Below are 56434 nucleotides of genomic sequence, written 5' to 3'. Positions count from 1 at the left end.
ACTCCGCGACGTTCAGCGCGAGGCTGACGCCGATCTTGCGGGCGAGGTCGAGGCGCTCCTCGCTGACGTCGGTGACGACGACGTTGCGGGCGCCCGCGTGGCGGGCCACGGCCGCGGCCATCAGACCGATCGGGCCCGCGCCGGTGATGAGGACGTCCTCGCCGACCAGCGGGAAGGACAGCGCCGTGTGCACGGCGTTGCCGAACGGGTCGAAGATCGCGGCGACATCGAGGTCGACAGGGACGCGGTGCACCCACACATTGGCGGCGGGCAGGGCCACGTACTCGGCGAACGCGCCGTCGCGGCCGACCCCCAGGCCCACCGTGGCGCGGCACAGGTGGCGGCGCCCGGCGAGGCAGTTGCGGCATTTGCCGCACACCAGGTGGCCCTCGCCGCTGACCCGGTCGCCGGCCTTGATGTCGCTGACGTCGCGGCCTGTCTCGACGACCTCGCCGACGAACTCGTGCCCGAGGACGAGCGGTGTGCTGATGGCCTGCTGCGCCCAGCCGTCCCAGTTGCGGATGTGCAGGTCGGTGCCGCAGATCCCGGTCCTGAGGACCTTGATCAGTACGTCGCCGGGGCCGATCCCCGGTTCCGGGACGTCCGTGAGCCAGAGCCCGGGCTCCGCCTTCTCCTTGACCAGCGCCTTCAAGCTGTGGCTCCCGTGGGTGAGGTCCCGGAGCGGGGCACGCAGAAGGAGCCCGTACCGGGGAGAGAGGTGATTTCCCGGAGAAATCTGCCGCACGGCGACGCCGTTGGTCCATCGAGGATTTCTTAAGCGCGGCCGCAGCTTTCCTTCACGCCCCGGGGTGGATCTGCCTCCCCTCCCTCAGAACCCCGTGCCTCCCTCCCGTTGTCCGATCTGCTCGACCAGTTCCGCCGCCAGCGACTTGATGGTCTCCAGGCCCGCTTTCCCCCACCGGCGCGGCTCCAGGTCGACGACGCAGACCGTGCCGAGGGCGATGCCCGTGTGGTCGATGAGCGGTGCGCCGAGGTAGGAGCGGACGCCGATCTCGTCGACGACCGGGTTGCCGGCGAAGCGCGGGTAGTCGCACACGTCCTCCAGGACCAGCGCCCTGCGGCGGACCACCACATGGGGGCAGAACCCGTAGTCGCGGGTCATGTAGCGGCCGACGCCCTGCAAGGTGCCGTCCGGGGCGGCCGGGACCGGCCGGGTGACCGAGACGTTTCCGTCCGGGGTGTGCAGGCCCGCGAAGAACTGGCGGTTCTCGTCGATGAAGTTGACCATCGAGTACGGCACCGCGGCGACCTCGGCGAGCCGGTCCGCGAAGGCGTCGAAGGCGGGTTCCGTACGCTCCCCCAGGCCCAGTCGGCGCAGCCGCCGGACCCGGGCGGGGGCGTCCTTGTCCTCCGGGGTCAGCAGCAGACGACCGGCCGGGCGCGGCGGGTCGTAACTCATGTATGCGCTCCGTGTTGGGGGGCGTGCGCCGGTGCGTGCGCGAGGAGGTGGCGGACCAGGGTGAGCAGGGTCTGCACGCCCGAACTGGAGATCCGGGCGTCGCAGCGCACGATGGGGATCTCGGGGTCGAGGCCGATGGCCGCGCGCACCTCCTCGGGGTCGTAGCGGTAGGCACCGTCGAACTCGTTGACGGCGACGATGAAGCCGAGACCGCGCTGCTCGAAGAAGTCGACGGCCGCGAAGCAGTCCTCCAGACGGCGGGTGTCGGCGAGGATCACCGCCCCGAGTGCGCCCTCGGACAACTCGTCCCACATGAACCAGAACCGCTCCTGACCGGGTGTGCCGAAGAGGTACAGCACATGCTCCGGATCGAGGGTGATGCGGCCGAAGTCCATCGCCACGGTGGTCTCGACCTTGTTCTCGATGCCGTCGAGATGGTCGGTCGCGGCGCTGACCGTGGTGAGCAGCTCCTCCGTGCTGAGCGGCGCGATCTCGCTCACCGCGCCCACGAAGGTCGTCTTGCCGACCCCGAACCCTCCCGCCACCAGGATCTTCAGCGCGGTGGGGAAGGGATCAGAGCTGTCGTCGTAGTCCATCGAGCACTGCCTCCAGAAGAGACCGGTCAGTGGGGTTGTGGTGGAACTCGGGGGGTTTGGTGGTCAGTGCTCCGCAGTCGACGAGGTCGGACAGCAGCACCTTGGTGACCGCCGCCGGCAGCTTCAGGTGTGCGGCGATCTCCGCGACCGAGACGGGCGCCCGGCACAGGTCGAGCGCCTGGGTGTGCTCGGGACCGAGATAGCCGAGGGGCGTGGCCCCGGTGGCCATCACCTGCGACAGCAGGTCCAGGGCGGTGGTCGGCCGGGTCCGGCCGTTGCTGACCGTGTAGGGGCGCACCAGCCGTCCGGCCGCGTCGTCGAGCCAGGGCCCGTCGCCGGCCGCGGCCACGCTCAAGGCCTCATCGCCGGCGGTTCGACGACGGACTGCCGGGGCGCGGTCATCAGATACGGGCGGACGCTCTTGACCAGCATCGCCATCTCGTATCCGAGCACTGCCGCGTCGGCCTCGCGTCCGGCGAGCACGGCCAGACACGTGCCGGAGCCCGCGGTGGAGACGAACAGCAGGGTCGAGTCGAGTTCGACGACGACCTGGCGTACGTCACCGCCGTCCCCGAAGCGCACGCCCGCGCTGCGGCCGAGCGAGTAGAGGCCGGAGGCCAGGGCCGCCATGTGGTCGGCGCTGTCCGGGTCGAGGCCGTGGACCGACTTCACGAGTCCGTCGCAGGAGAGGAGTACCGCGCTGGTGGTGTGCGGTACGCGCTGTACGAGGCCGCTCATCAGCCAGTCGAGATCGGATACATGGGCGGTGCGCGCGTCGCTCGCCATGGTGGATCGACTCCTTGAGGTACGAAGGTCTGCGGGAGCGGAGGGGGTGGCGGTGGGGGTGGGAGTGGTCAGGCAGGTGGTCATCCGGCCGGTGCGCTCCCGTCGTGCCGGGAGTCGAGGTCGTGTCCGGGCGCGGGTGCGCTGTCGCGCGTCCCCTGCGCCTCGTGCGGGGCGGGCGCGTGCGCCGGGTGCGGGTCGGCTATGTGGGGCGCGCCCATGGTCGGCAGGTCGACGCGGATCACTTCCAGCGGCGGCAACCGATCGAGGTGCCCCGGAGCGAGATGCCCCGGATCGAGGTGGGACCGGTCGGTGTGGGCCCGGTCCAGGTGCGGTGCCTCCGTGGACGCGGCCTCCAGGTGGGCCGTCTCTCCGCGCGGCTCCTCCGCGTGCCGGGCTTCGGCGAGCCCGATGCCCCGCTGGAACGCCGCCATCAGGCCCGGGTCGTGGCCGATGTGGTACTCCGGGTCCTGGCGGGGCGCGGGCCCGTCGCGCAGTTGGGGTGCGATGTGTTCCTGGGCGCGTCGGCGGGGCAGGTGGGGCTTGCCCATGGTGCCGCGGACCGCGCCGTTGCGGGGGGTGGGCGGCATGGCCACGTTCTCCGCCACGATGGGCCGGTCGTCGGGGCGGATGCCGGGCAGGGCCTCCGCCGGGTTGGGCCGGTCCCCGCGGGCACCGCGTACCGGGAGCCGCGCCGGTCCGCTGCCGCCGGCGACCGGCGCGGCGGGCGACAACTGATCCCGCTGCGCCGGCTGATCCCGCTGCGACTGCCGCGGCACGGAGGACTCGCCCGTGCCTGCGGACGGCGCGGGCGCGGTCGGCACGGCGTGCGGTCGCGCGGGCGGACGCGGGCCGCCCGCCGTCGTCTCCTGGGGCTGCGCCTGCGATACGTCGCCGGGTGCGCCCGGCGACGCGCCCAACAGAGCCTGCGGTACGACGAGTACGGCCTGGACGCCGCCGTAGATGTTGGTCTGGAGCCGGACATGGATGCCGTGCCGCCGAGCGAGCTGCGATACCACGAACAGGCCGATCCGGCCGTCCTGCAGAAGGCTGGCGACATTCACCTGATCGGGGTCGGTCAGCAGCGTGTTCATCTTGTTCTGCTCGCCCAGGGGCATGCCCAGGCCCCGGTCCTCGACCTCGACGGCGAGCCCCGAGGTGACGAGGCTCGCGCGCAGCAGCACTTGGGTGTGCGGGGCCGAGAACACCGTGGCGTTCTCGACGAGTTCGGCCAGCAGGTGGACGACGTCGGCGACGGCGTGGCCGCGCAAAGTGCCGTCGATCGGGGGCACCAGCTTGACCCGCGAGTACTGCTCGACCTCGGCGGTCGCGGACCGCAGCACCTCGGTCATGGAAACGGGGTTGCTCCACTGGCGGCGCGAGACGGCGCCGCCGAGGACGGCGAGGTTCTCGGCGTGCCGCCGGATACGGGTGGCGAGGTGGTCGACGTGGAAGAGGCCCTTGAGCAGATCGGGGTCCTCGATCTCGTTCTCCAGCTCGTCGAGGATCGAGATCTCGCGCTGCACGAGGGACTGAAGCCGCCGCGCGAGGTTGACGAAGACCTCGACCTTCTGCTCACTGCCCGCCTGGCTGGAGAGCTGGGCGGCCTGCACGACAGCGGTGACGGCGCCGTCGTGCGCGCGGGAGAGGTCGGCGGCGAGCAGCTCGAACTCGTCGGCGTCCGGCCTGGGTGGGCGGCGCGGCCCCCGCGCGGGCGGGCTCTCGCCGCGGCGCAGGCCCTCGACGACGGCGCTCAGATCGGCCTCGGTGCGGGCGCTGGCGCGGCGCAGGGCACCGACGCGTTCCCGTACGGACCTGGCGGCGCGGCCGGCGGCCACGGCGGCGATCAGGATGCCGGCCAGGGCCACACTCGCGGCGCCGGCGAGCACCGCCCACAGGGTCACACCGGGGCGTGCGCCGGTGGAGCGGACGGTGAACAGCACGGCGGCACACGCGCTGAGGGCCACCGCGGTCGGCGGCAGGACCGCCAGCCGCAGCAGCTGGGGCCGCAGGTGGGTCTCGGGCGGCGGGGGGACAGTGCGGGCGACCGGTCGCCCGTGCCGCCCGCCCTCACGGCGGTCTGCGCGTGCGGCCGGTGCGCGGAGGTGAGACATCGGCGTCCTCGTACTGGTGCGTCGGGGGCCACGGGGGCTCCCGCGGGTCTGCGCGACTCGGGCGTGCGGCATCGCGGCGCCGGTCGAGAGAACCGAAGAATTCGGCCCTGCGTCGCCCGACGGCAACTGACAGTAGTCGCCAACCCATCATGTGCGGTGGGCAGTTGACAAACTCCCGCGGACAGCGTCCCGCTCTGGTATGAGGCCTCGCACGACAGACCGATAACCCCCCTCGAGCGCGCGTTCCTTTATGGCACCTGTCCGATCAACGCTGGTCAGAAGCGGTCACGAACAGACGGCGAGGGCCGGTGAGCGCATCGCTCCCCGGCCCTCGCCGTCGATCGGACATTCAGGAAATTCAGCTCGCGGGCACCGTCTCCGGCTCCCCGGTGTCCTCCGTGGCCTCCCCCAGAACGTCACCCGGCGTGTCGGCGCCGGCCTTCTCGACGGCGGGCCAGCCACCCTTCGGCGGTACCGCGACACCCCGCCACCAGGGCTCCGACGGGACGGTCCCGGTGGTGGGCTCGAAGGGCTCACCGGGGCGGGGCAGCGCGACGCGCGCGCCCACCGCGTGTGCGGCGGCCATGGTGCCCTCGCCGGGCTCCACCCACGGGTGGGTCGCCAGATTGAACGTGGCCCAGTGGATCGGCAGCATCACACCGCTCGGCTGCCCGCCCTGGAGGTCCAGGTGGGTGCGCATGCCCTCCTCGGGCGTCATGTGGATATCGGGCCAGAACTCGCTGTAGGCGCCGATCTGGATCATCGTCATGTCGAACGGGCCGTGCTCGGCGCCGATGTCCTTGAAGCCCTCGAAATAGCCGGTGTCCCCGCTGTGGTAGATCCGGTGCTCGTCGCCCGCCACCACCCAGGAGGCCCACAGCGTGTGCTGGGTGTTGCGCAGCCCCCGGCCACAGAAGTGCCGGGCGGGTGTCGCGGTCAGGGAGATGCCGCCGACCTTGGTGCTCTCGTTCCAGTCCAGCTCGCGCAGCCGGTCCGGTGAGACGCCCCAGTGCTCCAGGTGGGCACCGACGCCCAGCGGCACCGCGAAGACCGTGTCCGTGTCGGCGAGCGCCTTGATGGTGGGCAGGTCGAGGTGGTCGTAGTGGTCGTGCGAGATGACGACGACGTCGACCGGGCCGAGCGCGGCCAGCGGCAGCGGCACCGGATGCAGCCGCTTGGGTCCGACGAAGTTGAAGGGGGAACAGCGCTCGCCCCAGACGGGGTCGAACAGCACACGGTGCCCGTCTATCTCGGCGAGCACACTGGAGTGTCCCATCCAGGTGATCCGCAGCCCGCTCGCCGCGGGCTTGGCAAGGTCGGCGAGCGTCGTGGCATGCACCGGCACCGTGCCCGCCGGGGCGCGGTGGACGCGCTCCTCCTTACGGAAGAAGACCTTCGCGAACTCGAGCATGGAGCCGTCGGGGCGGGTCCGGGCACTCACCGGATTCTGGAAGACACCGTCCGCGAAATTCGGCGATCTGCGGATACGCTCCATGCGCTCACCGCCGGGGTCCGCGCCGAAGGCGGCGGGCTGCAACGCGCGGAGCCCGGAGCTCAACGTACGGAATCCGGTCACGGTACCTCCAAGTGGAGTCGGTCAGGCTTTCCATTATGGTCGGCCCCTCTGACGGCGCCGGGTCGACGGTGTCACAACGCGATGTCCCCGGTACACACCGCGAGGTCCGGGCCCCGATGTCACGCCCGCCTCGGGTCCCGATGTCACCATCCCGGGTCCCGGTCCGTCGTATCGGTGAGGCCCGCACGGGCGCCCGAGCCCGGCACGTCCGGCGCCCAGGCCCAGACGTACCGGAGGCGACCCCACGGCCCGTATCCCCCTAACCCCGCGGCGCGCGGTCTTCTTCCGCGGCGTGGAGTGGCATTCGAAGCGCTACTGATGATCCGTTCAGTAAATTGACAGAGCCCGGGATCAGTTCCGATACTGACTCGCGATTCAGTAAAAGTTCGGGTGGAGGCGCCATGGAGACCGGCTCGCTCACCGGCGGCGAGGCGCTCGTCCGGGCACTCGCCGCGCATGACGTGACGCAGGCGTTCGGCATCCCCGGGACGCACAATCTGGAGATCTACCGGCACTTGGCCGCGTACGGCGTCCGGCACACGACGCCGCGCCACGAACAGGGCGCCGGATACGCCGCCGACGGGTACGCGCGCGTGACGGGCCGCCCGGGTGTCGTGATCACCAGGCCCGCGCCGCGCTCCTCAACGTCGCGTGACGACCGCCAACGGCAAGGGGATCGTTCCCGAGCGGCATCCCCTCTCGCTCGGCGTCTCGCTGCACACTGAGTCGGTGCAGAAGTGGCTGGCGGGTCGCGATGTCGTCCTCGCCGTGGGCACGGAGCTGGCCGAGTCCGATTTCTGGACGCGGCCTCCCGCCCTCGGGGGCACGCTCGTGCGGGTCGATCTCGACCCGGACCAGATGCACTCCGGTCTGCCCATGGACATCGCCCTCGTCGGCGACGCGCGGGCGTCCCTGGAGGAACTGATGTCAAAAATGGGCCTCCACGCGTGCGGGACGGGGCGGGTGACCTGCGGGACGAGGCGTGGCCTGTCCGGGGCGACGCCCGGCAGGAGCTGGGCGACAGCCGACTCGTGCCGCAGGCGGATGCCCCGCACGCGCAGGGTGACAGCCAGCCCGTACAGGGCGGCGGTCGGCCCCTGCCGGGTGGTGGCCATGAGGTCGCCGGGGTGCGGGCCGCGCGGGATGCCGAGAGTGCTCGACGGGACGCTTTCTCCACCCGACGGGCTTCGGCACGCTCGGCTACGCGCTGCCCGCGGCGGTCGGTGCCAAGATGGCGTACCCGGAGCGCCAGGTGGTGGCGTTGAGCGGGGACGGCGGCCTCCAGTTCACGGTTCAGGAGCTGGCGACCGCCGCGCAGCTCGGACTCCCGCTGCCCGTCGTGGTGTTCGACAACGGTGGCTACGGAGAGATCCGCGACGAGATGGCCGCCCGCGGCGACCGCCCCACCGAGGTGGACCTCGCCCCGGTCGACCTGCCCACCCTGGCCCGCGCCTACGGAGGGCAGGGCACGCGCGCGCGGCGCCCCGACGAGCTGGCCCACGCCCTCACCGAGGCGCTCCGCACGCCCGGCCCCACCCTGATCGTCGTCCCTGAGGAGACCCCATGACCACGCCCGTCACCGCACCGCCGACCGCACCACCGACCACACCCCTGATCACGCTCACCTGGACCGACCACGTCACCGGCAGACCGGGCTATCTCGTGGTCGACCGGCTCGTCCGGGGCGTCTCCAGCGGCGGGCTGCGGATGCGGGGCGGCTGCACCCTGGACGAGGTCGCCGGGCTCGCCCGCGGCATGACCATGAAGGAGGCCCTGCACTACAACCCCGAGGGCCGCTACATCCCGCTGGGCGGCGCCAAGGGCGGCATCGACTGCGATCCCCAGGACCCGGCGGCGTACGGCCTTCTGGTGCGCTATCTGCGCGCCATGCGCCCGTACATCGAGAGCTTCTGGACCACCGGAGAGGATCTCGGGCTCACTCAGGACCTGGTCGACCGCGCCGCCGAGGAGGCGGGGCTCGTCTCTTCCATCCAGGCCGTGTACCCGCTGCTCGACGACGAGGCGAGTGCCCGTCGCCGGCTCGCGGACGCCTTCGCGGTCGAGGTGGACGGGATCGGGCTGGACGAACTGGTCGGCGGCTGCGGAGTCGCCGAGTCGGTGCTCGCGGCCCTGGACCGCGCCGGGGCGGCGTACACGGGGACGCGCGTGGCCGTGCAGGGCCTGGGCACCATGGGCGGGGCCACGGCGCGCTTCCTCACACGCGCGGGCCTCACGGTTGTCGCCGTCGCGGACATCAAGGGCACGATCGCGAACCCGGCCGGGCTCGACGTCGAGGCGCTGCTCGCGGCGCGAGACGCCTACGGGACGGTCGACCGCGCGGCGCTGCGCCCGGCCGACCAGGAACTCCCGGGCGACGCCTGGATGTCTGCGGACGCGGAGGTACTGGTGCCCGCGGCGGTGTCGTACGCGATCGACACCACGAACCAGCAGTCGATCACCGCCCGCTGGATCGTCGAGGCCGCCAACATGCCCGTACTGCCGCAGGCGGAGGAGCTGCTCGCCGCGCGCGGGGTCGTCGTGTTGCCGGACGTCGTCGTCAACTCCGGGACGAACGCCTGGTGGTGGTGGACGCTCTTCGGCGACATCGACGCGGACGCGGACGAGGCGTTCGCGTACACCCGGCGCTCCATGCGCGATCTGATCGACCGGATGCTGGCCCGCGCGGAGGCCGACGGGACGACACCGCGGGCGGCCGCGCACGCCATCGTCGCCGACCGGCTGCCGGTGATCGCGGAGCGGTTCGGGTGGTACCGCTGACAGTGGTCGGTGTCAGGGTCCGCCCGTCATTCCCCGTGGGGAATTGAGGCACGGGCGCGGTGGCAGCAGAGTCGGTGGAGCGAAGGCACGGGCGCGTGCACCGCGAGAGGGCACGCCCGTCGACATGAGACATCCGACCCGCACCACCAGGGACACGAGGGAGCCCCCATGCCCACCATCGACCCACAGGACCTCATCGAGCGCTACATCGGCGTCTGGAACGAGCCCGATCCCGAAATCCGCCGCAAGACCGTGCACGAACTGTGGGCGGAGGACGGCCTGCATCTCCTGCGCCCGCCCCAGGAGATGCACGAGCGGGCGGTGGGCCTCGGCTTCACCACCGCCGCCCTGGAGGCCCGGGGCCACGACGAGCTGCACGCGCGCGTGACGCGCGCCTACGACGAGTTCGTCGCCCTGGGGACGTACGTCTTCCGGGTCCAGGAGCCCGCCCAGCGGCTGCGGGACGTGATCACGTTCCGGTGGGAGTCCTTCCACACCGGGGAGGGACAAGCCACGGGCGGCGGCCGGGAGTTCCTGGTCCTCGACGAGGACGGCCGCATCCGGATTGACTACCAGTTCGTCGACTGACCCCGGCGAGCATTAGGGTTACCGCGTGGCGAGGGTGCGGTTGAGCGTGGCGCAGCGGCGCGAGGAGTTGCTGCGCGCCGCCATCGAGCAGATCGAGGCGCGGGGCGTGGCGGCGGTGCGGATCGCCGACGTGGCCTCGGCTCTCGGGGTGAGCAACGCGTTGGTGCTGTATCACTTCTCCACCAAGGAGAAGCTGGTCGCCGCCGCGTTCACCTATGCGGCCGAGGACGACCTCGCCCATCTGCGCAAGCTGCTCGGCCGTCGTACGTCGGCGCTGCGACGGTTGCGGGCCGCCGTGCGCTGGTACGCGCCGACCGGCCAGGCGAAGGGCTGGCGGCTGTGGATCGAGGGCTGGGCGGCGGCGCTGCGCGAGCCCGCGCTGCGGGAGGTCACGCGTGATCTCGACCGGCAGTGGAAGGCCGCGCTCATCGAGGTGATCGCGGAGGGTGTGGCCGGCGGCGAGTTCGAGTGCCCGGATCCCACCGGGGCCGCCCTGCGGTTGACCGCGCTGCTGGACGGGCTGGCCGTGCAGATGACCGCCTACACGGGCGCGGTGTCGCGGGCACGGGCGCAGGACTGGGTGGACGAGGCGCTCGCGCGGGAACTGGGTCTGGAGCGCGAGGCATTGGCGGCGGCGGTGCGCTGAGGCACACACCTCGGCACACCGCCGGCCCGGTCGGCTCGGGCTGTTGCGGCCGCGGCGCCGGGTCGGCCCGGCGCCGCGGCCGCACGCACCCGCCCGGGCCGCCGTCTCCCGCGCATCCGTCGTTCAGGACACCTGGACCACGTACGCTCGCCGCCGCCCGGACCACCGGGACCTCGTACGTACCCCGTTCTTCAGGCCACCGACTCGATCCGCATCTTGATGTCGTCCGGCGACAGGCTGCCCTTGGCTGCCACATGGTCGCCGGAGGACTCCCCGCGCAGGCGGCGCCCGATCCACGGGACGAGATACTCGCGTGCCCAGTGGATGTCGTCGCGGCGGACCTCGAGCGTGCCGCGGGGCGGCAGCGGGGGCCAGGGCTGGTCCGGATCGGCGGGGACTTCGAGGCCGAGGACCTGGCCGGCGCGCAGGGCGACCCGGGTGTGGCCCTCGGGCGAGAGGTGCAGGCGATCGCCGTCCCAGGCGCGGCGGTCCTGGATCGTCTTCAGGGACCACAGATCGAGGACGGGACAGCCGTACCGGTCCGCAACGGCCCGTACGTGCCCGTTGTACGTGGCGATCTTGCCGCGCAGATGCTTCAGCACGGGAACGCCACGGGTGTCGAAGCCGGTCGTCACGATGACTGTGCCGACGGCCGAGGTGAGGTCGGCTATCGCGCGCTCGAAGCGCTCCGCGACCTCGTCGGGGTCGGTACCGGGCCGGATGATGTCGTTGCCGCCCGCGCTGAAGGAGACCAGGTCCGGGGCGAGCTCCTTGGCGCGCCGGAGCTGATCCTCGACGATCTGGTCGAGCAGTCTCCCGCGTACCGCGAGGTTGGTGTAGGTGAAGTCGCCCTCGGGCCGCCGGTCCGCGAGGAGTACCGCGAACCGGTCGGCCCACCCGACGAAGGCCCCGTCGGGGCCCGGGTCGCCGACGCCTTCGGTGAAGCTGTCCCCCACCGCCACGTACGACCCGATCACTGATCTGTTGTCACTCTTCGAATCGTCTGCCACATCGGCCCATGATTCACCTTCCGATGTGAGCTACGCGACCGTAGGAAAGGGTTGACGGGTGGTGAGATAAGCCACTCGTAAAGTGTCGGTTAATCCGGAATAAGGCCCTCTCGGGAGTGGTTGAACAGCCGCCACATATGAAAGTCCGTGATCCGGAAGTGACTCCGGGCGGTCCGGAACGCGAAGTGCCCGCTCGTGTACGGCTCCGGGTCGGTGTAGTCGAAGACGAGCCGCCCGTTGTTCCACCACCGGACCGTGGAGCCGTCCGAGACGATGCGGACGCGGCCCGGCTCGTCGGAGGTCGTCCGGGGAGCGGACGTCGACGGCGTTCCAGAAGCCCGCGATTGCGGGGCTCCGGCCCACGGAAGACGTGAGAAGCGCGGCGGGTGTCAGCCGACGGCGACACCGTGCGAGCGCAGGTACGCGACCGGGTCCACGTCGGAGCCGTAGTTGGGCGTGGTGCGGATCTCGAAGTGCAGGTGGGGGCCGGTGACATTGCCGGTCGCGCCGGAGAGGCCGATCTGCTGGCCCTCGGTCACGGTCTGCCCCGCCGAGACGGAGAGGGAGGACATGTGGGCGTACTGCGAGTACTGGCCGTCGGCGTGCTGGATGACGACCTGGTTCCCGTACGCGCCGCCCCAGCCGGCCGACACGACCGTGCCCGCGGCGATGGCCTTGACGGTGGTACCGGTGGGGACCACGAAGTCCACGCCGGTGTGGTAGCCGCTGGACCACATGCTGCCGGCCACCTTGTAGCCGGTGCCGATGGTGGCGCCCTCGACCGGCAGGGTGTAGCCGGAGTTACGGGTGCTGTCGGCGGCCTGGGGGACCGCGGCCTGGGCCTTGGGCGCGTTCGCCGCGGTGGACGACTCGGTGGTCGGCTTCGCCGACGACCGGGTGGACGACTGCGTGGACGACTTGGTCGACGGCGCGATGTCGCCGGTCGACGCGGCCTTCTTGCCGATCGTCAGCTTCAGGCCCGGGTGGATCAGTGAGGGGTCGCTGCCGATGGCCTGGCGATTGTCGGAGTAGAGCTTCTTCCAGCCACCGCTGACGTTCTGCTGGTCGGCGATCTTCGCGAGCCAGTCGCCGGCCTTCACCGCATAGGTCTTCGTCGCACTCTTTTCCGATTTCCCCGAAGTCGTCGCGGTCTTCTCGGAAACCGTCGCGGTCTTTCCCGGAGTCGAGGAAACGGCGGCCGTCGGGGTCGCGGCATGGGCGCCGGCGGCTCCCATCAGCGGCAGCGCGAGCGCGGCGCCACCCGTTCCGGCCACGGCGATCGAGCGGGTGAAACGCTGGGACTTGGGACGGCGGTGCTTACCCTTCGCGGGCATGACGAATTCCTCTCCGGTGCCTGCGAGGTGAGCTGTCGGGTGCGGGCTGGAGATGCCCGGCCGCGCGGCAGCGCGGCTATACCCCTAGCCGTTCCGGAGACCGGAACAGGCGTGGTACCTGTGGGTCCCCCGCTCCTGCCGTGTACGGGTGGGTGTGCGGAGACCGGGCGGCGGCAGGATTGGGCGTCCGTCCGGATTGAGGGCGAACGTAGGCGAGATGAGAGCGCATCGCCAACCATGTGGCTTTTCTGTGCGCATGCCTTTCTTGATCCATGCCGGAATTCCCGTCACCCTCCGTGGATGGGCGATCTTCCCGGACCCTCGATCCGCCCGGAAATCCGGGCGGATCGAGAAAAGGAGCCGCAACGCATCGTCACGAATATGACGCTGCTCACGCACGTCACCCCAGGGCGCTTTATTCCAGGGCCAGTTGGAATGAAGGCCCCAATACGGACAAAGCACTCACATGCGACGCAGCCGGATGGCTGCCGCATCAAAGTCTCCACTCAGCCCGGTCCGCAGCCCGTGGTGCAGCAGCACCGCACCCCGGTGCACTTCACCCGTTTCACGGCATTCGTACGCGGCGCTCGGGTCGAGCCCACACAGCCGGAGCGGGGCGACCGGCTCGCCGTGGTGCTGGGCCTGGAGCAGGGCGAGTACGACGGACTCGTCGCCGTGGACGTACTGCACCGCGCTCAGCCCACCCTCCGGGGGCCGCAACCGGTAAAGGTCGCCGCGCTGGACGACCGGCCGGATGTCCTTGTAGAGGTCCACCCAGTCCCGGGCCTCGACGAGCTCCTGTTCACTCCACTCGGTCAGGTGGCCGCCGACCCCGAGCACCCCGGCCATGGCGCTCACGAACCGGAAGCGCAGCGAGCTGATCCGTCCGTTGAGCTGTGCGTTCGGGCTGTCCGTGACCCAGGCGGCCATGATCCGGGCCGGGTGGATCTGGCTGAAGCCGTGCTGGATGGCGAGCCGATCGAGCGGGTCGGTGTTGTCAGAGGTCCACACCTGGTCCGTACGGGCCATGATGCCGAGGTCGATCCGGCCGCCACCGCCGGAGCAGGACTCGAAGGCGACCTCGGGGTGCGCGGCCCGCAGTCGGTCCAGCAGGGCGTACAGGGCCTCCACGTGCTCGACCCAGAGCTTCTGCGGATACGGCTCACCGGGCCAACCGGCGTCCGTGAAGCAGCGGTTGAAGTCCCACTTCACATAGTCGATCGGGGCGCTGGAGAGCAGGCTGTCGAGCTGATCCCAGAGATACTCCTGGACGTCCTCGCGCGCGAGGTTCAGTACGAGCTGATTGCGGAACTCCGTCCTGGTTCGACCTGGCTGGAACTGCACCCAGTCGGGGTGCGCGCGGTAGAGCTCGCTGTCCGGATTGACCATTTCCGGCTCGACCCAGATCCCGAACTGCATCCCAAGGGCATGCACATAGTCACCGAGCGGCTTGAGCCCGGTCGGGAAGCGGTCCGGGTTGGGGGTCCAGTCTCCGAGCCCGGCCCGGTCGCTGGTCCGCGCCCCGAACCAGCCGTCGTCGACCACGAACAGTTCGACCCCCATGGCCGCGGCCCGCCGCGCCAGTGCCCCCTGCTGTTCCTCGGAGATGTCGAAGTGGGTGGCCTCCCAGGAGTTGAACAGCACCGGCCGGTCCTGGTCCGCGTCCGGGATGACGTACGCGCGCTGGTAGGCGTGCCAGGCCCGGCTCGCCCCGCCGAAGCCGCCGTCGCTCCACAGCCCCGCGAAGACGGGGGTGGTGAACGACTCCCCCGGCTCCAGCCGCAGCAGCCCGGAGTCGTCGTACCCCGCGCCGCCGGAGATCTGCACGCGCGCGTCGGGGAGCTGGGCCACACAGATCCGCCACGAGCCCGACCACCCGAGCGCGCAGCCGTACACCTCCCCGCTCTCCTCACTCGCCCCGCTGTCGAGCGCGACCCACGGCAGATGCTGGTGCCCGGTGTGCCCGCGGCGGCTGCCGATGACCTTCTCACCGTAGGTGAGGGGGGAGCGTACGAGCCGGGACTCGGCCGCCCACCGCCCGTGCAGTTGGGACAGCCGCCAGCCGTCACGCTCGGGCAGCGTCCAGGTCGCGGAGTCGGCGCGCAGCAGCTCCAGGGAGGGGCCTTCGTTGGCGAGGGTCACCCAGCGCTCGACGACGTCCTGGCGCATCCGGTAGTGCAGCGTGATGCCGAGCCCGTCGTCCACGAAACGCAGCCGCAGTTCGTCGCCGTCGGCCTCGTACTCCTCGAAGCGCCACTCGGTGCCGCGCCGCTCGTCCGTCCGGACGGACAGCGCCGGGCGTACGAAGCGCGGGCCGCCCTCGACGGGATACTCCTCGCGCCCGTCCAGCCCGGACTCGAAGGGCCGGTACGGCGGTCCGGGCAGGGCGGCCAGCGACCCGGCGTCGGCGAGAGTGATCCGTGGGCCCCAGTACAGATGGAGCAGCTCGTCGAGGTCGGTCAGCCGCAGTGCGTAGCTGCTCGTGGGCCCCGAGAGAAGCCACGTACGACCATCTCCGCCAATTTCGATCATCAAACCCTCACAAATTCGAACAGCCGCACTCAATCACCAACATCATCAACGGCGTCTCAGCCGGGAGGCAACGGCTGTGGACAACTTCCTTGCCTGAGGAACCCATGTCGTATCGTCGAGAGCGCGATTCCCGTCGGCGAGCGTCGCCGAGCAGCGCCGGCGGCCCAATGGGAGGAGCCCCCGTGACGCAGCAGGTCCCGTCGACCGAGCCTGAGCTGGCCGGAGTGCGCAACTTCCGGGACGTGGGCGGCCTGCCCACCGCGGACGGCCGCCGGGTGCGGTACGGCCGGCTGTTCCGCAGCGGCCATCTCGCGCACGCCACGGAGGGGGACGCCGCGTTCCTCGCCTCCCTGGGGCTGCACACGATCTTCGACTTCCGCAATGCCGCGGATCAGAAGCTGGAGGGGCCGGACGTCGAACTGCCGGGTGTACGGAACGTGAACCTTCCGCTGACCGACCCGGCCGACGGCAGCGAGTTCTGGAAGATGGTCCGCGACGGCCACGTCGACCAGCTGCGCGCCCATCTCGGTGACGGCGGGGCGGCGAACCGGATGATCAATTCCTACCGCGAGATCATCAAGGACCGCACGGCCGAGCACTCCCAGGTGCTGCACGCCCTGGCGGAGGACAGTGTGCCCGCGCTGATGCACTGCGCGGCGGGCAAGGACCGCGCGGGCCTGTCCATAGCCGTGACGCTGCTCGCCCTCGACGTCGAGCGCGACGCCATCGTGGCCGACTATCTGGAGTCGAACGCGACGCACCGTCGTTACAAGGTGCGGCGCAACGGCTCGGAGTCGGCCCGCTCCCCCGAGGTCATGGAACTGCTCAGCCCGCTGTTCGACGCGCGCGCCGAATATCTGAGCGCGGCCTTCGAGACGATCGAGGAGACCTGGGGCGGCGTCGACACCTACCTGGAGCAGGGACTGGGCGTCACTCCGGAGCACCGGGAGCGGCTGCGCGAGCGCCTGCTCGACTGAGCCGCGCCGAAGGGGGCTTACTGGTGCTGCGCCCCCAGCGAGAACAGCAGGAAGATGAAGGCCGCGAAGATGTGGCCGACGGCGATGTAGATGATCAGCCGCACCCACAGGGCACGGGGGAACTTCTCCACCATGGAGCGCCGCGGGGTGGCGGGTGTCGTGGGTTGTGTGGGTTCCGTCATGACATCTCTCCCATGGTCGGGTGTCCTGCCACCGGGCCGAGGCACAGCGCGGCGGTGGGGCTCTGCAGCAGGGTGTGTACGAAGAGGAGTTCGGCCCCCGAGTGGTCGGCGGCCGCGATGCGGTGCGGGGTCAGCGAGTCGAAGTGCGCGCTGTCCCCGGGCGCCAGTACCTGCGCGGTGTCCCCGAGGCGCAGTCTCAGCCGTCCCTGGAGGACGTAGAGCCACTCCTCGCCGGGGTGGACGCGCACGATGTCGCCCTGCGAGCCGTACGGGACCCGCACCCGCAGGGCCTGCATCCCGCGGCCCGAGGCACCGGCCTGCCAGTACGTCCAGCCGCCCGCCTGGGTCGGCTCCATGTCGGCGGCGCGTACGATCGCGTCCCGTTCGGCAACCGTCTCGCCGAGCAGCTCCGAGACCGTCGTACCGTAGATACGAGCGAGTGCGAGCAGCATCGGCAGCGAGGGCTGGCGCTGCCCCGTCTCCAGGCGGGAGAGGTGGGCGGCCGAGAGCCCGGCGGCGCGGGCCGCGGCCTCCAGCGTCAGCGAGGCACGGCGCCGCAGCTCACGCAGCTGCGGTGCGACGACGGGCGGCACCTCGGCTGTCCCGGACTCGGGCGGCACACCGGCCGCCCCCGACTCGACAGGGCTCATGCACTCCATTGAGCCGCAGCATTGCCTCACAGGCAAATTTCTTGCCATAGAGGCAAAATTCGCGCTCCGGTCGGTGCCGAAGGCGGGCCCGCGCCGCGAGCCCGCCCCGAGTGTGCACCCTTTACCGGTTGGCCATCGCCTGCTTGACCAGTGTCTTTCCGAAGTCCCACATGAGCCCGCCGCCGTTGTGCGCGTCGTCCATCACGGCGGTGAAGGCCTCCACGAACCGGTCCACGTCCCGCTCGCCGATGATCAGCGGCGGGATCAGCTTGATCACCTCCAGGTGGTCGCCGGAGACCTGGGTGAGGATGCGGTGCCGCTGGAGCAGCGGGACGACGACCATCTGCGCGAACAGGCCCTTGCGCGCGGCCTGCAGCATGGTCCAGCGGCTGCGCAGCTTCAGCGACTTGGGCCGCCCGAACTCGATGCCGATCATCAGACCCCGGCCACGTACGTCGCTCAGCAGCTCGTACGTGTCGACGAGCGCCGTGAGCCGGGACTTCAGTCGTTCTCCCGTGGCCCGGGCGTTCGCCACGGTCTGTTCGTTCTCCATCACGGAGAGCACGGCGAGACCCGCCACCATGGCCTGCGCGTTCGAGCCGAAGCTCGCCGAGTGGACGAGGACCCGGTCCATGGACGAGTAGACCTTCTTGAAGATCCAGTCCTTGCCGAGGGTCGCGCCGACCGGCACATAGCCGCCGGAGAGCGCCTTGGCCACGCACACCAGGTCCGGTTCGACGCCCTCCTCGTGCTGGTAGGCGTAGAAGTCCCCGGTGCGCCCCAGGCCCGTCTGCACCTCGTCCGCGATGAGCAGCGCCTTGTGCTGGTGCAGCAGCTCCTGGGCGGCGCGCAGATATCCGGGCGGGGCCTCGTGCACGCCCTTGCCCTGGACGGGCTCGACGATCAGCCCGGCGACGTCGCCCTTCTTCAGCTCCCGGGTCAGGACGTCGAGGTCGCCGAGCGGGACGGCCGTGTCGGGCAGCAGCGGGGCGAAGCCGTCGCGGAAGCCGTCCTCGCCGTTCACGGAGAGCGAGCCGGTGGTCAGTCCGTGGAAGGCGTGGGAGCAGTAGAGGATCCTCGGCTTCCCGGTGGCGTACCGGGCGAATTTCAGCGCGGTCTCCACGGCCTCCGTACCGCTGTTGCCGAAGAACACCCGGTCCAGGTGCGGGCTGTGGGTGAGCAGCTTCTCCGCCAGCAGCCCGGGCAGCGGCTGGCAGTCGAAGCGGGTGAGGTCGGCGAGCGAGGCGTCCAGGACGTCGTGCAGCGCCTGGCGGACCACCGGGTGGTGGCGGCCCAGGCCCATCACCCCGAACCCGGCGAGCATGTCCAGGTAGTCGTTGCCGTCCGCGTCCCAGAAGTGCGCGCCCTCGGCCCGCTCGTACACCTTGTCGAAGCCGATGGTGTGCAGCATGCGCGGGAGCTGGTGGTTCAGGTACTTGGTGTGCAGCTCGTAGCGCTCGGCTCCGCGCTCGGCCAGCAGCGCGCCGAGGTCGAACTCCCGCTTCTGAGCAGAGTCGCTCATTCCTGTTTCTCCTTGGACAACTCATCCTCGGACAGCACGTCCTTCGACAGCGCGTCCTTGACGGCCAGGCCGGCGCTGATCCGCCCGGCGATCTCGACGGGCGTGAGACCTATGTCGGCCAGCACCTCCCCGCGCTTGGCGTGCGCGAGGAACTGCTCCGGAATGCCGAACCGCCGTACGGGCACATCGACCTCGGCGTCCCCGAGCGCCAGCGCGACCGCCGCGCCGACGCCTGCCGCCCGGCTGTTGTCCTCGACGACCGCGACGAGCCGGTGCTCGGCGGCGAGGCCGGGCAGCGCCGGGTCGACGGGTTTGACCCAGCGCGGGTCGACGACGGTGCAGCCGATACCGCGGGCCTCGAGGAGCTCGGCCGCCTGGAGGCAGACCGGCGCCATGACGCCGACGGCGACCAGGAGCACGTGCGGACTCTCCACGGAACGGTGCAGGACGTCCAGCCCGCCCAGGTGGTCGACCGCCGGGATCGCGGGGCCGACGGACTCCTTGGGGAAGCGGATCAGCGTCGGCGCGTCGTCGACGGCGACCGCCTCCCGCAGCTGGGCCCGCAGTTGGTCGGCGTCGCGCGGCGCCGCGATCCTGAGGCCCGGCACGACCTGGAGGATCGACATGTCCCACATGCCGTTGTGGGAGGCGCCGTCGACACCTGTGACGCCCGCCCTGTCCAGTACGAATGTGACACCACACCGGTGGAGTGACACATCCATCAGGAGCTGGTCGAAGGCCCGGTTGAGGAAGGTGGCGTAGACGGCGACGACGGGGTGCAGGCCGCCCGTGGCGAGTCCGGCCGCGGACACCGTGGCGTGCTGCTCGGCGATCCCGACGTCCCACACCCGGTCGGGGAAGCGTTCGGCGAACTTCCCGAGTCCCACCGGATGCAGCATGGCCGCCGTGATCGCCACGACGTCGTCCCGCTCCTCACCGATCCGGACGATCTCGTCCCCGAACACCGAGGTCCAGGACGGCCCGCCCGAGGGAGCGAGCGGCTCGCACGTCAGGGGGTCCATCACGCCCACCGTGTGGAAGTGGTCCTCCTCGTGTGCGAGGGCCGGCTCGTAACCGCGCCCCTTCTCGGTCAGGCAGTGCACGAGCACCGGCCCGTGGAAGCGTTTCGCGCGCCGCAACGCGGACTCCACGGCCCCGACATCGTGCCCGTCGATCGGCCCGACGTACTTGAGCCCGAGGTCCTCGAACATGCCCTGCGGCGCGAAGGCGTCCTTGAAGCCCTTCTTCGCGCCGTGCAGCGACTCGTAGATCGTGTGTCCGACGACGGGGGTGCGCAGCAGTACGTCCTTGCCCCAGGCGAGGACCTTCTCGTAACTGTCGGTCGTACGCAGGGTCGCCAGGTGGTTGGCGAGGCCGCCGATGGTCGGCGCGTACGAGCGTTCGTTGTCGTTGACGACGATGATCAGCGGGCGGTCCTTGGCGGCGGCGATGTTGTTCAGCGCCTCCCACGCCATGCCGCCGGTCAGCGCGCCGTCGCCGATGACCGCGACGACATGGCCCTTCTCGCCCTGCACCTGACGGGCCTTGGCGAGCCCGTCGGCCCAGCCGAGCGCCGTGGAGGCGTGGCTGTTCTCGATGATGTCGTGCTCGGACTCCTCGCGCGAGGGATAGCCGGACAGGCCGCCCTTTCCGCGCAGCTTGGAGAAGTCCTGGCGTCCCGTCAGCAGCTTGTGTACGTAGCTCTGGTGGCCGGTGTCCCACAGGATGCGGTCGACGGGTGACTCGAAGACCCGGTGGAGCGCGATGGAGAGTTCCACCACCCCCAGATTGGGCCCGAGGTGACCGCCGGTCCTGGCGACCGCGTGCACCAGGAAGTCCCTGATCTCTTCCGCCAGTTCACCGACGTCCGCCTCGGACAGCGCCTTCAGGTCGCGTGGTCCCCGGATGCTCTCCAGAATCGTCACGCTCGGGCCCCCTCTCGGTCCGTGCTGATCAACTCACGGTGACGGCCGGTTCGCCGGAGGCGACGCCGTCGTTCTCCATCTGCTCGGCGAGCTTCATCGCTTCCTCGATGAGGGTCTCGACGATCTTCGACTCGGGTACGGTCTTGATGACCTCGCCCTTGACGAAGATCTGCCCCTTGCCGTTGCCGGAGGCGACCCCCAGGTCCGCCTCCCGTGCCTCTCCGGGGCCGTTGACGACGCAGCCCATGACCGCGACGCGCAACGGGACCTCCATCCCCTCCAGACCGGCCGTGACCTCGTCGGCCAGCTTGTAGACATCGACCTGGGCGCGCCCGCAGGACGGACACGAGACGATCTCCAGGCGCCGCTGCTTCAGGTTCAGCGACTCCAGGATCTGGAGGCCGACCTTGACCTCCTCGGCGGGCGGCGCGCTGAGGGAGACCCGGATGGTGTCCCCGATGCCCTCGCTGAGCAGCGCCCCGAAGGCGACGGCCGACTTGATGGTCCCCTGGAACGCCGGACCGGCTTCCGTCACGCCGAGGTGCAGCGGATAGTCGCACTGGGCGGCGAGCTGCCGGTAGGCGTTGACCATCACCACGGGGTCGTTGTGCTTCACGGAGATCTTGATGTCCCGGAATCCGTGCTCCTCGAAGAGGGAGGCCTCCCACAGCGCCGACTCGACGAGCGCCTCGGGCGTCGCCTTGCCGTACTTCTGCAGCAGCCGCCGGTCGAGCGACCCGGCGTTGACCCCGATCCGGATCGGGGTGCCCGCGTCCGCGGCGGCCCGGGCGATCTCGCGCACCTTGTCGTCGAACTGCTTGATGTTGCCCGGGTTCACCCGCACCGCCGCGCAGCCCGCGTCGATGGCCGCGAACACGTACTTGGGCTGGAAGTGGATGTCCGCGATCACCGGGATCTGCGACTTGCGGGCGATGGTCGCGAGGGCGTCCGCGTCATCCTGCGTGGGACAGGCGACGCGGACGATCTGGCAGCCGGACGCGGTGAGTTCCGCGATCTGCTGCAGGGTGGCGCCGATGTCCGACGTACGCGTCGTCGTCATCGACTGCACCGACACGGGTGCTCCGCCCCCGACCGCCACCGGTCCGACCTGGATCTGCCGCGACGCACGACGCTCGGCGATCGGTCGGACCGGCACCTCGGGGAGGCCCAAGGAAACGGCGGTCATGTCGTCACCCGCGGCTTTCCATGAAGGTCTCGCGGGCGGCGCGCAGCGACTCCTTGAGGGAGCCCATGGTGGCGAGGACGGCGGTCGGCTCATAGCCGCAGTGCGCCATGCAGTTCGCGCAGCGCTCGTCCTTGCCGCGGCCGTAGGAGTCCCAGTCGGTCTCCTCCAGAAGTTGCCTGTACGTCTGCACGTACCCGTCGCTCATCAGGTAGCAGGGCCGCTGCCAGCCGAAGAGCGAGTAGCTGGGGATCGCCCACGCGGTGCACGGGAAGTCGACCTTGCCCTCCAGGAAGTCCAGGAAGAGCGGGCTCTGGTTGAGCCGCCAGCGGCGCCGGTTGCCGCCCGCGAAGGCCTTCTTGAACAGCTCCCGGGTCTGCTGGACGCCGAGGAAGTGCTCCTGGTCGGGCGCCTTCTCGTAGGCGTAGGCGGGCGAGAGCATCATCTCGTCCACCTTCAGGTCGTCATTGAGGAAGTTCAGGACCTCGATGACGGTCTGCGGGGTGTCGGTGTTGAAGAAGGTCGAGTTGGTGGTGACGCGGAAGCCGCGCCGCTTGGCCTCCTTGATGGCCTCGACCGCCTCGTCGAAAGTGCCTTCCTTGGCCACCGACTCGTCGTGCCGCTCGCGCAGCCCGTCGATGTGCACGGCCCACGCAAAGTAGGGCGAGGGCTTGAACTTGTCCATCTTCTTGCGCATCAGCAGCGCGTTCGTGCACAGGAAGACGAACTTCTTCCTGGCCACCAACTGCCGTACGATCTCGTCGATCTGCGGGTGCATCAGCGGCTCACCGCCGGCGATGGAAACCATCGGCGCACCGGATTCGAGGACCGCTCCCACGGCCTGGGCGACGGGCATGCGCTGCTTGAGCACCCCCGCCGGGTGCTGGATCTTGCCGCATCCCTCGCACTTGAGGTTGCAGGCGAAGAGGGGTTCCAACTCGACAAGCAGCGCGAACTTGTCCCGTTTCCTGAGCTTCTGTTCAAACAGGTACGCAGCGACCTTCATGGACTGCCGAAGCGGCATAGCCATCTGGCTCACCTCCGAGGGAGCAACAAAGAACGGTGCCATTCAAAGAAAGCGGGAAGGACGGCACGAAGAACACGGAAAGCCGATATTCCACCGCGTACCGTTCCGATACGGACGAGTTCATGTTCTGGAGCGTCAACGACCACTCGTACGGCCGCAACCGGGCGCGCGCCCGCACGCACGGCGCTGTGGAGCGTGGCCGCTGATTCCATATCGACCGCGATTGCGCCGGTCGCGAGCAGATCCGACCGTTCGTGACCGCGGACGACGTGATCGGAGCCGGTGAGTGGTCCGGTGTGGACGGTGCGCCCGGGCACGGCGCGCACCAGTTCCTTGACGAGCAGTTCGGTGCCCACACATGGGGTGCTGCCGCGCGGGTCCCGGGCCTCCTCGGCGACCACCAGGTCACCGGGGTGCATGCCCGGGGCGAGCCCCGCACAGAAGCCCGTGGCCAGCACGGCGGCCTCGCTCAGCGCCGGGTCGGCGAGGACCCGGGTGATCGAGCGCTCGGCGGCCTTGGGCCCCATGCCGGTGCGCAGGACTGTGACGGGCCCGTCGGCGCCGGTGCGGTCGCCGCTGCGCAGGGCGAGGTGCTCGATGCCGAGCGCGCAGGCGATAAGGAGCGGGGCCGACGCAACCTGCCTGTCCATCAGTCCCCCTTGACCTCGGCGAACGTCTCGCCGTGGACGAAGCTCGGCTCGCCGTGGGCATAGCGGCCGAGCGCGGTGAGCGGGAAGACCTGTCGGTAGAGGTGGTAGTTGATCGAGAAGTCCCACGGGAACCCGGTGCCGGTGAAGTACGGCTCGTCCCAGGAGCCGTCCGCCAGCTGGGTCTCCGCGAGCCATTGGACCCCGCGCTCGACGGCCTTGGCCTCCCGCTCCCCCGCGGCCAGCAGGGCGAGCAGGGCCCACGCGGTCTGCGAGGCGGTCGAGGCGCCGCGGCCGCTCCACTCGGCGACGTCGTCGTAGGAGCGCAGATCCTCGCCCCAGCCGCCGTCGTCGTTCTGCACGCCCTCCAGCCAGGCCACGGCCCGGCGGATCGCCGGGTGCGAGGCGGGCAGTCCGGCGGCCACGAGCGCCGGGACCACCGACCCCGTTCCGTAGACGTAGTTGACGCCCCAGCGGCCGAACCAGGATCCGTTCGGCTCCTGGTGGGCGAGCAGCCACTCGATGCCCCGGCGGGTGCGCGGGTCGTGCGAGAGCCCCTCGACCGCGAGCATCTCCACCACATGGGCGGTGACGTCGGCGGACGGCGGGTCGATGACCTCCCCGAAGTCGCAGAACGGCAGCCGGTTGGGGAAGGCGCTGGTGTTGTCGACGTCGAAGGCACCCCAGCCGCCGTCCTTGGACTGCATACCGAGGTTCCACCGCACCCCGCGCCCGATGGCGTTCTCGACGCGGTCCGGGTCGTGGTGGCTGACCCGGCGCAGCGCGAGGGCGACCTCGGCGGTGTCGTCGATGTCGGGATAGTTGTCGTTGTGGAACTCGAACGCCCATCCCCCCGGCGGGAGTTGAGGGCGCTTCACCGCCCAGTCCCCGGGCCGGACGATCTCCTCTCCGAGCATCCAGTCCGCGGCCTTCACGAGCTGCGGATGGTCGGCGGGCAGGCCCGCGTCGGCGAGCGCGATGGTGGCGAGGCAGGTGTCCCACACGGGCGACTGACAGGCCTCGATCATCCGGGCGCCGTCCTCACGCCAGACCGCGAAGCGGTCCAGTGACGCCAGCCCCTCGCGCATCACCGGGTGTTGGAGGTCGTAACCGAGCAGGTGCAGCGCGATGACCGAGTACACCGCGGGCGGCTGGATGCCGCCCCAGCAGCCGTCGTTCTCCTGCCGTTCGATGATCCAGCGCCCAGCCTGGTTCATCGCGGCCCGGCGCAGTCGGCGCGGGGCGAATTTGCGGTACTGGTGCAACGCCTTGTCGAGACGCTGGAAGACCCCGTCCCAACTCGCCGCGGGGGCCGGAGGCTTGACCGGGTTGGGGTCCCGGGCGTCGGTGTGCAACTCGTCGAGCGGGAACGGCGCGGGCCGCACCGGGCGCTTCGCCGAGACGATGGTGAGCGGCACGATCGTCTGCCGGGCCCAGCAGCCGAAGTCGTAGATGTTGAGCGGCATCCACTTGGGGAAGTAGATGAGTTCCGGCGGGAGTTCGGGCAGGTCGTCCCACTTCCACCAGCCGAAGAGGGCGAGCCAGATCCGGGTGAAGACACGGGCCGAGGCGATACCGCCCCGCTCGCGGATCCAGGCGGCCGCCCGCGCCATGTGCGGCTCGTCCGGCCGGTCCCCGGCCAGCCGCAGGGCGACGTACGCCTCGATGGTGGCGGAGAGCTCGCCGGGGCCGCCGTAGAAGGTGGCCCAGGTGCCGTCCTCGCGCTGCTCGCCGCGGATGAACAGCCCGGCGGCGCGTGTGGTCCTCTCGTCGCGGATTCCCAGGAACTGACGGAGGAGCAGGTCCTCGGCGTCCATCGTGACGTTCGTCTCGAGGTCGCCCTTCCACCAGCCCTCCGGGTCCTGCAGCGAGAGCAGGAAATCGGTGGCGCGCTGTATGGCGTGCGTGGCGACGTCTCGGGTCTCGACTGTCCCGGCCGCCACGGGAGTCGTCTGTTGCTGGATTTCGCTGGCCGCGGCAGCGCGGGGCGGCAGTGCCCCGGTGCTTCCGTCGGTCGTCGCTGTCATGGCTTCCCCTTCGTGCAGTGGTACGTCTCTGCTGTGGGTCCGCCGTCGGCCGGTGCGTGACGCTCCCGCGGCACCGGCCGGCGACTACGCGAGGTTTATTCGACCGATAGTGATCATCTCTTTCGTACGACGACGAAGTCGGCGAGCGCCACGAGCTGGGCCCGCACCTGGTCGGGCATCTCCACGGCGTCCAGGGCCTCGATGGCGATGGTGTGCTGGCGGCGTGCCTCCTGGGCGGTCCACTCGCGGCCGCCCGCCTCCTCGATGAGCGCGGCGCGCGCGGCGAACTCCTCCTCGGAGAAGTTCTCGAAGTCGCTGGCCTTGGCGTCTTCGGCGAGCAGTTCGCCGAGCCGCTCGGAGGCGGGTCCGCCCGCGGCGAGCGCGGCCACGACCGGCAGGGACTTCTTGCGCTGGCGCAGATCGCTCCAGGTCTGCTTGCCGGTGGCCTCCGGGTCGCCCCAGATGCCGAGGAGGTCGTCGACGGCCTGGAAGGCCAGGCCGAGGTGGTAGCCGTACTTCTCCAGCGTGTCCGCGGTCCGGTCGTCGGCGCCGCCGAGGACCGCGCCGATGGAGCAGGCGCAGGCGAGCAGGGCACCCGTCTTGTTGCCCTCCATCTCCAGGCACTCCTCGACGCTGACCCGGTCGCGGTGCTCGTAGGAGATGTCCTGGGCCTGGCCGTCGATGAGGGCGCGGGTGGCGGTGGTCAGCCGGCGGGTGGCACGGCCGGCCTCGACGGTGCCGAGTTCGAGGAGGATCTCGTTGGCCAGCGCGAACAGGGCGTCGCCGACGAGGATGGCCTGGGCGGGGCCGTGCACCTTCCAGACGGTGTCGCGGTGTCGGCGCTGTTCGTCGCCGTCCATCAGGTCGTCGTGCAGCAGTGAGAAGTTGTGCACCAGTTCGACCGCGACCGCGCCGGGCACGCCGACCTCCGGGGCGGCACCGGCGGCCTGCGCGGAGAGCACGGCGAGCGCGGGGCGCACCGCCTTGCCGCCGTCGCCGTCCGCGGGGTTGCCCTGGGCGTCGATCCAGCCGAAGTGGTAGGCGGCGACGGTGTCCATGGGAGCGGCAAGGCGGTCGACGGCCGCCCGCAGCACCGGTGTGGCCAGGGTCCGGCCGCGCTCAAGGAGCGCGGTCACGTCCACCGCGTCGGCAGCCTTGTCGGCCGGGGGCACAGTGGGCACAGTCTCTCCTCTTGTTGCGGTACCGGGGGTGCGGGGGTCTGCCGCGCGCTCATCGAGCATCAGGCCGCCTCCTCGAACGCGAAGAGGTGGTCGCGGGGCCGGCCCAGGGCGCTCAGCGCGGCTCCCGCCGCACGGACACCGCTGCGGACCGCACTCTCCATGGTCGCGGGCCACCCGGTGGCGGTCCACGCGCCGGCCAGATACAGGCCGGGGGCTTTTGTGCGGGCGCCGGGCCGCAGCCGCCCGACGCCTGGGGTGGGAGCGAACGTCGCCGTGCGCTCCCGGGTCACGAAGAAGTCCTTCACCTCGGCGCCGCGCGCGGCGGGCAGCAGCCGCTCCAGCTCCGGCAGATAGCGCTCGCGAAGCACGGCGACGGGCTCGTCGATCTCGTCCTGAGCGGCCGACTGCGAGAGGGCGAGGTACTGCCCTTCCCGCAGCCCGGACGCCTCGGTACGGTCGAAGACCCACTGCACCGGGGAACCGAGCGCCGCGAAGAACGGACGCGCGAGCACCTTCCGGTCGTAGACGACATGGACGTTGAGGATCGGCGCGGTACCGATCTCCAGGAGCCGTTCGGGGGCGTCGAGTGCTCCCTCGGGCAGCAGATCGTGGGCCTCGCGCTGGGGTACGGCGAGGACGACGGTGTCGGCGTCGAGCGTTTCGCCGGGAACCTGAACGGTCCAACGCCCGTTCCCGTTAAGGGAGATGGAGGTGACGCGTGTACGGACTTCGGTACGCACGCCCGCGGAGTCGAGCGCCTTGCGGGCCAGGGTGTCGTGCAGTTCGCCCAGCGGGACGCGTGCCCAGCCGATGTCGGCCGCGCCCGGGTCGGACAGCAGACCGGTCTTGAACACCATCGCGGCGAGCCCGAGCGACGAGTCGCCGGCCACCGCGTTGAGGGTGGCGACCCCCACCAGGTCCCACAGTGCCTCGATGGCACGCTCCGACTGGCCGTGCGCGGCGAGCCAGCTGCCGAAGTTCTGGTCGTCGAGGGCCGGATCGTCGAGATCGAGCGCCTTGAGTGCCAGGGCGGCACGCCCTACCTTGGCGCGCTCGGCGAGCGACAGATGCTGATACGTCGCGAGGCCGCGCGCGAGATGCAGCGGTACGGGCAGTGCGTCGCGGCCGATTCTGCCGAGTCGTCGGCCGGGTTTGCCCTCGGCGTCGAGAACGGGCACGTCGAGACGATCCTGCAGCGGCGCGAGCGAGGCCCCGTCGATGCGGTCGAGGAAGCGGCGGTAGGCGGTGCAGCAGCGCAGATACACATGCTGACCGTTGTCCACGGTGAGCTCGCCGCGCTGGAAGGAGAAGGCCAGTCCGCCGAGCCGCGGCCGCCCCTCGAGCAGGGTGACCCGCACTCCGGCGTCGGCCAGCGCGAGCGCGGCGGTGATCCCGGCCAGCCCTCCCCCGACCACCACGGCGGCATCCCGCCCGTCGCCCGCCACCACCCTTTCAAGGCCGCGCTTCGCGCCCTCTTCTTTCGGGCTGCCCGAGGTCTTCGCGGGCTGCGTGTCCTCGCTCATCGTGCACCCTCCCCAGCGGCCGTGCCGCGGTGATTGAACGGTGCACGGTAGGCCGTCGCAGTCAGGGACGCCACCGGGCTCCGGAGGGTTGCGTGCCGCTTTTCGCCGGTGGAATCACCTTGGCCCAAATTGTCCATCAGGTGCGCCTCCTGACGGTACGGCGTGAGACGTGCCGGGCGTCCAGTCCGGACAGACCGCGCACCGCGACATACGCCTTCTCGCGCCCGGGCAGCGAGACGCGGCCGCGCAGCACCGCCTCCGGCTCGCGCTCGATGCGGTCGAGGAGCCGCCGGTAGATACCGGCCATGGCCGCGACACAGGCGCCGCTGCGCCGGTCGAGCATGGGCAGCAGCCGGTAGCCCTCCGCGAAAAGAGTGCGGGCCCGTCGCACTTCGAAGTGGACGAGGCCCGCGAAGTCGGAGCCCTCGGGTGGAGTCGGCCCGTTGAACCCGGCCGAGCAGCCGAACTTCGCGAGGTCGTCGGCGGGCAGATAGGTACGCCCGCCCGCCGCGTCCTCCCGTACGTCCCGAAGGATGTTGGTGAGTTGCAGCGCGAGCCCGAGCGTGTCCGCATACTCCGGCGCACGCTCGGCGCCGCGCGCCCCCGGTTCCGTACCGAACACGCCGAGCGAGAGCCGCCCGATCGCCCCGGCCACGCACCGGCAGTACACCTTCAGGTCGTCCCAGGTCTCGTACGTCTCACCGCGTACGTCCATCAGGACGCCGTCGATGAGTTCGTCGAGGCCGCCGAGCGGCACCGGGAAGTACGCGGCCGTATGACTGAGGGCGACCGCGACCGGGTCGGTGTCGTCCTCGTCGACCCGGCCCTCGCGGACCCGGGCGAGCAGCGCCTTGGTGTCCTCGAGACGAGCCGTCTTCACCTCCGGCGCCAGCGCGCCGTCGCCGATGTCGTCGACACGCCGTGAGAACGCGTAGAGCGCCGACATCGCGCGACGCTTGGGCGTCGGCAGAAGTCTGATGCCATAGGCGAAATTACGGGCCTGCTGACCGGTCACTGCCTCGCAGTAGCTGTAAGCGGCGAGTACCGGTGCGGACACGTGCTGTTCCGACTCCACGCTCCGGATCACCCCTCTCCTCGCAGAGTCACTCCCACCTCGCGCAGCAACTGGAGCTTGCCGGGCTTGGGCGGGCCGGGAAGTACGTCGTATTCGGCGGCGGCAATCGCGCGGATTGCCGCCCTTCCCCCTGCCACGAACCCCGCGAGCAGCAGCTTCAACCTGCCGTGGACGCTACCCACGAGGGGGGTGCCTTCATTCAGGAGGTGGAGCGCGCGTTCTGATTCGTATGCAACGAGCGCGCGCACCGATGCGCCTGCTGTGGCCGTGGCGAGATCCGCCTCCTGGACATGGAAGCGCTTCATGTCCTCGGCCGGCAGGTAGATGCGGTCGCGGCCGAGGTCCTCGGCGACGTCCTGAAGGTGCTCGGCGATCTGCAGCGCGGTACACACCGCGTCGGAGCGGCGGATGCGCTCGGGCGTCGAGGTGCCGGTGACGGAGAGGACGAGGCGGCCCACGGGGTTGGCGGACAGCTCGCAGTAGGCCAGCAGGTCGTCGTAGGTCTCGTACCGCTTGATCAGCTGGTCCTGGCGGTTCGCGGCGATCAGCCCGAGAAAGGGCTCGGGGGTGAGGCTCGCGCGCCGGACCGTGGGCTGCAGACGGCGCAGCAGCGGGTGGTGCGGCGTCGAGTCGAACACGCGGTGCAGGTCGGCCTCGAAGGCGTCGAGGAGCGCGAGGCGGTCCTCGGCCTTTTCGGGCGACACGCCGAGCAGCCTGGCGTCCGCGCCGCCCGGGGCGAGGTCGCCGTCGCCGATGTCATCGACAAGGCGGGCGAAGCCGTAGACGGCCATCAGATCGTCGCGCCAGGCCTTGGGCAGGAAGAAGGGCGCCACGGGAAAGTTCTCGCCCGCGGCCTTGTCGAGCGTTCCGCGCTCCGGATCACCAGAACGCGCCGTACCGGCTTGGGTCACCGCTCGCCGCCCGGCGCGGGGACGGCACACGCGTCGCGGAGCTGGAGAGTTTCCGTAGCCATTGCCGTCACATCTCCCGTTCTACACTGCCGACCCAATAGTGCCCATTTCGGACACGCCGCCCAGAACTCGGCACGGCGCGCCGGTGCCGGGTGTCGCGCAATATCGCCCCACTTGCCGCGATTCAGCACCGGTACAGCTTACGTTGTACAACGCAGCAAGGTTCGTCGGGGTGTCCTGCACATCACAACAACACACCGATTGGCGTCAAGATTCCTAAGGCCAGCCGGAGTTGGCGTTTCCTTTGCAGACGCAGGGCCCCGCCGGACCGTTCCGGCGGGGCCCTGGGCGAAACGGGCTACTTGCCCGTGAACTTCTCGTACTCCTTGAGGACCTCGTCGGTCGGACCGTCCATCCGCAGCTCACCGCGCTCCAGCCAGAGCACGCGGTCGCAGGTGTCGCGGATCGAATTGTTGTTGTGACTGACCAGAAACACCGTGCCCGCGCTCTTGCGCAGCTCGCGGATGCGGGCCTCGGAGCGCCTCTGGAAGGAGCGGTCGCCGGTGGCGAGGGCCTCGTCGATCATCAGGACGTCGTGGTCCTTGGCGGCCGCGATGGAGAAGCGCAGGCGCGCCGCCATGCCGGACGAGTAGGTGCGCATCGGCAGGGTGATGAAGTCGCCCTTCTCGTTGATGCCCGAGAAGTCGACGATCTCCTGGTAGCGCTCTTTGATCTGCTCGCGGGACATGCCCATCGCGAGCCCGCCCAATATGACGTTCCGCTCGCCCGTCAGGTCGTTCATCAGGGCCGCGTTCACGCCGAGCAGCGAGGGCTGGCCGTCGGTGTAGACCTTGCCGCTCTCGGCGGGCAGCAGGCCGGCGATGGCACGCAGGAGCGTGGACTTGCCGGAGCCGTTGGAGCCGATGAGGCCGATGGCCTCGCCGCGGTAGGCGATGAAGGAGACGCCTCTGACAGCGTGCACCTTGCGCACACCGCGCTCCTCGCCGCGCTTGACGATGCGGCTGAGGGCGGCGGTGGCACTGCCCTTGCCGGTCTTGGCGCCGTTGACGCGGTAGACGATGTGCAGCTCGTCCGCGATGACGGTGGGGATGTGGGACACCTGGTCAGCCACGGCCGTACCTCTCCTCTGCCTTCCAGAAGTAAACGAACCCGCCGGCGGCGAGGACCACGGCCCAGAAGGTCGCGATGGCCCACACGTGCGGCGGCAGGTTCTCCGCGCCGTATCCGTCGATGAGCGCGAAGCGCATCAGATCCATGTAGATCGCGGCCGGGTTCACCTGGAGCGCGCGAATGAACCACTCCGGCCGCCCGACGAGCATGTTGTTGATGGAGAACATGACGCCCGAGGTGTACATCCAGGTGCGCAGGATGAACGGCATCAGCTGGGCGAGGTCCGGGGTCTTGGCGCCCAGCCGGGCGACGATCAGCGCGAGGCCGGTGTTGAAGAGGAACTGCAGCACCAGCACCGGGACGATCAGCAGCCAGGACAGGCTCGGGTAGCTGCCGAAGCCGATCACCACGACAAACAGCACGAGCATCGAGAAGAGCAGCTGCTGCAGCTGCTGGAGCGCGAAGGAGATGGGCAGCGAGGCGCGCGGGAAGTGCAGCGCGCGCACCAGCCCCAGGTTGCCCGAGATCGCGCGGACGCCCGCCATGATCGAGCTCTGCGTGAAGGTGAAGACGAAGACACCGGTCACCAGGAACGGGATGTAGGTGTCGTGCGACATGCCCCGGCCGGCCTTCAGGATCACGCCGAAGATGAAGTAGTAGACGGCCGCGTTCAGCAGCGGCGTCGCCACCTGCCACAGCTGGCCGAGTTTGGCCTGGCTGTACTGGGCGGTGAGCTTCGCCTGCGAGAAGGCGAGGATGAAGTGGCGCCGCCCCCACAGCTGACGGACGTACTCCGCGAGTCCGGGCCGGGCCCCGCTGACCGCGAGCCCGTACCTGGCGGCCCGATCGGCTGCGGAGAGCCCGTCGTCGGGCGACGGAGGGTCACTCACCGCGACTGCTCCGTCATGCGCTGTCTCACTCACCAATGGAAACTTTCGTCTTCGGAATACGCACGTCCTGGTCGGGCAGGGCCAAGAGGCACGCGACCGGAGGACGGTCCGCGTGCTGTCAGGATCGAGCTTGTCAGATGACGAACGGGCTTGTCAGATGACGGGAGGACGGCCGAGGCGGGTCAGCCGCCACACCGTACGCCACTTCATGGGGCGCCGGCGTCCGCACGGACTGGTCCAGCCCTCCTTGAAACCGCCGAACCACGCCTTCAGGGCGGGTCCCGAGGGGCGGCGGGCCAGCGTCAGGAGCATCCACACGCCGAGGTAGACGGGGACGAGCGGCGCGGGAAGGTTCCGGCGCGCGAGCCAGACGCGGTTGCGGGCCACCATGCGGTGGTAGACCGCGTGCCGCGAAGGGGCGGTCGTGGGGTGGTACAGCACCATGTCGGAGCGGTAGTCGATCATCCAGCCCGCGTCGAGGGCCCGCCATGCCAGGTCGGTTTCCTCGTGGGCGTAGAAGAATTCGTCCGGGAGCCCGCCGACCTCGGCGAAGACCTTCGTACGGACCGCGTTGGCGCCGCCGAGGAAGGTGGTGACGCGCGAGGAGCGCATCGGGTCGGAGGCGCGCAGCCGCGGTACGTGGCGGCGCTGGGTCTCCTTGGTCTCGGGGTCGGCGATCCGGAAGCTGATGATGCCGAGCTCCGGGTCGGCGGCGAAGGCCCGACGGCACAGCTCGGCGGTGTCGTGGGTGGCGAGGAGGCCGTCGTCGTCGAGGAAGAGCAGGATGTCGACGTCCGTGCCGCCGTGGCCGAAGGCCTCGATACCGACGTTGCGGCCGCCCGGGATGCCGAGGTTCTCGGGCAGCTCGACGGTGCGTATGCCGTCGGGGACGTCCGGGACGGGCGAGCCGTTGCCGACCACGACCACCTCGACGCGGTCGCCGTCCTGCTTGGCGACGGAGTCCAGCAGGGCTCGGAGTTCGTCGGGGCGGTTGCCCATGGTGATGATGACCGCGCCGACCTTCATCGCCGTACTCACTTCAGCCTGCTGGAGGCGAGAATGGACACGAGGTGCAGCACGGTCTGCAGGATCGCGATGCCGGCCAGGACCGCGACGCCCAGCCGGGAGAAGAACAGGTCTCCCCGCACCGAGTCCAGGATCGCCAGTACCAGGATCAGCAGGGATGCCTCCATACCGAGCACCAGCCGGTGGAACTTCAGCGCCGCGGCGGCCTTGCGGGCCAGCGCCATGCCGGACGACCGCGGCTCGGACGCCGACTCCTTGACCGGCGGGAGCCCGCCCTGGTGGCGGGCGACGCCGACGAGGTCGGTCTCGGCCTTGATCAGGATCGCGCCGAGGGCGGCCAGGGTACCGAGGAAGGCCCAGAGCCAGTCGATCCGACCGGAACCCCACAGATCGGCGGCGCGCAGGCCGAAGCCGACGAGCACCGCGGCGTCGGTCAGATAGGCGCCGACCCGGTCCAGGTAGACCCCACCGAGCGAGAACTGCTGCTTCCAGCGCGCGATCTCGCCGTCGACGCAGTCGAGCAGCAGGTACAACTGGACACAGACCACGCCGAGCACGGCGCCCGCGATCCCCGGCACCAGCAGGGCCGGGGCCGCGAGGACGCCGAAGACGGTCATCAGGTAGGTCAGCTGGTTGGGCGTGACCCTGGTGTTCACCAGGTAGCGGTCGACCCGCAGGGACACCTCACGCATATAGAGGCGTCCCATCCAGTGCTCACCGCTGCGCCGGTCCTTCACCCCTGCGGGATGGACGACCGGGCGGAGTTCAGCTACCGATGGCCTTGACATAGTCGGCGTAGATGTCCTTGATCTGGTCGGTCTTGAGGTCGAGGTGTTCGAGGATCGTGTAGCGGCCGGGCCGGGTCTGCGGGGCGAACTCCACGGCCCGGACGAACTCGTCCGTGGTGAAGCCGATCTCCTCCGCCAGCACCGGCAGCCCGTGCCGGCGCAGCACCTCGGCCGTGTACGCCGACTCCTCGTGCGCCCCGCGCAGGAACATCGCGAACGCGGCGCCGAGACCGCACTGCTCGCCGTGGCTCGCGGCGCGCTTGGGATACAGCAGGTCGAAGGCGTGGTTGATCTCGTGGCACGAGCCCGAGGCGGGGCGCGAGTCGCCCGAGATCGACATCGCGATGCCGGTGAGGACCAGCGCCTCGGCGAGCACCTGGAGGAAGCCGTTGTCCCCGATGCCGCCCGGGTGCCGCAGCACCGCCTCGCCTGCCTGGCGCGCCATGGCGGAGGCGAGGCCGTCGATCTTCTCGCCGGTGACGCGGTTGGAGAGCTCCCAGTCCGCGATCGAGTTGATGTTGGAGATCGCGTCACCGATGCCGGCGCGCACGAAGCGGGCCGGGGCCTCGTGGATGACGTCCAGGTCGATGACGACGGCGATCGGGTTCGGCACGCCGTACGAGCCGCGGCCCGCGTCGTTGTCGAGGGTGGCGACCGGGGAGCACAGGCCGTCGTGCGCGAGGTTCGTCGGTACGGCGACCAGCGGCAGGCCCACGCGGGCCGCCGCGAACTTGGCGCAGTCGATGATCTTGCCGCCGCCGAGGCCGACGACCGCGTCGTAGCGGCCGACCTTTATTTCGCCTGCCAGCCGGACCGCGTCGTCGAGGGTGCCACCGCCCACCTCGTACCAGCTGGCGCCGGGCAGAGTGGGCTCGAGCCGCTCGCGCAGCCTGGCACCCGAGCCGTTGCTCACCGCGACGGCCAGCTTCCCGGAGTGCGAGATCCGCTGGTCGGAGAGCACGCTCGCCAGGTCGTCCAGGGCACCCGGACGGATGTCGACGACGACGGGCGAGGGGATGAGCCTCGTCAGTACTGGCACGCGATCTCACGTCCCTTGGCCAGGTCGTCGTGGTTGTCGATCTCGACCCACTTGACCTCACCGATCGGCGCCACATCGATCTTGAAGCCGCGGTTGACGAGCTCCTGGTAGCCGTGCTCGTAGAACTGCTGCGGGTCGGTCTCCCACACCGTCTTCAAGGCGTCGGTCAGGTCGGCGGCGGCGTCGCCCTCGATGAGGGTGACGCCGATGTACTCGCCGGTGGCCTCGGAGGGCTCCATCAGCTTGGTGATCTTCTGGACGCCCTTGTCGGGGTCGACGACGACCTTCATCTCCTCGTCGGCGAGCTTCTTCACCGTGTCGAGGGCGAGGATGATCCTCTTGCCGTCGCCGCGGGCGGCCAGCAGCGTCTTCTCGACGGAGACCGGGTGCACGGTGTCGCCGTTGGCGAGGATCACACCGTCCTTGAGGGCGTCACGGCCGCACCACAGGGAGTAGGCGTTGTTCCACTCCTCGGCCTTGTCGTTGTCGATGAGGGTGATCTTGAGGCCGTACTTGGCCTCCAGAGCGTCCTTGCGGTCGTACACGGCTTCCTTGCGGTAGCCGACGATGATCCCGACCTCGGTCAGCCCGATCTCGGCGAAGTTGCCGAGCGTCAGGTCCAGGACCGTGATGCTGTCCTCTATGCCCGCGGGGCCCACCGGCACGAGAGCCTTGGGGAGGCTGTCGGTGTAGGGACGCAGACGCCGTCCGGCGCCGGCCGCAAGCACGAGGCCGATCATGCGGGTTCTCCTTCATCGTGTACGGCGGGTGCGCCGCCCAAATGGGCGGCCACCCAGAAGCGGATGCTCTCGACGAGCACCAGCAGCGCCACGCCCACGGCGATCACCGTGAGCGCGACCTTGAACTGTGCGGCGGTGAGCAGCGCGGCCAGGACGGTGACCAGCAACGTCCTGCCTTCGTGCCCGCCGATCGCCCGCACCAGCCAGTGCGGGGGGGCTCCGGCGTCGCCGCGGATGCGGTACACCGTGTCGTAGTGATGGTAGGCGACGGCGGCCACCAGGCCGAAAGCCGCAGGAAGCGCCCCGTTCACGTCGGCCTTGGCTGCCAGTACGAGGACGGTGAGGTATTCGGCGGCGCGGTAGAAAGGGGGGACCAGCCAGTCGAGGGCGCCCTTGAGGGGGCGGGCGAGTGCCACGGGCGACAGGAGTACGTAGATCACGGCGCCCAGGACGGGCCACCAGCTGCCGTACGGGGAGAGCGCGGCTCCGAGCACCACGAGGGCTCCGGCGACGAAGGCGACGAACGCGGGACCACGGCGCACGGCCCCGCGCGTGACGCGGGTCAGCAGCTCGGCGAGCGGGCCGGAGTCGGTGAGGTCGACCAGCGCCTGCGCCGCCCGGTCCGTACGGCGCGCCTTGCGGGTCAGCGAGCGCAGCACACGGCCCGCCGTGGTGTACGTCGCGGCGAACGCGCAGCCGATGAGCAGCGCGTAGAAGGTGATGCGGGGGGTCGTCAGTGCCGTGAGGACGGCGATCATCGCCCATCGTTCGCCGATGGGCAGGACTATCATCCGGCGCACCCAGACCGTCCAGCCGACGCTGTCGAGCTTGTCCGACAGGGCGGCGGTGGGGCTGGTGTTGGCGGTGGCGTCGTGGTTCGCCTCGTTGAAGGAGAAGTCCACGACGTGCCGGCAGGTCTGCAGGATCATCGCGCCGAGGGCGAGTGCCCACACGTCGTCGCCGCCGCGGGCCGCGCCGAGGGCGAGGCCCGCGTAGTAGGCGTACTCCTTGGCGCGGTCGAAGGTGGCGTCCAGCCAGGCGCCGAGCGTCGAGTACTGCAGGGAGTAGCGGGCCAGCTGCCCGTCCGTGCAGTCCAGGACGAAGGAGAACAGCAGGAGCAGACCGGCCGCGACGAAGCCGGCCCGGGTGCCGGTGGCGGCGCAGCCCGCGGCGATCAGCGCGGTGAGGAGGGAGGCGGTGGTGACCTGGTTCGGGGTCAGGCCGCGGCGGGCGCACCAGCGGGCGATGTAGCGCGAGTACGGGCTGATGCAGTACGTCGTGAAGAAGCCGTCGCGGGCCTTGACGGCGCTGCGCAGGCGGACGGCCTCGTCGTCCACGGACGAGACGGCCTGCCGGGCCTCGTTGCGCTCCTGCGGGTCGGTGGGGACCGCGGCGACGAGTGTGCCCAGCTCGGGGCGGTACACGGCGACGCCGTCCGTGTCGAGGGCCGCGGTGAGGCGCTCGGCGAGGTTGTCGGTGGCGACGGCGAGGCCGCCGGAGGCGGAGCTCTCACGGGCCACGGCCCGGGTCAGCGCCCGGCGGGCCTCGGGCTGCACCGATACGGCGCCGGGCAGCGCGGAGGCCGCGAACCGGGGGTCCGTGAGGCCGAGGCGCAGTGCGTGCGGGTGTCCCACGAAGCGGGCGTCGACGACGGCGACCCGCTGGTCCGCCGGTACGGCGGCCAGCAGCGTCTCGGCGTCACCGGCTTCCGCGGCGAGCCGCACGTCGAAGCCGAGCGACCGCAGATCGCCCTCGAGCGACGATCCGGGGACCGGCTGGCCGGTGAGGATGGCGGTCGACGACAGCGAACTCACTCCCTGGGTGCCGACGCGGCCTCGCGCCGGGCATGTGCGTGATGGGATGGCCCTGGCCTGAACGGCAGCCGGGCAGCATGTCGGCAGAGGCTATCTGATGGTGAGAAGCGGTCGTTCACTGCCCGTTCACTGGACGATCAACCAGATCTGTGTACCGCCTCCGCCGCGATCATCATCGGTGATCCGGGGCCCACGCCACAAACCGCGCCCCCAGACCGGATCATTCACGGCATTGCATGCGGCACCCGGCGGACCGGTTCGGAGCGGGGCAGGCCGGGCGGGCCGGGGGCTTGTGTCGGCGGGCCCGGCAACGGACCGACATAGGGTGGTCGTCCATGACATGGCTGATCACAGGCGGGGCCGGATACATCGGGGCACACGTGGCGCGGGCGATGGCGGAGGCCGGGGAGCGCGTCGTCGCCCTCGACGATCTCTCCACCGGGGTGCCGAACCGGCTCCCGGAGAGCATTCCGCTGGTGCAAGGGTCGTCACTGGACGGGGATCTGCTCAAGCGGGTCCTCGCGGAGCACGCCGTGACGGGTGTGGTGCACCTCGCCGCACGCAAGCAGGTCGGCGAGTCCGTGGCCCAGCCGACCCGCTACTACCAGGAGAACGTGGGCGGACTCGCGACGCTCCTGGAAGCGGTGGCCGGGGCGGGCGTCAAGCGGTTCCTCTTCTCCTCGTCGGCGGCCGTCTACGGCAACCCGGATGTGGACCTCATCACGGAGGACACCCCCTGTGCCCCGATGAGCCCGTACGGCGAGACGAAGCTCGCCGGGGAGTGGCTGGTGCGCGCGGCGGGCCGGGCGCACGGCATCGCGACCGTGTGCCTGCGCTACTTCAACGTGGCGGGCGCGGCCACCCCCGAGCTGGCGGACACCGGTGTGTTCAACGTGATCCCGATGGTCTTCGACCGCCTCACCCGCGGCGAGGCCCCGCGGATCTTCGGCGACGACTATCCGACGCCGGACGGTACCTGTGTGCGTGACTACATCCACGTCGCCGACCTCGCCGAGGCGCACCTCGCGGCGGCCCGGCGGCTGGCCGGCGGCGCGACGGGAGACCTCACCGTGAACATCGGCCGCGGGGAAGGCGTCTCGGTCCGTGAACTCCTCACCCTCATCGGGGAGGTCAGCGGGGACACCCGGGAGCCGCTCGTCGAGCCGCGCCGCCCCGGGGACGCCCCGCGCGCGGTCGCCTCGGCCGGGCTGGCCGCTCGGGAGCTCGGCTGGAACGCGCGGCGCGGAGTACCCGAGATGGTGGAGTCGGCGTGGCAGGGGTGGCTGCTGCACCACCCGCGGCCACAGGACCACTGACTCGTGTCCCGGACGCGGGACCAGTCCCCGGACACAGGATTAACGATCTTGACCATGCTCTGACCTGCGGATCGTTTCCGCAGGTCAGAGCATATGACAACGGTGTTCAGTGCCGCGTTGCCCGATACCCCCTACCCGTAGTTCACTGTGATCCCGGGCAGAGCACAGGAGGCGGCTTCCATGGGGGCTGGACACGATCACGGGCACGCGCACGGCGCACCCCCGACCGGCACGGCGGCAGCCGCGTACCGCGGGAGGCTGCGGGTCGCGCTGTCGATCACGCTCACCGTGATGGTGGTCGAGCTCGTCGGCGGGCTCCTCGCCGATTCGCTGGCGCTGGTCGCGGACGCGGCGCACATGGCGACGGACGCGGTGGGTCTGGGCATGGTGCTGCTCGCGATCCACTTCGCCAACCGTCCACCCAGCGGGAACCGCACGTTCGGCTTCGCGCGGGCGGAGATCCTCGCCGCGCTCGCCAACTGTCTGCTGCTGCTCGGCGTCGGCGGCTACGTCCTGTACGAGGCGATCCACCGCTTTGTGACGCCCGCCGACACCCAGGGCGGTCTGACCATCGTCTTCGGTCTGATCGGCCTGGTCGCGAACACGATCTCGCTCACGCTGCTGATGCGCGGCCAGAAGGACAGCCTGAACGTGCGCGGCGCCTTCCTGGAGGTGGTCGCGGACGCGCTGGGTTCCGTGGCGGTCATCATCTCCGCGACGGTGATCATGACCACCGGTTGGCAGGCCGCCGACCCGATCGCCTCGATCCTCATCAGCGTCATGATCGTCCCGCGCACCTGGAAGCTGCTCCAGGAGACGCTCGACGTGCTCCTGGAGGCGGCGCCCAAGAACGTCGACATGGCGGAGGTGCGCGCCCACATCGTGGCGCTGCCCGGCGTCGAGGACGTCCACGACCTGCACGCCTGGACCATCACGTCCGGCATGCCGGTCCTCTCCGCGCACGTGGTCGTCAGTTCCGACGTCCTGAACGCGATCGGCCACGAGAAGATGCTCCACGAGCTCCAGGGCTGTCTGGGCCACCACTTCGACGTGGAGCACTGCACCTTCCAGCTGGAGCCGAGCGGGCACGCGGAGCACGAGGCGAAGCTCTGCCACTGATGGCTCCCAGGGCTCCCACTGGGACGAGTACTACGGGCCGCTCGGTACCCACGCGGACGTGGCCGACGTCACTCTGCCGGGCGTGGCCGAGGCCGTCGCGGACGCCCGGGCCGAGATCGCGATGCGCCGCGAACACGGAAGGGAGTACGGCTACGTGGGCTACGTCCTGCGGCCGGTCGTCGCCGGCACCTGACGCGTCCCGGCCCCGGTACGCCGTCCGGGCGAACACCGGATCGGACGTGCGCGCGAACACCCGATCCGACGTGCGGGCGAACACCTGATGCCCCCTGTCCTGGACGGTTCCTCGTCCGCGGCACCGGGCACGCTCAGGTGTCCGGCCACGTTCGGCGGCTGACGTACGTCAGCCTCGTGTCCCCCTCCGGGAGCCCGGAGGGGGACATGCGAGGAGGCGCGAAGTGCCGGGAGTGCCGGTTTCGTACGGCAGACTTGGGACTCGAAGACCGATGCGAAGGATGGGTATGCCGATCACACCTGCCACCGCGACGCACAGTTCGTCGAACGGCACCGTTGAAGCGATCTTGCTCGAGCTGGTCGACGAGGACGGCAATACGATCGGCACGGCGGAGAAGCTCGCCGCCCATCAGCCACCCGGGCAGCTGCACCGGGCCTTCTCCGTGTTCCTCTTCGACGAGCACGGCCGGCTGCTGCTCCAGCAACGCGCCCTGGGCAAGTACCACTCTCCCGGTGTCTGGTCCAACACCTGCTGCGGCCACCCCTACCCCGGCGAGGCGCCCTTCGCGGCGGCAGCCCGGCGCACGTACGAGGAGCTCGGGGTCTCCCCCTCGCTGCTCGCCGAGGCGGGCACGGTCCGCTACAACCACCCGGATCCGGAGTCGGGCCTGGTGGAGCAGGAGTACAACCACCTCTTCGTCGGGATGGTGCAGTCGTCGCCGCACCCCGACCCGGAGGAGGTCGGGGACTCGGCGTTCGTGACCGCCGCCGAGCTCATGGAGCGGCACGCCAAGGACTCCTTCTCGGCATGGTTCATGACCGTCCTGGACGCGGCCCGTCCGGCGATCAGAGAGCTGACGGGTCCGTCCGCCGGCTGGTGAAGAACCCGTTCTTACCAGGACTCCCCGACTGTCCCCGACGGGGACTGGACGATGCTCGGTGTGAGCGGCAGGGCGGCCCAGATCACCTTGCCGCCACTCGCCGTGTGCTCGACGTCGCACACCCCGCCCGATTCCCTGGTGACCTCGCGCACCAGCAGCAGCCCGCGGCCGCCGGTCCGGCCGTGGTCGGCCTCCAGGGCGGTCGGGCGATAGGGGTGGTTGTCCTCCACGGAGACCCGCACCCACTCGGCACCGACGGCCACCTCCACGGCGAGCATCGGGGAGAGCAGCGCCGCGTGCCGGACGGCGTTGGTGACCAGTTCGGAGACGATCAGCAGGAGTCCTTGGACGAGATCGTCCGACACCGGCACTCCTTGACGGAAGAGCAGGTCACGCACGGCGTGTCGGGCCTGCGGCACCGAGGCGTCGACGGCAGGAGCGGTGAACCGCCACACCCCCTCGTACGGCAGCGGACCGGGCGGTCTCCGGTCGGGAGGTACGTCCCCGGCGCCTTCGGGGCGGGAGTCGAACCCCCGCCCGTGGTTCTCCATCGTCCGGTCGCCACCCTTGCGCTCGATTGTCACCACACGTCGAGTGTTGGTAACACGCTGGTCCGGACCGGATGCCTGAGCAGAAGTCTGCGACTATCGACGGTTTCTGATCGTCGGCGTATGACACGGTCAGCTGTCCGACCGCTCCTGCCCCCGTTATGTCTGCTTCGACGACTATTCGGGTTGTACAGACCAGGTTCACGACGCGCCGAGCGCCACGATCCAGCCGAGGCCGCCCCTTCTTGATCGTACGTTCGAGGGGTGCGGATAGCATCCGGCCCATGGAGCCGCAGCTGTTGCACCGTGTCGACGACGGAGTCGCCACCGTCGTCATCCATCACCCCGCCAAACGCAACGCCATGACAGCGGCCATGTGGCGGGCGCTGCCGCCGCTGCTCGACGAGCTGACCGCGGACCCCGGTGTCAACGCGCTGGTGCTCACCGGCGAGGGCGGCACCTTCTGCGCGGGGGCCGACATCTCGACACTGCGGGGCTCCCCGGACGAGGCACAGGGCCTGGCCGTGGCCGCCGAGGAGGCGCTCGCCGCGTTCCCGAAGCCGACGCTCGCGGCGATCCGCGGGTACTGCGTCGGCGGCGGGTCGCAGCTCGCGGCGGCCTGCGATCTGCGGTTCGCCGAGGAGGGGGCGCGGTTCGGGGTGACCCCGGCGAAGCTGGGGATCGTCTACGCGGCCTCCTCGACCCGGCGGTTGATGTCGCTGGTGGGTCCCGCGACCACCAAGTACCTGTTGTTCTCGGGCGAGCTGATCGACGCGGAGCGCGCGCTGCGCACCGGCCTGGTGGACGAGGTGCTGTCCGAGGGGGAACTCGACAAGCGGGTCGGGGAGTTCACGCGCATCCTGGCCGCGCGCTCGCTGCTGACGCAGGCGGCCGCCAAGGAGTTCGCGAACGGGCGAACCGACCGCGACGCGTACTGGGCCGAGCAGGCGCGCGGCAGCGGCGACACCGCGGAGGGGGTCGCCGCCTTCCTGGAGCGCCGGCAGCCACGGTTCACCTGGACCACGCCGGGTTCCACCGGGGCTTCCACCAGGACTTCCACCGGGTCTACGCCAGAATGAAGCGGCTCTTGCCGCGGAACTCCGCCACGAGGTGCGCCGGAGCCTTCTGCGGGGACCCGGCGTCGTAGGGCGGCTGCGGGTCGTACTCCGTCAGCAGCTGCACGGCCTGCGCGTGCTCGTCGCCCGCGATCCGGCCGAGCAGGGTGAGCCCCATGTCGATGCCGGACGACACGCCGGCCGCGGTGACGTACTTCCCGTCGAAGACCACCCGCTCCCCGGTCGGCTCGGCGCCGAACCGCTTGAGGAAGTCGAGGGCCAGCCAGTGCGAGGTGGCCCGGCGGCCGTCGAGGAGCCCGGCGGCGGCGAGCAGCAGCGAGCCGGTGCACACGGAGGTCGTCCAGGTGCTGGTGGCGTCGGCGGCGCGCAGCCAGTCCAGGAGGGCCCGGTTCTCCATCTGCGGGGTCTGGCCCGGCCCGCCGGGGACCACGACGATGTCCGGGTTGGGCACCTCGGCCAGGGTCTTGTCGGCGGTCAGCGCCAGGTTGCCGTTGTCGTTGCGGACGGGGCCGGTGTGCTCGGCGACGAAGACGGTCTCCGCGCCGGGCAGGCGGCCGAGCATCTCGTACGGGCCCACGGCGTCCAGGGCGGTGAAGCGGTCGTAGAGGACGATGGCGATCTGCATCGGGGTCCCTTCAGGAGCTGAGTGAGCGAATGCGGGGCTGATACGGGGCTGCCGCGGGGCTGCCGCGGGGCGGATCAGCCCAGGGGTGCCGGGCGGAAACGGCGCCGGTATTCGGCCGGTGCCGAGCCGAGCGCCTTCACGAAGGCGCGGCGCATCGCCTCCGGGGTGCCGTAGCCGCAGGCCCGGGATATCTCCTCGACGCCGTCGGCGGTGTCCTCCAGCAGACGCCGGGCGTGTTCGAGGCGGACCCGGTCGACGTAGCGGCCCGGTGTCATGGCCGTCTCGGCCTGGAAGGCGCGGGCGAAGTGCCGGGGCGAGAGGCGGGCACGGGCGGCGAGCGACTCGACGGACAGGTCGTCGCCGGGGTGCTCGGTGATCCACTGCTGGACCTCGCGCAGGGGTGCGCGCTGCGCCGTCTGCGCGGCCAGCTGGGCGCTGAACTGGGCCTGGTTGCCCGGGCGGCGGAGAAAGACGACGAGGTGGCGGGCGACGGTGAGGGCGGCCTCGCGGCCGAGGTCCTCCTCGACGAGCGCGAGGGCGAGGTCGATTCCCGAGGTGACGCCGGCGGAGGTGGACACCTGGCCGTCGCGGACGTAGATGGGGTCGGGGTCGACCTCGACGGCCGGGTGGTCGCGGGCGAGCTTGTCGCAGTACGCCCAGTGGGTCGTGGCGCGGCGACCGTCCAGGAGGCCCGCCTCGGCGAGCAGGATGGCGCCGGTGCAGACGGAGACCAGGCGCTCGGCGCGCGGGCCGTGCGCGCGCAGCCAGGCGGTCAGACGGAGGTCCGGGCGCCGGGTGCCCCGGCCGCCCGGGACGAGCAGGGTGTGCGGGGTGGGCGCGTCGGCGAGGGCCTGGTCCGGGACGAGGGTGAGGCCGCTGGAGGTGCGTACGGGTGCGCCGTCCAGGGAGGCGGTGCGGATGCGGTACGAGCCGCCGCGACAGCTCTCGGCGCCCGCGAAGACCTCCGCGGGGCCCGTGACGTCGAGGCTCTGCACGTCGTCGAAGAGGACGACCAGGACGGTTCGCATGTCCTTGATTCTTGGCGGAGCGGGCGATGGCCGCAATGACGTGCACCCCACCTTTCCTGCCACCCCGGGTACCACGGTTCCCGACGTACCGACCAGTCGGTAATGTGCGGGGCATGACCACTCCACTGCCGGAGCGCGCCGGACGGCGCTGCCACAACGCCCTCAATCCACTGCACTCGACGCACTACTTCTCGCCGGACCTGGGACGGGAACTGGCCGCGGTCGGGATCGAGGACAGCAGGGGCGCGTACTTCGCCGTACGGGCCGCGGCCATGGGGCCGGTGGGTCCGGGCACGGTGACGGCGACCTTCTACAACTTCCGCCACGAGCTGGTGGCCCGGCACGTGCCCGAGGTGTGGAAGAAGGCCTCTCCGGAGACCGTCCTCGCCGCACGCGCGCGTGCCGTCGACGCGACCTGGCGGCGACTGCTCGGCGAGGACGTCCTCGCCTCCAAGGAGCTGGCCGAGGCGGCGGAGCTCGCCCTGCGGGCGACCGAGGCCTGCAGCAGGACCGCGCGCCCGCTGTACTCCGCCCATGCGGACCTGCCCGTGCCCGACGCGCCGCATCTCGCCCTGTGGCACGCCGCCACGCTGCTGCGCGAGCACCGGGGCGACGGTCACCTCGCGGCGCTGCTCGACGCGGAGTTCGACCCGGTCGAGGCCCTGGTGAGCCACACCGCGACCGGCAAGGGCATGGCACCGAAGTGGGCGCTCGGCACCCGCGGCTGGTCGCGCAAGGACTGGGACGCGGCGGTCGAGCGGCTGCGGGAGCGCGGACTGCTCGACACCGAGGGCGAGTTGACCGAGGCGGGGGTGACCCTGCGCGGCGAGATCGAGGCCCGGACGGACCGGCTGGACCGCGCCCCGTACGAGCATCTGGGCGCCGCGGGCGTGGAACGCCTCACCGAGCTGGCGAGGGACCTTCTGATGCGGGCGCTCGCGGCCGGCGCGTTCCCCGAGGGCATGACCGGCAAGAGCTGACACCCCGATCGGCGCCCTGATCCCCCGTTGTCGGTGCCACCTGCCACAATTGCCGCGCAACCTCAGTGGAGAAGGCGGTACGGGATCGTGACGACACCCCTCGTAGGGTCCATCGAAGGCAGGATCGCCGAGGAGCTCGGCGTACGGGAGCGGCAGGTCAAGGCCGCCGTCGACTTGCTCGACGGCGGGTCGACGGTGCCCTTCATCGCCCGCTACCGCAAGGAAGCGACCGAGATGCTCGACGATGCGCAGCTGCGCACCCTCGAGGAGCGGCTGCGCTATCTGCGGGAGCTGGAGGAGCGGCGCACGGCGATCATCGAATCGGTGCGCGAGCAGGGCAAGCTCACCGAGGAGATCGAGGCGCAGATCCGGGGCGCCGAGACGAAGGCGCGGCTCGAGGACATCTACGTGCCGTTCAAGCCGAAGCGGCGCACGAAGGCGCAGATCGCGCGCGAGGCGGGCCTGGAGCCGCTGGCCGAGGGCCTGCTCGGCGACCCGTCGGTCGACCCGCTCGCCGCGGCGGCGGCCTTCGTCGACGCGGACAAGGGCGTCGCCGACCCGCAGGCGGCGCTGGACGGCGCCCGGTCGATCCTCACCGAGCGGTTCTCGGAGGACGCCGACCTGATCGGCGAGCTGCGCGAGCGCATGTGGGTGCGCGGGCGCCTGGCCGCCAAGGTGCGGGACGGCAAGGAGGAGGCGGGCGCCAAGTTCGCCGACTACTTCGACTTCGCCGAGCCCTTCAAGGAGCTGCCCTCGCACCGCATCCTCGCCATGCTGCGCGGCGAGAAGGAGGAGGTCCTCGACCTCGTCCTGGAGCCCGAGGAGCCCTCCGAGCAGCCCGGTCCTTCCTCGTACGAGGGAATCGTCGCCCACCGCTTCCAGATCGCCGACCGCGGCCGTCCCGGCGACAAGTGGCTCACGGACACGGTCCGCTGGGCCTGGCGGACCCGGATTCTCGTGCACCTCGGCATCGACCTGCGCCTCAGGCTGCGGACGGCCGCCGAGGACGAGGCGGTCAACGTCTTCGCGGCGAACCTGCGGGACCTGCTGCTTGCCGCCCCGGCCGGCACACGCGCGACGCTGGGCCTCGACCCCGGCTTCCGTACGGGTGTGAAGGTCGCCGTGGTCGACGCGACCGGCAAGGTCGTCGCGACGGACGTCATCTACCCGCACGTCCCGGCGAACAAGTGGGACGAGGCCATCGCCAAGCTCGCCCGCCTCGCCAAGGAGCACGCGGTCGAGCTGATCGCGATCGGCAACGGCACGGCGTCCCGCGAGACGGACAAGCTCGCCGGTGAACTCATCACCAAGCACCCGGAGCTCAAGCTCACCAAGGTGATGGTGTCCGAGGCGGGGGCGTCGGTGTACTCGGCGTCGGCGTTCGCCTCCCAGGAGCTGCCCGACATGGACGTGTCACTGCGCGGCGCCGTCTCCATCGCCCGCCGCCTCCAGGACCCGCTGGCCGAGCTGGTGAAGATCGACCCGAAGTCCATCGGCGTCGGGCAGTACCAGCACGACCTGTCCGAGGTGAAGCTCTCCCGGTCGCTGGACGCGGTCGTCGAGGACTGTGTGAACGGCGTGGGCGTGGACGTGAACACGGCGTCCGCCCCGCTGCTGGCCCGCGTCTCCGGCATCACCTCCGGGCTCGCCGAGAACATCGTGGCGCACCGCGACGCCAACGGTCCCTTCACGTCCCGTACGACCCTCAAGAACGTGGCCCGGCTCGGCCCGAAGGCGTACGAGCAGTGCGCGGGCTTCCTGCGCATCCGGGGCGGGGACGACCCGCTGGACGCGTCCAGCGTCCACCCGGAGGCGTACCCCGTGGTGCGGCGCATGGTGAAGACGGCGGGCAACGAGGTCGCCTCCCTGATCGGCAACACCGGTGTGCTGCGCTCGCTCAGGCCGACCGACTTCGTGGACGAGACGTTCGGTCTGCCGACCGTCACGGACATCCTCAAGGAGCTGGAGAAGCCCGGGCGCGACCCGCGGCCCGCCTTCAAGACGGCCACCTTCAAGGAGGGCGTCGAGAAGATCTCCGACCTGGCCTCCGGGATGGTGCTCGAAGGGGTCGTCACGAATGTGGCCGCCTTCGGGGCCTTCGTGGACATCGGCGTCCACCAGGACGGTCTGGTGCACGTCTCGGCGATGTCGAAGACGTTCGTGAAGGATCCGCGCGATGTGGTGAAGCCGGGCGACATCGTCAAGGTGAAGGTGCTCGACATCGACATCCCGCGCAAGCGGATCTCTCTCACCCTGCGGCTCGATGACGAGGCGACCGCGTCGGATCAGCAGAGCGGGAGTGGGCGTCCGCAGCGTGGTGGGCGTCCGCCTCAGCAACGCCAGCAGCAGCGTCAACCTCGTGGCGGCGCGGGCGCGGGTGGCGGGTCGCGGCAGGCCGCGCCGCCGCCCGCCAACAGTGCAATGGCCGACGCCTTGCGGCGTGCGGGGCTTGTGGATCCGAAGAACGGCAGGCGCTGAGCCGCTGAGGGTACGTGGGGGACTGCGGGTCATTCGTGGCTGACCGCGCCCACGCGGCGGAGCCGCATATATGTCACAGCCCCGCACCCCTGACGGGGTGCTGCACGAGCCCCGCTCCTTAAAGTGACCGTATGGCCAGCTCGCGTGTCATTACCTGGGAAGTCACCGAGAGCAAGGGGTACGAGACCTCTTGGATCACGCCCGGCGCCCGCTCTCTGCGGGCGCGCGGGCGTGCCGTCGGAACCGTTCCCGAGCCGTACTGGATCTCGTACGAACTCGACACCATCGACGGGTTCGTGACCCGGCGGCTGTGGGTGACGGCCGAGACGGCCTCGGGGACGCGCGCGCTGGACCTGCGGCACGACGGCGAGGGGCACTGGACGGCGGACGGGGACTGGCTGCCCGACCTCGGTGGGGCCCTCGACTGCGATCTGGGGCTGTGCCCGCTCACGAACACCATGCCGGTGCTGCGCCACGGCCTCCATCTCGCCCCGGGCGAGCGGGAGTTCCTGATGGCCTGGGTGTCGGTGCCGGACCTGGCCGTGCGGGCGTCGCAGCAGACCTACACGCATCTCGGGCGCGGCGGGGAAGGCGGGCGCGTCCGCTTCCTGTCCGGCGACTACCGCGGTGATCTGGAGTTCGACGCGGAGGGGTACGTCGTCGACCACCCCACGATGGCGCGGCGGCTGGCCACGACGTAGGTCAGCGTTCCGTCACCTTGCCCGCCGCCACTTCCAGCCGACGTGTGGTGTGGACGGCGTCCAGCATGCGACGGTCGTGGGTCACCAGCAGCAGGGTGCCCTCGTACGAGTCGAGCGCCGACTCCAGCTGTTCGATCGCGGGGAGGTCGAGGTGGTTGGTCGGCTCGTCGAGGACGAGGAGGTTGACCCCGCGGCCCTGGAGGAGGGCGAGGGCCGAGCGGGTGCGCTCGCCGGGAGAGAGGGTGGCCGCCGGGCGCAGGACGTGTTCCGCCTTGAGGCCGAACTTGGCCAGCAGGGTGCGGACCTCGGCCGGTTCGGTGTCGGGGACGGCGGCGCTGAACGCGTCGAGCAGCGATTCGGAGCCGTGGAACAGCTTGCGGGCCTGGTCGACCTCGCCGACGACCACGCCGGAGCCGAGGGTCGCATGACCGGCGTCCAGCGGGACCCGGCCGAGCAGGGCGCCGAGCAGGGTCGACTTGCCCGCGCCGTTGGCGCCCGTGACGGCCACCCGGTCCGCCCAGTCGATCTGGAGGGTCGCGGGGCCGAAGGTGAAGTCTCCGCGCCGCACCTCGGCGTCGCGCAGGGTGGCCACGACCGCGCCGGAGCGCGGGGCGACCGCGATCTCCATGCGCAGTTCCCACTCCTTGCGCGGTTCGTCGACGGCGTCGAGGCGCTCGATCATGCGCTGGGTCTGCCGGGCCTTCGCAGCCTGCTTCTCGCTGGCCTCGCTGCGGAACTTGCGGCCGATCTTGTCGTTGTCGTTGTTCGCCTTGCGCCGGGCGTTCTTCACTCCCTTGTCCATCCAGGAGCGCTGCATCTGGGCACGGCCTTCGAGGGCGGACCGCTTGTCGGCGTACTCCTCGTAGTCCTCGCGGGCGTGCCGGCGCGCGGTGTCGCGCTCCTCCAGGTACGCCTCGTAGCCGCCGCCGTAGAGCGTGATCTGCTGCTGGGCGAGGTCGAGTTCGAGCACCTTGGTGACGGTGCGGGTCAGGAACTCGCGGTCGTGGCTGACGACGACGGTGCCCGCGCGCAGTCCGGAGACGAAGCGTTCGAGCCGTTCCAGGCCCTCCAGGTCCAGGTCGTTGGTGGGCTCGTCGAGCAGGAAGACGTCGTAGCGGGACAGGAGGAGGGAGGCGAGTCCGGCGCGGGCCGCCTGGCCGCCGGACAGGGACGTCATCGGCTGGTCGAGGTCGACGCCGAGCCCGAGGGTGTCGGCGACCTCCTCGGCGCGCTCGTCGAGGTCGGCGCCGCCGAGGTCGAGCCAGCGCTCCAGGCTCTCCGCGTACGCGTCATCGGCGCCCGGCGCGCCGTCGACCAGTGCCTGGGTCGCCTCGTCCATCACCCGCTGGGCCTCGGCCACGCCCGTGCGCCGCGCCAGGAACTCCCGGACGCTCTCGCCCTCCCGCCGCTCGGGCTCCTGCGGCAGATGCCCGACGGTCGCGGACGGCGGGGACAGCCGCAGCTCGCCCTCCTCGGGCGTGAGCAGTCCGGCGAGCATCCGCAGCAGGGTGGACTTGCCCGCGCCGTTGGCGCCGACGAGCCCGATCACATCGCCGGGCGCGACCACGAGGTCGAGCCCGGAGAAGAGCGAGCGGTCGCCGTGTCCGGCGGCGAGGTTCTTGGCGACGAGAGTGGCAGTCATCAGAAGGCCGATCCTAACGGCCCGGCCGCCGTGGCTGCGCCCCCGATTCCGTGCGGCCCGCTCAGTGGGCCATCGCCTCCACCAGTACGCCCCCCGAGGTGCGCGCCACGAGGAAGGACTGCCCCTTCACGGCCTTGGCGTCCAGCGCGACCCGGTGCCGGCCCGTCTCGAGGATCCCGTCGAAGACCTCCTGCGTGTGGGTGCGGGACAGGCGGTCGAGGCGGTACGCGGTCAGCCGCACCCGGCAGGTGGAGGTGACCTCGATGGCCGCCTCGCCGTCGGCGGCGACCAGGCGGGTGAGGCGGCGCAGCTCGTGCGGGCCCCGGTCCAGGGCGTGCTCGATCTGGGCGACGAGCAGCGGGATGATCGGGGCCAGGCCCTCGACGTACGCGACCTCGACCCCGGCCCGCTCGAAGGACTGCCGTACGGCGGCGCGCTCCTGCTCGCCGATGGCGCGCCCGAAGACCACCGCGCCATACTCGCGGAGCTCCTCGGCCGGGACGTCGGTGGCGTCGCGGGTGATGTCGGCGCCGATGCCGATGGTGCGCAGGGTGGCGGCGAGCTTGGCGAGCACGGCGACGCGGGCGCCGATGAGCAGGACCCGACGGCGCGCCCCGGATCCCCCTGCTCCCCCCGCTCCCCCGGATTCCCCGGATTCGGCGCCGAGCAGGGAGTTCAGCGCGCTGCGGTACTCGTCTCCGCGAAAGCGGAACGGCCCTATCCCGTGGTAGCCGTTGAGCTCCAGATCGGCGTGTTCGCCGGTCTGCCAGGCGAAGTCGCGCCACACGTAGTCGTCGGCGGAATCGTCCTTCTCGATGACGGCCGTCACGGCGCCGCATTCGATGCCCTCGCACTCGGGACATCCGTAGAGCACGTACCGGCCGTCGTCGAGCGGAGCCTCGGCCTCCAGGAGGAGGCTCCGGACCTGGGCGGTGAAGATCGCGGGCGGTACGTCGGAGGCGAGCGGGGACACCGCGTCGAGGTCGGAGAGCTGGTACAGCAGCGGGCGCCCGTCGACGATGAAGTCGACGAAGTCCCGGTGCACTTGGTAGTCACCGTTGGCGAGGACTCCACCGGCACGCATCGCCGGTGCCAGGCCGAAGGTCGCATACTCGGCAGACATGCTGTGAGTATTCCCAGAGTGGGAGTGATGTGAGCACGGCATGACATATTCCGCTAACGTCCCGGCGTGGAGAACACGCGGAGCGGTGATGTGATCGTGGTCGGCGGTGGTGTCATCGGGCTGACGACGGCCGTCGCCCTGGCCGAGCGCGGCCGACGGGTACGGGTGTGGGCGCGGGAGACCGTGGAGGGGACCACCTCGGCGGTTGCCGGCGCGCTGTGGTGGCCGTACCACATCCGGCCGAAGGAGCTCGCGGGTGAATGGGCCCTCCAGTCACTCTCCGTGTACGAGGAGTTGGCGGCGCGGCCCGAGGAGACCGGCGTACGCGTGGTCGAGGGTGTACAGGGCGAGACACGACTGGACGCACTGGAGCCCTGGGCCGCCCGGGTGCCGGGGCTGCGGGCGACGACGGCCGAGGAGTACGCGGGGACGGGGCTGTGGGCGCGGCTGCCGCTGATCGACATGCCGGTGCATCTGCGCTGGCTGCGCGAGCGGTTCCTGAAGGCGGGCGGGACCATCGAGATACGTACGGTGACGGATCTCGCGGAGGTCGAGGCGCCGGTCGTCGTGAACTGCACGGGCCTGGGCGCCCGCACGCTCGTACCGGATACGGCCGTACGGCCCCAGCGTGGGCAGCTCGTGATCGTGGAGAACCCCGGTATCCGTACGTGGTTCGTATCGACGGATGCGGAGGCCGGGACGATCACGTACGTCTTCCCGCACCCGGACCGGCTCGTTCTGGGCGGCACGGCCGACGACGACGAATGGTCGCTGACGCCGGACCCTGTGGTGGCCAGGGCGATCGTCGAACGGTGTGCGGCGCTGTGGCCCGAGATCGCCGGGGCGCGCGTGCTCGACCACCGGGTGGGGCTGCGTCCGGTGCGCGACGCGGTCCGCCTGGAGCGGCAAGTGCTGCCGGACGGGCGGATGTTGGTGCACCACTACGGCCACGGCGGCGCGGGCGTCACGGTGGCCTGGGGCTGCGCGCAGGAGGCGGCCGGGCTCGCGCTGGGCGAGGAACCGGCCGCCGTGCTGTGACCTCCTCGAAGGCGGATGCGTCGGAGGATCAGCGGGTGTCCCCCGGGACACGGAGGGCGGTGTGCGGATCGTGTACGCCGGCGAGGACGGACGAGCTCGCCGCGGCGGCGGATCCTGCCGTCGCCTTGGCGAAGGCCTCGGCGCCGCCGACGAACGGCACGCCGGCCGAGGTACGGGACAGGTCCAGGGTCAGGGTCGGCGTGCTCGACGGAGGGTCGATGAGGTCCTTGTCCGTGCCGGCGACGATCAGCGCGAGCCGGTGGCCCGCCGGGACGACATGGTCGGTCGCGGCCAGGTCGAGCGTGATCGTGTACGCCTTGCCCGGAGTGAGCGGGACGCCCTTGACGAGGGAGGCGTAGTTGCCGAGGTCGGCCCAGCCGCGGCTGAGGACCGTGGAGGCGACGTCGGTCGTCTTCGCCTGGGTGACCTTGTAGCAGGAGCTGTCGCCGGTCGTGCTCGGACCCCAGCAGGTGCGGTCGGTGAGGGTGGTGATGCCCTCGCCACCGTCGGCGTAGTCGCGGATGGCGTCCGGGCCGAGGTCGACCAGGACCGCGGAGAGGTGGGCGGTCGAGGTGGTCGGCGTGGCGGTGACGGTCACCTTGGACGAACCGGACAGGCGCAGGTCCTTGCTCAGCGGCTCGGTGACGAACCCGGCCTTCTCGGAGGTGGACCGGTCGATGTGTGCCGCCCAGTCGGTCTCGCTCAGCTGCGGGTCGTCGGTGAAGGTCTCGGTGCCGGAGCCCTTGCGCAGGCCAAGGGTGCCGACGCCCGCCCGGGTGCCGGTGCCGGGGCGGAGGATCGTCGTCCCGGTGGCGCGGGGCGGCCAGACGCTGGAGGTGACCCACTGGTCGGGGTGGCGCTCGATGTCGGCCATGGGCTCGTCGTCGATGCCGTTGTCGTAGCCGAGGAGTTCATGGTCGAGCCAGCGGTGCAGGGCGTCGACCCAGGCGCCGCGGCGGAAGTCGAAGGGGTCGACGTGGCCGGTCTGGGAGAGCCAGATCTTGCGCTCGACGCCGTTCTTGGCGAGGGCGCTCCACCACTGGCCGAAGTTCTTGGTGCGGACGTTGAGGTCCTGCATGCCGTGGACCAGGAAGACGCTCGCCTTGACCCTGCTCGCGTCCTTCACGTAGTCGCGCTCGGTCCAGAACTTGGTCCAGTCGCCGGTGCGCGGGGCCCCGTCGACGAGCTTCTGCTGCACGGCGGCGCACTTGGCAGTGGCCTCGGGGCTGTCGACGTAGCCGGAGAGCCAGTCCGGGCCCGAGTCGTAGAGCGGGGCGCCCTGGGCGAAGTAGTAGTCGTACCAGGAGGAGATCGCACTGATCGGCACGATCGTCTTCAGGCCCTTGACACCGGTCGCGGCGACGCCGTTGGCGATGGTGCCGTCCCAGCTCTTGCCGATCATGCCGGTCCTGCCGTTGGTCCAGGTCGCCTTGGCCGGGTCGGCGCCGGTACGCGTGGTGTAGGCCTTGGCGCGGCCGTTCAGCCAGTCGATCACGGCCTTCGCGGACTGGATGTCGGAGCGGCCGCCGACATCCACACAGCCGTCGGAGCGGTTGGTTCCGGCCAGGTCGACGCCGACGAAGGCGTAGCCGCGCGGCACGAAGTAGTTGTCGTAGAACAGCGGCATCTGGACGACGTTACCGTTCGCATCGTACGTCTTCAGCTGGCTCTCGTTGCCGCGCCCGCAGCAGGAGTAGTACGGGCTGGCATCCATGATCACGGGGACTCTGCGGCCCTGCTGGGCGAGTTCGCGGGGCCGGACGATGTCGACGGCGACGCGGTCGCTCTTTCCGTCGCCGTCCCCGTCGAGCCCGGTGTCCACCCAGACGGATTCGCGGATCGCGTTCTCGTACGAGTAGACCGGGGTGCTCTCGCGGGGGGCGCCGTGTGCGGCGGCGGGGGCGAGGAGAGTGGCCACCAGGGCGGCCACGGCCACCGTCGCGAGCGATCTCCAGGTCGTGAAGCGCATGCGGCGCGCTGGAATTGGCATGCGCGGACGGTACCCCGGTCAACTCCTGTACAAAAGGGGGCTCTTGGAGGGCTTGTGGGAGGCACGAGGTCGCACGGTGAAGTGGCTCGTGCGGTTGAAGGGGCGGGCGCTGTGCAGTATTTCCGCGAGCGGTGCGGGTGGCTCATGTCGGCCGAATGGCGATCGTGTGACAAGGGTGGCCATGGACACGACCGGGGCCACAGGGACTGAATAGGCTCCGAACAGACCTCGTGCCCCTACGACTTGGAGCTTGACGTGCACCGCAGACTCATCGCCCCGGGCGCGCTCGCCGCCTCCCTGCTGCTGGCGATCCCGGCATCGGCGGCGGACTACTCCCCCGGGGCGCCGGGCATCGGCGACCCCTACTATCCGGCCTACGGCAACGGCGGATACGACGTCTCGCACTACGACCTGCGGCTGCAGTACCAGCCGAAGACGGACGAGCTGCAGGGAACCGCAACCCTTCTGGCCACCACCACCCAGGATCTCTCACGGTTCGATCTGGACTTCCTGCTCGATGTGAGCGAGGTACGGGTCAATGGAGCGAAGGCGTCGTTCACCACCTCGGGCCAGCACGAGCTGGAGATCACCCCGGCGACGCCACTGCCGAAGGGCACGCCCGTCACGGTCGTCGTCCGCTACAGCGGGGTGCCGTCCACGAAGAGCGCGTACGGCTTCTCGACCTGGCACCGCACTCCGGACGGGGCCGTCGCGGCGGACGAGCCCGAGGCGGCCTGGTGGTGGTTCCCGAGCAACGACCACCCGAGCGACAAGGCCACGTACGACGTCTCGGTGGCCGTGCCGGACGGTACACAGGCGATCTCCAACGGCACCCTCCAGTCGACGAGTTCACGACTCGGCTGGACCCGCTACAACTGGCGTTCGAACAAACCGCAGGCGACCTATCTCGCCACGCTCGCGATCGGCAGGTTCGACATCACGACCAGTACGTCGGAGGGCGGCGTCCCGGTCATCAACGCCTACAGCAAGGATCTCGGCGACAACGACGGTGCGGCGCGGGCCAGCGTGGAGCGGACCGGGGAGATCGTCGACTGGCTGAGCGGCTACTTCGGCCCGTATCCCTTCAGCTCCGCCGGCGGATACGTCCCCAACACCACCACCGGGTACGCGCTGGAGACGCAGACCCGGGTGTACTACAGCCCGCGGCAGTTCGCGAACGGCTCCAACACCTCGGTCGTCGTCCACGAGTTGGCGCACCAGTGGTACGGGGACGATGTGTCCCTGAAGGGCTGGAAGGACATCTGGATCAACGAGGGCTTCGCGCGGTACGCGCAGTGGCTGTGGTCCGAGCACGAGGGCGAGGGGACGACGCAGGAGCTCGCGGACTATGTGTACGCGTCGCATCCGGCGGACGACGTCTTCTGGACGGTCAAGCCCGGTGACCCCGGTCCGGACAACCAGTTCGACATCGCGGTCTACGACCGGGGGGCGCTGGCGATCCAGGCGCTGCGCAACGCGGTCGGGGACGATGCCTTCTTCGCCATTCTGAAGGGGTGGCCTAAGGAGCACGCGTACGGGAACGCGTCGGTCGGGGACTTCCAGAAGTACGCGGAGCAGGTGTCCGGCACGTCGCTCGCCTCGCTCTTCGACACCTGGCTGTTCCAGCCGTCGAAGCCGGCGGCGCCTGCGGCGCGGGGTGCGTCGATCTCGGTGGCCCGGACCGCGCAGGGGGTCCCTGTGCGGCCCAAGTCCTGGAAGAAGATCGCGGCGACCGACTCCGTTCACTCCGGCTGAGCTCCGGCTGAGCTCCGGCTGAGCCATCACCCCGGGCTTTCTGGCGAGTACTTGGCTCATCCGCCTGCCCTTCTTCGCTTCCAGGGCGGGCGGATGGGGGCCGTTCGAGGATGGGTGTCAGTTGCCCTGCTCCACCGGGGCCGTGACCGATTCGCCCACGATGCGGCTCGCCAGGTCGGAGGCCAACTCCGAGACCGGCATGCGGAGTTCGATCTCGGCGGCCGCGCACTCCGACTCGATGCGGGCGCGGCCTTCGGCCAGGACGGAGTCCCGTTCGCGCTGTCCGTCCTCGCGGGCCTCGGCAATC

Annotated in this window: 53 protein-coding genes, 2 pseudogenes and 1 riboswitch (2 of these 56 only partly in view); of the genes and pseudogenes, 18 read left to right on the top strand and 37 right to left on the bottom strand. The window is 70.6% G+C overall.

What is annotated here, in order from left to right; genetic code table 11:
- The 7 genes from tdh to OG747_RS40240 all read right to left on the bottom strand — a co-directional run.
- Nucleotides 1-652: the 5' portion of an L-threonine 3-dehydrogenase gene (tdh, locus tag OG747_RS40270; protein WP_405884284.1), read on the bottom strand. It extends 377 nt beyond the left edge of the window; 652 of the gene's 1029 nt are visible here — the first part of the coding sequence; the start codon lies at nucleotides 650-652; its stop codon lies off the left edge, out of view.
- Between the two features lie 177 nt (nucleotides 653-829).
- On the bottom strand, nucleotides 830-1420 hold the full coding sequence (locus tag OG747_RS40265; protein ID WP_405884283.1) for a GAF domain-containing protein: 591 nt from the start codon (nucleotides 1418-1420) through the stop codon (nucleotides 830-832).
- A complete protein-coding gene (locus OG747_RS40260; RefSeq protein WP_405884282.1) occupies nucleotides 1417-2016 on the bottom strand; it encodes a GTP-binding protein in 600 nt (199 codons plus the stop codon). Before OG747_RS40260 ends, OG747_RS40265 begins: the two co-directional genes overlap by 4 nt.
- Nucleotides 1994-2365, bottom strand: coding sequence for a DUF742 domain-containing protein (locus tag OG747_RS40255; protein WP_405884281.1), 372 nt, complete (start codon nucleotides 2363-2365; stop codon nucleotides 1994-1996). The genes OG747_RS40260 and OG747_RS40255 overlap by 23 nt, the downstream gene beginning before the upstream one ends.
- A gap of 2 nt (nucleotides 2366-2367) precedes the next feature.
- Nucleotides 2368-2802, bottom strand: coding sequence for a roadblock/LC7 domain-containing protein (locus OG747_RS40250; protein ID WP_405884280.1), 435 nt, complete (start codon nucleotides 2800-2802; stop codon nucleotides 2368-2370).
- Between the two features lie 80 nt (nucleotides 2803-2882).
- Nucleotides 2883-4913, bottom strand: a complete 2031-nt coding sequence (locus OG747_RS40245; RefSeq protein ID WP_405884279.1) for an ATP-binding protein — start codon at nucleotides 4911-4913, stop codon at nucleotides 2883-2885.
- A 358-nt stretch (nucleotides 4914-5271) separates the two neighbouring features.
- Nucleotides 5272-6489, bottom strand: coding sequence for an MBL fold metallo-hydrolase (locus OG747_RS40240; RefSeq protein WP_405884278.1), 1218 nt, complete (start codon nucleotides 6487-6489; stop codon nucleotides 5272-5274).
- 401 nt (nucleotides 6490-6890) lie between these two features.
- On the opposite strand from OG747_RS40240, the gene OG747_RS40235 reads away from it, so the two are divergent.
- The 6 genes and pseudogenes from OG747_RS40235 (at nucleotide 6891) to OG747_RS40210 (ending at nucleotide 10501) form a co-directional block, all read left to right on the top strand.
- On the top strand, nucleotides 6891-7214 hold the full coding sequence (locus OG747_RS40235; protein ID WP_405884277.1) for a thiamine pyrophosphate-binding protein: 324 nt from the start codon (nucleotides 6891-6893) through the stop codon (nucleotides 7212-7214).
- A pseudogene (locus OG747_RS40230) lies at nucleotides 7141-7353 on the top strand (acetolactate synthase); the annotation flags it as partial. The gene OG747_RS40235 and the pseudogene OG747_RS40230, both read left to right, overlap by 74 nt.
- A 343-nt stretch (nucleotides 7354-7696) precedes the next feature.
- Nucleotides 7697-8056, top strand: coding sequence for a thiamine pyrophosphate-dependent enzyme (locus OG747_RS40225; protein ID WP_405885959.1), 360 nt, complete (start codon nucleotides 7697-7699; stop codon nucleotides 8054-8056).
- Nucleotides 8053-9267 carry a Glu/Leu/Phe/Val dehydrogenase dimerization domain-containing protein gene (locus OG747_RS40220; protein WP_405884275.1) on the top strand — a complete coding sequence of 405 codons (1215 nt, stop codon included), beginning with the start codon at nucleotides 8053-8055 and terminating at the stop codon, nucleotides 9265-9267. Before OG747_RS40225 ends, OG747_RS40220 begins: the two co-directional genes overlap by 4 nt.
- 168 nt (nucleotides 9268-9435) lie before the next feature.
- On the top strand, nucleotides 9436-9855 hold the full coding sequence (locus OG747_RS40215; protein ID WP_405884274.1) for a hypothetical protein: 420 nt from the start codon (nucleotides 9436-9438) through the stop codon (nucleotides 9853-9855).
- A 25-nt stretch (nucleotides 9856-9880) separates the two neighbouring features.
- Nucleotides 9881-10501: a TetR/AcrR family transcriptional regulator gene (locus tag OG747_RS40210; protein ID WP_405884273.1), complete on the top strand. Its 621-nt coding sequence runs from the start codon at nucleotides 9881-9883 to the stop codon at nucleotides 10499-10501.
- Between the two features lie 191 nt (nucleotides 10502-10692).
- On the opposite strand, the gene OG747_RS40205 is transcribed toward OG747_RS40210, so the two are convergent.
- The 4 genes and pseudogenes from OG747_RS40205 to OG747_RS40190 form a co-directional block, all read right to left on the bottom strand.
- A complete protein-coding gene (locus OG747_RS40205; protein ID WP_405884272.1) occupies nucleotides 10693-11478 on the bottom strand; it encodes an SGNH/GDSL hydrolase family protein in 786 nt (261 codons plus the stop codon).
- Between the two features lie 122 nt (nucleotides 11479-11600).
- Nucleotides 11601-11822, bottom strand: a pseudogene (locus OG747_RS40200) (DUF6250 domain-containing protein); the annotation flags it as partial.
- Between the two features lie 78 nt (nucleotides 11823-11900).
- Nucleotides 11901-12845, bottom strand: coding sequence for a peptidoglycan DD-metalloendopeptidase family protein (locus OG747_RS40195; protein WP_405884271.1), 945 nt, complete (start codon nucleotides 12843-12845; stop codon nucleotides 11901-11903).
- 4 nt (nucleotides 12846-12849) lie between these two features.
- A riboswitch (cyclic di-AMP (ydaO/yuaA leader) is annotated at nucleotides 12850-13008 on the bottom strand.
- A gap of 299 nt (nucleotides 13009-13307) precedes the next feature.
- Entirely contained in the window at nucleotides 13308-15377 is a 2070-nt protein-coding gene (locus tag OG747_RS40190; protein ID WP_405884270.1) for an alpha-galactosidase, read from the bottom strand.
- Between the two features lie 182 nt (nucleotides 15378-15559).
- On the opposite strand from OG747_RS40190, the gene OG747_RS40185 reads away from it, so the two are divergent.
- Nucleotides 15560-16354, top strand: coding sequence for a tyrosine-protein phosphatase (locus OG747_RS40185; protein WP_405884269.1), 795 nt, complete (start codon nucleotides 15560-15562; stop codon nucleotides 16352-16354).
- A gap of 17 nt (nucleotides 16355-16371) precedes the next feature.
- Here OG747_RS40185 and OG747_RS40180 read toward each other — a convergent pair whose 3' ends face one another.
- From OG747_RS40180 to OG747_RS40085, 20 genes are all read right to left on the bottom strand, one after another.
- Nucleotides 16372-16488, bottom strand: a complete 117-nt coding sequence (locus OG747_RS40180) for a DUF6126 family protein (RefSeq protein WP_405885958.1) — start codon at nucleotides 16486-16488, stop codon at nucleotides 16372-16374.
- A 44-nt stretch (nucleotides 16489-16532) separates the two neighbouring features.
- Nucleotides 16533-17186: a helix-turn-helix domain-containing protein gene (locus OG747_RS40175; RefSeq protein WP_405884268.1), complete on the bottom strand. Its 654-nt coding sequence runs from the start codon at nucleotides 17184-17186 to the stop codon at nucleotides 16533-16535.
- Nucleotides 17187-17307: 121 nt separating this feature from the next.
- Nucleotides 17308-18708 carry an aspartate aminotransferase family protein gene (locus OG747_RS40170; RefSeq protein WP_405884267.1) on the bottom strand — a complete coding sequence of 467 codons (1401 nt, stop codon included), beginning with the start codon at nucleotides 18706-18708 and terminating at the stop codon, nucleotides 17308-17310.
- Nucleotides 18705-20633: a 1-deoxy-D-xylulose-5-phosphate synthase gene (gene dxs, locus OG747_RS40165; protein WP_405884266.1), complete on the bottom strand. Its 1929-nt coding sequence runs from the start codon at nucleotides 20631-20633 to the stop codon at nucleotides 18705-18707. Before dxs ends, OG747_RS40170 begins: the two co-directional genes overlap by 4 nt.
- Before the next feature lie 28 nt (nucleotides 20634-20661).
- On the bottom strand, nucleotides 20662-21819 hold the full coding sequence (gene ispG / locus OG747_RS40160) for a flavodoxin-dependent (E)-4-hydroxy-3-methylbut-2-enyl-diphosphate synthase (RefSeq protein WP_405884265.1): 1158 nt from the start codon (nucleotides 21817-21819) through the stop codon (nucleotides 20662-20664).
- Between the two features lie 4 nt (nucleotides 21820-21823).
- Nucleotides 21824-22846 (bottom strand): adenosyl-hopene transferase HpnH, encoded by a 1023-nt coding sequence (hpnH, locus tag OG747_RS40155; protein WP_405884264.1) that lies wholly within the window; start codon nucleotides 22844-22846, stop codon nucleotides 21824-21826.
- A 5-nt stretch (nucleotides 22847-22851) separates the two neighbouring features.
- Entirely contained in the window at nucleotides 22852-23493 is a 642-nt protein-coding gene (locus OG747_RS40150; RefSeq protein WP_405884263.1) for a 1-hydroxy-2-methyl-2-butenyl 4-diphosphate reductase, read from the bottom strand.
- Nucleotides 23493-25517, bottom strand: a complete 2025-nt coding sequence (gene shc, locus OG747_RS40145) for a squalene--hopene cyclase (RefSeq protein ID WP_405884262.1) — start codon at nucleotides 25515-25517, stop codon at nucleotides 23493-23495. The genes OG747_RS40150 and shc overlap by 1 nt, the downstream gene beginning before the upstream one ends.
- Nucleotides 25518-25630: 113 nt before the next feature.
- Nucleotides 25631-26758, bottom strand: a complete 1128-nt coding sequence (locus OG747_RS40140; protein ID WP_405884261.1) for a polyprenyl synthetase family protein — start codon at nucleotides 26756-26758, stop codon at nucleotides 25631-25633.
- Nucleotides 26758-28221, bottom strand: coding sequence for a hydroxysqualene dehydroxylase HpnE (hpnE, locus tag OG747_RS40135; RefSeq protein WP_405884260.1), 1464 nt, complete (start codon nucleotides 28219-28221; stop codon nucleotides 26758-26760). Before hpnE ends, OG747_RS40140 begins: the two co-directional genes overlap by 1 nt.
- Entirely contained in the window at nucleotides 28218-28358 is a 141-nt protein-coding gene (locus OG747_RS40130; protein WP_405884259.1) for a DUF6380 family protein, read from the bottom strand. Before OG747_RS40130 ends, hpnE begins: the two co-directional genes overlap by 4 nt.
- Entirely contained in the window at nucleotides 28358-29308 is a 951-nt protein-coding gene (gene hpnD / locus OG747_RS40125) for a presqualene diphosphate synthase HpnD (protein WP_405884257.1), read from the bottom strand. Before hpnD ends, OG747_RS40130 begins: the two co-directional genes overlap by 1 nt.
- A complete protein-coding gene (hpnC, locus tag OG747_RS40120) occupies nucleotides 29305-30207 on the bottom strand; it encodes a squalene synthase HpnC (protein ID WP_405884256.1) in 903 nt (300 codons plus the stop codon). The genes hpnD and hpnC overlap by 4 nt, the downstream gene beginning before the upstream one ends.
- 358 nt (nucleotides 30208-30565) lie before the next feature.
- Entirely contained in the window at nucleotides 30566-31339 is a 774-nt protein-coding gene (locus OG747_RS40115) for an ABC transporter ATP-binding protein (protein WP_405884255.1), read from the bottom strand.
- Nucleotides 31332-32261 (bottom strand): ABC transporter permease, encoded by a 930-nt coding sequence (locus OG747_RS40110; protein ID WP_405884254.1) that lies wholly within the window; start codon nucleotides 32259-32261, stop codon nucleotides 31332-31334. The genes OG747_RS40115 and OG747_RS40110 overlap by 8 nt, the downstream gene beginning before the upstream one ends.
- Nucleotides 32262-32381: 120 nt before the next feature.
- Nucleotides 32382-33254, bottom strand: a complete 873-nt coding sequence (locus OG747_RS40105) for a glycosyltransferase family 2 protein (RefSeq protein WP_405885956.1) — start codon at nucleotides 33252-33254, stop codon at nucleotides 32382-32384.
- Between the two features lie 8 nt (nucleotides 33255-33262).
- Nucleotides 33263-34042, bottom strand: coding sequence for a CDP-alcohol phosphatidyltransferase family protein (locus tag OG747_RS40100; RefSeq protein ID WP_405884253.1), 780 nt, complete (start codon nucleotides 34040-34042; stop codon nucleotides 33263-33265).
- Complete coding sequence (locus OG747_RS40095) at nucleotides 34020-35081, bottom strand: iron-containing alcohol dehydrogenase family protein (protein ID WP_405884252.1); 1062 nt, start codon at nucleotides 35079-35081, stop codon at nucleotides 34020-34022. Before OG747_RS40095 ends, OG747_RS40100 begins: the two co-directional genes overlap by 23 nt.
- On the bottom strand, nucleotides 35069-35821 hold the full coding sequence (locus tag OG747_RS40090; protein WP_405884251.1) for a sugar phosphate nucleotidyltransferase: 753 nt from the start codon (nucleotides 35819-35821) through the stop codon (nucleotides 35069-35071). The genes OG747_RS40095 and OG747_RS40090 overlap by 13 nt, the downstream gene beginning before the upstream one ends.
- Entirely contained in the window at nucleotides 35818-37635 is a 1818-nt protein-coding gene (locus OG747_RS40085) for a DUF5941 domain-containing protein (protein ID WP_405884250.1), read from the bottom strand. Before OG747_RS40085 ends, OG747_RS40090 begins: the two co-directional genes overlap by 4 nt.
- A 335-nt stretch (nucleotides 37636-37970) precedes the next feature.
- Between OG747_RS40085 and galE the strand changes: the two genes are divergently transcribed.
- From galE to idi, 4 genes are all read left to right on the top strand, one after another.
- A complete protein-coding gene (gene galE / locus OG747_RS40080; RefSeq protein ID WP_405884249.1) occupies nucleotides 37971-38951 on the top strand; it encodes a UDP-glucose 4-epimerase GalE in 981 nt (326 codons plus the stop codon).
- A 180-nt stretch (nucleotides 38952-39131) separates the two neighbouring features.
- Nucleotides 39132-40070, top strand: coding sequence for a cation diffusion facilitator family transporter (locus OG747_RS40075; RefSeq protein ID WP_405884248.1), 939 nt, complete (start codon nucleotides 39132-39134; stop codon nucleotides 40068-40070).
- 58 nt (nucleotides 40071-40128) lie between these two features.
- Nucleotides 40129-40263: a hypothetical protein gene (locus OG747_RS40070; protein ID WP_405884247.1), complete on the top strand. Its 135-nt coding sequence runs from the start codon at nucleotides 40129-40131 to the stop codon at nucleotides 40261-40263.
- 286 nt (nucleotides 40264-40549) lie between these two features.
- Nucleotides 40550-41143: an isopentenyl-diphosphate Delta-isomerase gene (gene idi / locus OG747_RS40065; protein WP_405884246.1), complete on the top strand. Its 594-nt coding sequence runs from the start codon at nucleotides 40550-40552 to the stop codon at nucleotides 41141-41143.
- Nucleotides 41144-41154: 11 nt separating this feature from the next.
- Here the strand turns inward: idi and OG747_RS40060 are convergent, their stop codons facing one another.
- Entirely contained in the window at nucleotides 41155-41694 is a 540-nt protein-coding gene (locus OG747_RS40060) for an ATP-binding protein (protein WP_405885955.1), read from the bottom strand.
- A 281-nt stretch (nucleotides 41695-41975) separates the two neighbouring features.
- Between OG747_RS40060 and OG747_RS40055 the strand changes: the two genes are divergently transcribed.
- Complete coding sequence (locus OG747_RS40055) at nucleotides 41976-42770, top strand: enoyl-CoA hydratase/isomerase family protein (protein WP_405884245.1); 795 nt, start codon at nucleotides 41976-41978, stop codon at nucleotides 42768-42770.
- On the opposite strand, the gene OG747_RS40050 is transcribed toward OG747_RS40055, so the two are convergent.
- Nucleotides 42757-43392 carry a DJ-1/PfpI family protein gene (locus tag OG747_RS40050; protein ID WP_405884244.1) on the bottom strand — a complete coding sequence of 212 codons (636 nt, stop codon included), beginning with the start codon at nucleotides 43390-43392 and terminating at the stop codon, nucleotides 42757-42759. The two genes, OG747_RS40055 and OG747_RS40050, sit on opposite strands and share 14 nt — an antisense overlap.
- Nucleotides 43393-43466: 74 nt before the next feature.
- Nucleotides 43467-44420, bottom strand: coding sequence for a GlxA family transcriptional regulator (locus OG747_RS40045; protein ID WP_405884243.1), 954 nt, complete (start codon nucleotides 44418-44420; stop codon nucleotides 43467-43469).
- A 113-nt stretch (nucleotides 44421-44533) separates the two neighbouring features.
- Between OG747_RS40045 and OG747_RS40040 the strand changes: the two genes are divergently transcribed.
- The 3 genes from OG747_RS40040 (at nucleotide 44534) to OG747_RS40030 (ending at nucleotide 48579) form a co-directional block, all read left to right on the top strand.
- Complete coding sequence (locus OG747_RS40040) at nucleotides 44534-45400, top strand: SCO6745 family protein (RefSeq protein ID WP_405884242.1); 867 nt, start codon at nucleotides 44534-44536, stop codon at nucleotides 45398-45400.
- A gap of 87 nt (nucleotides 45401-45487) precedes the next feature.
- The gene (locus OG747_RS40035) at nucleotides 45488-47878 is read left to right on the top strand and encodes a Tex family protein (protein ID WP_405884241.1); all 2391 of its coding nucleotides are present in this window, start codon (nucleotides 45488-45490) and stop codon (nucleotides 47876-47878) included.
- A gap of 131 nt (nucleotides 47879-48009) precedes the next feature.
- Nucleotides 48010-48579 (top strand): putative glycolipid-binding domain-containing protein, encoded by a 570-nt coding sequence (locus OG747_RS40030; protein ID WP_405884240.1) that lies wholly within the window; start codon nucleotides 48010-48012, stop codon nucleotides 48577-48579.
- Nucleotide 48580: 1 nt separating this feature from the next.
- Here the strand turns inward: OG747_RS40030 and OG747_RS40025 are convergent, their stop codons facing one another.
- Together OG747_RS40025 and OG747_RS40020 are read right to left on the bottom strand one after the other, a co-directional pair.
- The gene (locus OG747_RS40025; protein WP_405884239.1) at nucleotides 48581-50221 is read right to left on the bottom strand and encodes an ABC-F family ATP-binding cassette domain-containing protein; all 1641 of its coding nucleotides are present in this window, start codon (nucleotides 50219-50221) and stop codon (nucleotides 48581-48583) included.
- 61 nt (nucleotides 50222-50282) lie between these two features.
- Nucleotides 50283-51344 carry an oxidoreductase gene (locus OG747_RS40020; RefSeq protein WP_405884238.1) on the bottom strand — a complete coding sequence of 354 codons (1062 nt, stop codon included), beginning with the start codon at nucleotides 51342-51344 and terminating at the stop codon, nucleotides 50283-50285.
- 66 nt (nucleotides 51345-51410) lie between these two features.
- Here OG747_RS40020 and OG747_RS40015 point away from each other — a divergent pair, with 66 nt between their 5' ends.
- Entirely contained in the window at nucleotides 51411-52382 is a 972-nt protein-coding gene (locus OG747_RS40015) for an FAD-dependent oxidoreductase (RefSeq protein WP_405884237.1), read from the top strand.
- 28 nt (nucleotides 52383-52410) lie between these two features.
- Here the strand turns inward: OG747_RS40015 and OG747_RS40010 are convergent, their stop codons facing one another.
- Nucleotides 52411-54372: a Xaa-Pro dipeptidyl-peptidase gene (locus OG747_RS40010; protein WP_405884236.1), complete on the bottom strand. Its 1962-nt coding sequence runs from the start codon at nucleotides 54370-54372 to the stop codon at nucleotides 52411-52413.
- Nucleotides 54373-54627: 255 nt separating this feature from the next.
- On the opposite strand from OG747_RS40010, the gene OG747_RS40005 reads away from it, so the two are divergent.
- Nucleotides 54628-56127 (top strand): M1 family metallopeptidase, encoded by a 1500-nt coding sequence (locus OG747_RS40005; protein ID WP_405884235.1) that lies wholly within the window; start codon nucleotides 54628-54630, stop codon nucleotides 56125-56127.
- A gap of 114 nt (nucleotides 56128-56241) precedes the next feature.
- Nucleotides 56242-56434 carry the 5' portion of a hypothetical protein gene (locus tag OG747_RS40000; RefSeq protein WP_405884234.1) on the top strand. It continues 80 nt past the right edge of the window, so 193 of the gene's 273 nt are visible here — the first part of the coding sequence; it begins with the start codon at nucleotides 56242-56244; its stop codon lies beyond the right edge, outside the window.

The sequence above is a fragment of the Streptomyces sp. NBC_01384 genome, assembly GCF_045040035.1.
Lineage (GTDB): Bacteria > Actinomycetota > Actinomycetes > Streptomycetales > Streptomycetaceae > Streptomyces.
Note: the sequence above shows the minus strand (reverse complement) of the source record. Positions and strands in the feature narration are given on the sequence as shown.

Excerpts from the sequence above, each read along its gene's own strand:
- OG747_RS40050 (WP_405884244.1), bottom strand. The coding sequence starts at position 43,392 with ATGCAGATCGCCATCGTCCTCTACGACCGCTTCACCGCCCTGGACGCC.
- idi (WP_405884246.1), top strand. The coding sequence starts at position 40,550 with ATGCCGATCACACCTGCCACCGCGACGCACAGTTCGTCGAACGGCACC.
- OG747_RS40195 (WP_405884271.1), bottom strand. The coding sequence starts at position 12,845 with ATGCCCGCGAAGGGTAAGCACCGCCGTCCCAAGTCCCAGCGTTTCACC.
- OG747_RS40190 (WP_405884270.1), bottom strand. The coding sequence starts at position 15,377 with ATGATCGAAATTGGCGGAGATGGTCGTACGTGGCTTCTCTCGGGGCCC.
- OG747_RS40105 (WP_405885956.1), bottom strand. The coding sequence starts at position 33,254 with ATGAAGGTCGGCGCGGTCATCATCACCATGGGCAACCGCCCCGACGAA.
- OG747_RS40090 (WP_405884251.1), bottom strand. The coding sequence starts at position 35,821 with ATGATCGGCCTCGTGCTTGCGGCCGGCGCCGGACGGCGTCTGCGTCCC.
- OG747_RS40245 (WP_405884279.1), bottom strand. The coding sequence starts at position 4,913 with ATGTCTCACCTCCGCGCACCGGCCGCACGCGCAGACCGCCGTGAGGGC.
- OG747_RS40010 (WP_405884236.1), bottom strand. The coding sequence starts at position 54,372 with ATGCCAATTCCAGCGCGCCGCATGCGCTTCACGACCTGGAGATCGCTC.
- OG747_RS40260 (WP_405884282.1), bottom strand. The coding sequence starts at position 2,016 with ATGGACTACGACGACAGCTCTGATCCCTTCCCCACCGCGCTGAAGATC.
- OG747_RS40215 (WP_405884274.1), top strand. The coding sequence starts at position 9,436 with ATGCCCACCATCGACCCACAGGACCTCATCGAGCGCTACATCGGCGTC.
- OG747_RS40100 (WP_405884253.1), bottom strand. The coding sequence starts at position 34,042 with ATGTCAAGGCCATCGGTAGCTGAACTCCGCCCGGTCGTCCATCCCGCA.
- OG747_RS40265 (WP_405884283.1), bottom strand. The coding sequence starts at position 1,420 with ATGAGTTACGACCCGCCGCGCCCGGCCGGTCGTCTGCTGCTGACCCCG.
- OG747_RS40150 (WP_405884263.1), bottom strand. The coding sequence starts at position 23,493 with ATGGACAGGCAGGTTGCGTCGGCCCCGCTCCTTATCGCCTGCGCGCTC.
- galE (WP_405884249.1), top strand. The coding sequence starts at position 37,971 with ATGACATGGCTGATCACAGGCGGGGCCGGATACATCGGGGCACACGTG.
- OG747_RS40075 (WP_405884248.1), top strand. The coding sequence starts at position 39,132 with ATGGGGGCTGGACACGATCACGGGCACGCGCACGGCGCACCCCCGACC.
- hpnE (WP_405884260.1), bottom strand. The coding sequence starts at position 28,221 with ATGAGCGAGGACACGCAGCCCGCGAAGACCTCGGGCAGCCCGAAAGAA.
- OG747_RS40055 (WP_405884245.1), top strand. The coding sequence starts at position 41,976 with ATGGAGCCGCAGCTGTTGCACCGTGTCGACGACGGAGTCGCCACCGTC.
- OG747_RS40020 (WP_405884238.1), bottom strand. The coding sequence starts at position 51,344 with ATGTCTGCCGAGTATGCGACCTTCGGCCTGGCACCGGCGATGCGTGCC.
- OG747_RS40175 (WP_405884268.1), bottom strand. The coding sequence starts at position 17,186 with ATGAGCCCTGTCGAGTCGGGGGCGGCCGGTGTGCCGCCCGAGTCCGGG.
- OG747_RS40220 (WP_405884275.1), top strand. The coding sequence starts at position 8,053 with ATGACCACGCCCGTCACCGCACCGCCGACCGCACCACCGACCACACCC.
- OG747_RS40060 (WP_405885955.1), bottom strand. The coding sequence starts at position 41,694 with ATGGAGAACCACGGGCGGGGGTTCGACTCCCGCCCCGAAGGCGCCGGG.
- OG747_RS40170 (WP_405884267.1), bottom strand. The coding sequence starts at position 18,708 with ATGAGCGACTCTGCTCAGAAGCGGGAGTTCGACCTCGGCGCGCTGCTG.
- shc (WP_405884262.1), bottom strand. The coding sequence starts at position 25,517 with ATGACAGCGACGACCGACGGAAGCACCGGGGCACTGCCGCCCCGCGCT.
- hpnH (WP_405884264.1), bottom strand. The coding sequence starts at position 22,846 with ATGGCTATGCCGCTTCGGCAGTCCATGAAGGTCGCTGCGTACCTGTTT.
- OG747_RS40025 (WP_405884239.1), bottom strand. The coding sequence starts at position 50,221 with ATGACTGCCACTCTCGTCGCCAAGAACCTCGCCGCCGGACACGGCGAC.
- ispG (WP_405884265.1), bottom strand. The coding sequence starts at position 21,819 with ATGACCGCCGTTTCCTTGGGCCTCCCCGAGGTGCCGGTCCGACCGATC.
- OG747_RS40180 (WP_405885958.1), bottom strand. The coding sequence starts at position 16,488 with ATGGTGGAGAAGTTCCCCCGTGCCCTGTGGGTGCGGCTGATCATCTAC.
- OG747_RS40235 (WP_405884277.1), top strand. The coding sequence starts at position 6,891 with ATGGAGACCGGCTCGCTCACCGGCGGCGAGGCGCTCGTCCGGGCACTC.
- OG747_RS40140 (WP_405884261.1), bottom strand. The coding sequence starts at position 26,758 with ATGCTCGATGAGCGCGCGGCAGACCCCCGCACCCCCGGTACCGCAACA.
- OG747_RS40250 (WP_405884280.1), bottom strand. The coding sequence starts at position 2,802 with ATGGCGAGCGACGCGCGCACCGCCCATGTATCCGATCTCGACTGGCTG.
- OG747_RS40045 (WP_405884243.1), bottom strand. The coding sequence starts at position 44,420 with ATGCGAACCGTCCTGGTCGTCCTCTTCGACGACGTGCAGAGCCTCGAC.
- OG747_RS40130 (WP_405884259.1), bottom strand. The coding sequence starts at position 28,358 with ATGGACAATTTGGGCCAAGGTGATTCCACCGGCGAAAAGCGGCACGCA.
- OG747_RS40030 (WP_405884240.1), top strand. The coding sequence starts at position 48,010 with ATGGCCAGCTCGCGTGTCATTACCTGGGAAGTCACCGAGAGCAAGGGG.
- OG747_RS40040 (WP_405884242.1), top strand. The coding sequence starts at position 44,534 with ATGACCACTCCACTGCCGGAGCGCGCCGGACGGCGCTGCCACAACGCC.